The organism is Streptomyces sp. NPDC093260 (genome assembly GCF_040683715.1).
GTDB classification, from domain to species: Bacteria; Actinomycetota; Actinomycetes; order Streptomycetales; family Streptomycetaceae; genus Streptomyces; species Streptomyces sennicomposti.
In genome coordinates, this window is record NZ_JBFBEK010000002.1 from 286,905 (window position 1) to 343,310 (window position 56,406).

The window sequence follows — 56,406 nt, forward strand, 5'->3', positions numbered from 1 at the left end:
GTCCGCGCTCCGCGGGCCGCCCCCGGCCCGCACACCGTCCGCGCGGGCCGTACCGTCCGCGCCCGGCACGCCGCCCGTGCCGTCCACAACGCCCGCACCCCGTCCGGGTGCGGCGTAAGCGGGAGAGGCGGCGGGCGTGAGGGGCGCGGTCGGCGGCCGTACCCGGCGCCGCCGGGCCGGAGGCGCCCCCGTGCCGTAGCCGACCAGGACGTTCCCGGAGCCGGAGCCGTCGGCGCCGTCCTCGGCGGGCGGTCCGGACGGTTCGCCGACCGCGACCGTCAGCAGCGGAGCGCCGACGGGCAGTTCGGTCCCCTCCTCGCCGAAGCGGGCCGTGACCACGCCGCCGTAGGGGCAGGGCACCTCGACCATCGCCTTGGCCGTCTCGACCTCGACGACCGGCTGGTCGACGGCGACGACGTCGCCCACCTCGACCAGCCAGCGGACGATCTCCGCCTCGGTGAGCCCCTCCCCGAGGTCGGGCAGCTTGAACTCCAGCACCTGCGCCATCAGCTCTCGGCCTCCCACTGCAGACGCGCCACGGCGTCCAGGATCCGGTCGACGCCGGGCAGGTGGTGGCGCTCCAGCATCGGCGGCGGGTAGGGGACGTCGAACCCGGCCACGCGCAGCACCGGCGCCTCCAGGTGGTGGAAGCAGCGCTCGGTGATCCGCGCGGCGATCTCGCCGCCCGGCCCGCCGAACCCGTTCGACTCGTGCACGACGACGGCGCGCCCGGTACGCCGGACCGACGCGCACACCGTCTCGTCGTCGAACGGCACCAGCGAGCGCAGGTCGACGACCTCCAGGTCCCAGCCCTCGGCCCCGGCCGCCTCGGCGGCTTCGAGGCAGACGGGCACGGACGGGCCGTAGGTGATCAGAGTGGCGCTGCGGCCGGCGCGCCGCACCACCGCGCGGCCGATCGGCTCCACGGCCGGCGGGTCGTCGGGGTTCCAGGAGTCCTTCGACCAGTACAGCCGCTTGGGTTCGAGGAAGACGACCGGGTCGTCCGAGGCGATGGCGGCGCGCAGCAGTCCGTAGGCGTCGGCGACGGTGGCGGGCGTGACGACATGGAGCCCCGGAGTCGCCATGTAGTACGCCTCGGAGGAGTCGCTGTGGTGCTCGACGCCGCCGATGCCGCCGCCGTAGGGAATGCGGATGGTGATCGGCAGGGGCATCTTCCCGCGGGTGCGGTTGCGCATCTTGGCCACATGGCTGGCGAGCTGTTCGAACGCCGGATAGGCGAAGGCGTCGAACTGCATCTCGACCACCGGGCGCAGACCGTACATCGCCATGCCGACGGCGGTGCCGAGGATGCCCGCCTCGGCAAGCGGCGTGTCGGTGCAGCGGTCCTCGCCGAACTCCTTGGCGAGGCCGTCGGTGACGCGGAAGACGCCGCCGAGGGTGCCGACGTCCTCGCCCATGACGTGCACGGACGGGTCGGCGGCCAGCGCGTCGCGCAGAGCGCGCGTGAGGGCCTGGGCCATGGTGGCCGGCTTGAGGGCGACGGTGGTCATCGGGCCGCGCCCTCCTCGGCCTCGGCCGCCAGCTCGGCCCGCAGCAGCTCCTGCTGTTCGCGCAGCTGGTCGGTGGGCTCGGCGTACACGTGGGCGAAGAGGTCCATGGGGTCGAGCGCCGGGTCCTGGTTCATCCGCTCGCGCAGCCGCGCGGCCATCGCCTCGGCATCCTCGCGGACGGCCGCGACGGCGTCCTCGTCGAGCAGTCCGCGCCCGGTCAGCTCCCGCTCCAGCAGCCGCACCGGGTCGTGGGCGCGCCAGGTCTCGACCTCGGCGTCGCCCCGGTAGCGGGTGGCGTCGTCGGCGTTGGTGTGGGCGTCGATGCGGTACGTCACCGCCTCGATCAGGGTGGGGCCGCCGCCCGCGCGCGCGTGCCGTACGGCATCGGTCAGCACCTCGTGGACGGCGGCGGCGTCGTTGCCGTCGACCAGGCGGCCCGGCATGCCGTACCCGACGGCCTTGTGGGCCAGGGAGGGCGCGGCGGTCTGCTTGGCGAGCGGGACGGAGATCGCGAAGCCGTTGTTCTGCACGAGGAAGACGACGGGGGCCTGCCAGACGGCGGCGAAGTTCAGGGCCTCGTGGAAGTCGCCCTCGCTGGTGCCGCCGTCGCCGACCATCGCCAGCGCGACCACGTCGTCGCCCTTGAGGCGGGCGGCGTGCGCGAGGCCGACGGCGTGCGGCAACTGGGTGGCGAGCGGGGTGGACAGGGGGGCGACCCGGTGCTCGTAGGGGTCGTAGCCGGTGTGCCAGTCGCCGCGCAGCAGGGTGAGGGCCTGGACGGGGTCCACGCCGCGGGCCACCGCGGCCAGCGTGTCGCGGTAGCTGGGGAAGAGCCAGTCGCGGTCCTCCAGGGCGAGCGCGGCGGCGACCTCACAGGCCTCCTGGCCGGTGCTGGAGGGGTACACGGCGAGCCGGCCCTGCTTGGTGAGGGCGGTCGCCTGCGTGTTGTACCGGCGGCCGAGCACCAGCTGCCCGTACAGACGGCGCAGCAGCTCCGGGTCGGCCTTCGCGGCCGCCTCCGTCCCCAGGACGCGGTAGGGCTCCGCGTCGGGCAGCAGCGGCGCGGGGTCGGTTCGGGGCTGCCAGGCGGGCGGCGGCGATGGCCGGTACGCACCCCGCTGCTCCATGACCGTCATGACGGGCACCTCCTCGTGGGAGCGGCTACGGGAGGCGTGTCGGCTGTGACCCGCCTCACCTACCGATTGTTCGGTCGCCGACGCATTTTGGCTACAGGCGGCCCCAGGCTGTGGACAAACGGTTCTCCACAGCATGGGATGGACGCAGTACGTCCATGGCGGAGAGGCGGGGGGACATGGCACCTGAACAAATGGCCGACGGACCGGACGGCGTCGACCTGCCGCCGCCGCGTCCGCTGGACGCCATCGACCAGGACATCCTGCGGATGCTCCAGGCGGACGGCCGCGCCTCGATACGGTCGGTCGCCGAGCGGACCCATGTCTCGCGCGCCAACGCCTACGCCCGGATCAGCCGCCTCATCGAGGACGGCGTCATCCGCGGCTTCGGCGCGCGCGTCGACCACGAACGCGCGGGGCAGGGGACTTCCGCGTACATCACGCTGAAGATCGTGCAGAACTCCTGGCGCACGGTGCGCGAGCAGCTTCGCCTGCTGCCCGGCGCCTCCCACATCGCCCTGGTGGGCGGCGACTTCGACGTGCTGCTGCTCGTGCACACGCCGGACAACCGGGCGCTGCGCGAGGTGGTGCTCACCCGGCTCCAGGCGATCCCCGAGGTGCTCAGCACGCGCACGCTGCTGGTGTTCGAGGAGGAGGACCTGGAGCCCCAGGGGTGAACCCGGGGCCCTCAAGGCGCCCCTGGGCCGACGTCCGTCTCAGGCCTCCCTGCGCAGGCCGCCGAAGACCAGCCGGACGACCGCGTCGCGCACTTCCCGCTCGCTCGACCCGCGCCCGTCGGGCCGGTACCACTCCACGATCGAGTTGATCATCCCGAAGACGAGCCGGGTCGCCAGCCGCACCTCCACGTCGTCGCGCACATCGCCCTCGGCGGCCGCCGCCCGCAGCAGTTCGGCCACCTTGTGGTCGAACTCGCGGCGCCGCTCCAGCGCCCACCGCTCCGTCGCGGTGTTGCCGCGCACCCGCAGCAGCAGTGTCACGTAGGGCAGTTCGGCGATGAGCACCTCGACCATGCGCCGCACGACGTACTCCAGGCGGGCGGCGGCGGTCCCCGCGCGCGCGTGCTCCTCGTCCAGGATGCCGAAGAGCCCGTCCAGCGCACGGCTGACCGCGCGGCGCAGCAACTCCTCCTTGCCCGAGACGTGGTGGTAGATGGACGACTTGGAGATGCCGGCCGCCTTGGACAGGTGCTCCATGGAGGTGCCGTCGTAACCGCGCTCGTTGAAGACCCGCACGGCCACCGAGAGCAGCGTCTCCGGGGTGTACGTGTCGCGCCTCGCGGTGGTCATGAGCCGCCCTCCCGCTTCTCGCCCGCGTACGCGTGCCGGTACAGCGCGAGGGACGGGGCGTAGCGCCCCGAGGGGTCGCGCAGATGCAGGTCGTCCAGCAGGTCGTAGGCCCAGGAACGGCCGAGTCTGCGGCTCCATTCGAACGGGCCGAGGGGGTAGTTGACCCCGAGCCGCATCGCGGTGTCGATGTCCTCCTCGGTGGCCACCCCCTTGGCGACGGCGTCGTGCGCCAGGTCGACGATGCGGGCGACCGTGCGGGCGACGATCATGCCGGGGACGTCGCCGATGACGCTGACGTCCTTGCCGAGCGCCTGGAAGAGGCCGATGGCCTCGGCCAGCGTCTGCGGCGCGGTGTCCTGGGAGGCGGACAAGGCGATCCGCGTGGCCCGGCGGTAGTCGAGGGCCAGGTCGAAGTAGACGACGTCGCGGAACTCCACCGAGGTCTGCCCGTCGGCGAGGACCAGCTGGCCGCCGCTCGGCAGCACCAGCCGCGTGCCGTGGTCCTCGTCCTCCTCGCGGACGGTGATGCCCGTCTCGCGGATCAGCGCGATCACCTCGGACGCCGGGCCGAGGTCGCCCTCGACGACGACGTAGGCGGGCGGCTGCTCCCTCTCGGCGGTGTGCGGCTCGGGGCGCTCGGCGCCGTCGCCGTAGTCGTACCAGCCGTGGCCGCTCTTGCGGCCGAGCCGGCCGGACTCCACCAGCCGCCGCTGGGCGAGCGAGGGTGTGAAGCGCACGTCCTGGAAGAAGGACTGCCACACGGAGTGCGTGACGGACTCGTTGACGTCCTGCCCGATCAGGTCGGTCAGTTCGAAGGCGCCCATCCTGAACCCGCCGCACTCGCGCAGGACCGCGTCGATGGTGGCCGGATCGGCGGCCTGGGACTCCAGGACGGCGAACGCCTCGGCGTAGAAGGGGCGGGCGATGCGGTTGACGATGAAGCCGGGGGTGTCGGCGCAGGCGACCGGCGTCTTGCCCCAGGCGCGGGCCGTCTCGTACGCGCGCGTGGCCGACGTGACGTCGGTGGCGAACCCGGAGACGACCTCGACCAGCGGCAGCAGCGGGGCCGGGTTGAAGAAGTGCAGGCCCACGAAGCGGCCGGGGTTGCGCAGCGCACCGCCGATGGCGGTCACCGACAGGGAGGAGGTGTTGGTGGCGAGCAGGCAGTCGTCGACGACGACGCCCTCCAGCTCCGTGAACAGTTCCCGCTTGACGTCCAGCCGCTCCAGGACGGCCTCGACGACCAGGGCGCAGTCGGCGAGTTCGGCGAGGCTGTCGGCGGGCCGGAGCCGGGCGCGGGCCGCGTCCCGGCCGGCGGCGGTGAGGCGGTCCTTCTCGACGAGCCGGTCGAGCCGGGCGCCGATCGCGGCGGCCGCCTGGCCGGCCCGCCCGGGCACGGCGTCGTACAGGCGTACGGGATGGCCCGCGACCAGCGCGACCTGGGCTATGCCCTGGCCCATGGTGCCGGTGCCGACGACGGCCACCGGGCTGCTGAGGTCGAGTGCTGTCATGAGCGCGATCCTCCCGCACGGGGTTTTCCACAGATGCGGCGGACCCCCTGGCCCGACTTTTCCACAGATGCGGCCGACCCCCTTGTCCCGACCGATCGTTCGGTTACTCTAACCCTGACCGGCTGTCGCCGCCCATGTTTCCGCCAGGTCATGAGCTCGAAGAGGAGCTCTCGAGACAAGGAGTTGGTCCGCATGGCCACCGCCGCACCGAAAGCGCACGAGCTCATCGCCCGGCACCGGCCCACGCTCGACCAGGCGCTGGAAGCGATCCGCACCCGCGCGTACTGGTCCCCCCACCCCGAGCACCCCAAGGCCTACGGGGAGCACGGCAGCCTGGACGCGGCCGCGGGCAAGGCCGCCTTCGACGCCCTGCTCGGCTCCCGCCTCGACCTCGCACAGCCCGGCACGGACGACTGGGTCGGCGGTGAAGTGTCGCCCTACGGCATCGAGCTGGGCGTGACCTATCCGCACGCCGACCTCGACGTGCTGCTGCCCGCCATGAAGGCGGGACAGTCGGCCTGGCGGGACGCGGGCCCAGAGGCGCGCGCCGCGGTGTGCCTGGAGATCCTCAAGCGGATCAGCGACCGGACGCACGAGTTCGCGCACGCCGTCATGCACACCTCCGGCCAGGCCTTCATGATGGCGTTCCAGGCCGGCGGCCCGCACGCGCAGGACCGGGGCCTGGAAGCGGTGGCGTACGCGTACGCGGAGCAGACCCGCACCCCGGAGACCGCCGAGTGGTCCAAGCCGCAGGGCAAGCGCGACCCGCTCACCCTCACCAAGCGCTTCACCGCCGTCCCCCGGGGCATCGCCCTGGTCATCGGCTGCAACACCTTCCCGACGTGGAACGGCTACCCGGGCCTGTTCGCCTCCCTGGCCACCGGCAACGCCGTCCTGGTCAAGCCGCACCCGCGCGCGGTGCTGCCGCTCGCCCTCACCGTGCAGGCGGCCCGCGAGGTGCTCGCCGAGGCCGGTCACGACCCGAACCTGGTGGCGCTGGCCGCCGAGCGGCCGGGCGAGGGCATCGCCAAGGCCCTGGCCACCCGTCCCGAGATCCGGATCGTCGACTACACCGGCTCGACCGCCTTCGGCGACTGGCTGGAGGCCAACGCCCGCCAGGCGCAGGTCTACACCGAGAAGGCGGGCGTCAACACGGTCGTCGTCGAGTCGACCGGGAACTACCGGGGCATGCTCGCCAACCTGGCCTTCTCCCTGTCCCTCTACAGCGGCCAGATGTGCACCACCCCGCAGAACCTGCTGATCCCCCGCGACGGCATCCGCACCGACCAGGGCCACAAGTCCTTCGACGAGGTCACCGCCGACCTCGCCCAGGCCGTCGACGGACTGCTCGGCGACGACGCGCGGGCGAACGCCCTGCTCGGCGCGATCGTCAACCCGGACGTCAAGGCCCGTCTGGAGGCCGCGGCGGCGCTCGGCGAGGTCGCTCTCGCCTCTCGCAAGGTCGCCAACCCGGACTTCCCCGACGCGGTCGTCCGCACCCCGGTCATCGTGAAGCTGGACGGCGCCAAGCCCGACGCCGAGGCCGCCTACATGAGCGAGTGCTTCGGCCCGGTCTCCTTCGCCGTCGCGGTCGACTCCGCCGCCGACGCGGTGGAGCTGCTGCGTCGCACCGTCCGCGAGAAGGGCGCGATGACGGTGGCCGCCTACACGACGGACGAGCAGGTCGAGCGGGCCGTGGAGGAGGTCTGCCTGGAGGAGGCCGCCCAGCTCTCGCTGAACCTCACCGGCGGGGTGTACGTCAACCAGACGGCCGCCTTCTCCGACTTCCACGGCTCGGGCGGCAACCCGGCGGCCAACGCGGCCCTGTGCGACGCGGCGTTCGTGGCGAACCGGTTCCGTGTGGTGGAGGTCCGCCGGGAGGCCTGACCGCCTGACCGTTCAGGACGTGGGCGCGCCTCCGGTGAGACTCCAGTGGTACAGCGTCATGGCCACGCTGGTGGCCAGGTTGTAGCTGGAGACCTGGGGGCGCATCGGCAGCGCCACCAGGTGGTCGGCCCGCGCCCGCAGTTCGGAGGAGAGCCCGCTGCGCTCGGAGCCGAAGGCGAGCACGGCGTCGTCGGGCAGCTTCAGCCCGCGGATGTCCTCGCCCTCCGGGTCGAGCGCGAACAGCGGCCCGCCCGGCAGCTCCGCCACGGACAGGCGCTCCACGGTGGTCGCGAAGTGCAGTCCCGCCCCACCGCGCACCACCGTCGGATGCCAGGGGTCGAGGGTGCCCGTGGTGACCACCCCGGTCACCCCGAAACCGGCGGCCAGACGGATCACCGCGCCCGCGTTGCCGAGGTTGCGGGGCTGGTCCAGGACGACGACCGGGGCGCTGCGGGGCCGGTGCGCCAGCGCCCCGAGGCCCGCCTCGCGGGACGGCCGTACGGCGAGCGCGGCCACGGCGGTGGGGTGCGGACGCGGCACCAGCGAGGCGTAGACGTCCGGCTCCACCTCGGTCAGCAGCGCGTCCAGGGCGTCCCGTACGTCCGGGGCCAGCTCGTCGGCGAGGGCGAGCGCGGCCCGCCGGTCGACGGCGACCGCCACCGGCACCTCGGCGCCGAAGCGCACCGCGTGCTTGAGGGCGTGGAAGCCGTCGAGCAGCACGGAGGTGCCGGCCAGCCGGTGCCAGTCGCGCAGGGGATCGGTCATGCCGGGAAGCCTACGCGGACGGGCTCACCGTCCTCCGGGGAGCGGGGCTCCGGTACGGGACGGGCGGGCCGCCACGGCAGGCGCGCACGCGCGCGGGCCGCCAGATCGCCCAGCCGCAGCAGGAAGGAGGTCGGCAGGAAGACGGCGTCCGCCGCGATCATCGCCAGCGAGAAGAACGGCAGCCCCAGCACCACGGCGATCACCGCGTGCTCGGTCATCATGGCCACCAGCAGGACGTTCTTGACCCGCCGGTTGAACAGGGTGAACGGGAAGGCGACCTGCACGATCACCGTCCCGTACGTCACCAGCATCACCATCACGGCGCTGCCGGCCAGCAGATCGGCCAGGGCCGGCCAGGGCGAGAAGTAGTCCAGGTGGAGCGGGTAGTACACGGCGGTGCCGTCCTGCCAGCGCGACCCCTGGATCTTGTACCAGCCGGCCGTCGCGTAGATCAGGCACGCCTCGGCCGCGATCACGAACAGGGCGCCGTTGTGCAGGACGTTGGCGACGACATCGGCCAGGATCTTCGGCGCGGGCGTCTGCGTGTGCCGTCCGACCAGCCAGTACAGGCCCTGCGCGAGCCACACCGCCCACAGCAGCACGGGGACGGACCACTCGCCCTCCGGCCGGCCCGTCGCCGTGATCACGGCCAGGACCAGGCCGAGCACGCTCCACAGGACGGGACCGGTCCGGTCGGGCAGCCGTTCGCCGCGCGCGTGCACCGCCGTGGTCCGCGCGGCCCGTCGGGCGTCCAGCGACCACACCTGGCCGCAGCGGGTGAAGACCAGGTAGATCGCCATGAGGTGGAGGACGTTGTCACCGCCGTCACCGACGAAGACGCTGCGGTTCTGCAGCGAGAGCACGCCGACCAGGAAGAGCACCGACATCGTGCGGGTGCGCCAGCCCAGCGACAGCAGGAGGCTCGACAGTGCGGCCAGCGCGTAGACCGTCTCGAACCAGAACTGGCCACGGAACCACAGCAGGGCCGTGAAGGCGCCGTTGTCGGCGACCAGCTGGTGGGCGAGGTCCCAGTTCCACGGGCCGTCCGGTCCGTACAGCTCCCGGCGGTGCGGCAGCTCGCGCAGCAGGAACAGCAGCCAGGTCGCCGAGAAGCCGATGCGTATGACGGCCGACTGGTAGGGGGCGAGGGCCGTCTCGGTGACCCGGGCGACGCCCCGCGAGACCGCGAGGGCGGCGCCGCTCACCGCACACCTCCCCGCGCTTCGCCGTCCGGGACGGTCCACCAGGGCAGCAGGCGGTACTCGGGCGAGGTCGACACGTTCTCCTCGCTCCACTCGGGAGAGGGCACGTTGGTGGTGCGGACGCGGATCTGGACGCGCTGGAGGACGCCGCCCCGCCCGGCCGCGTCGTCGCGGCCGAGACGCAGGACGACGATGCGGCGCAGGTACTGCTCGGCCAGCGCACCGCGCAGTCCCGTGGAGCGGTTCTCGCCGTCGTGCGTGGAGGAGTAGAAGTCGAAGGCGCGACGCAGCTCGTTCTGCTGCGTGTGGCTGGGCAACGGGTTTCCGTCGATGGCCCGGCCGTCCTCGGCGGACAGGTCGAACCAGTTGGTGGTCCGGTAGCCGCCGTCCGCCGTGCGGATCTCGGCGCGCGCCTGGACGCCGACGTTCTGCTGGAGCGGGTTCGGCGCGAACAGCTTCCAGTTCTGCTCGAACTCCGGATAGATCCACTCGTCGACGGCCTTGCCGTGCTGCTTCGTCACCGTGTTCGAGGGCGCGACGTAGAGGAACACCATGCCCAGGTGCACACAGGCGGCCACCGCGACGACGGCGAGCGCCAGCGCGGCGCCGATCTGGTACGGGAGGGGGAGCGCGGCGAGCGCGCTGGGAGCGGCGGTGTCCTGGCCGGGGGCGGCGGCCCGGCCGGAGGCATCCCGCTCGGGCGCGGCCTCGGAGCGGGGGGCCGGTAGGGAGCCGGGCTCGGCGACGGGAGCGGCCTCCGGGTGCGGGCCGCCGGTCCCGGGACGCGGGGCGGTACCAGGACGCGGGGCGGGCTCGGAGCGCGGGCTCGGCACGGAGGCGCCCTCGGCGGGTTCCGCGTCCCGCTCGGCGGCCGGGTCCGCGGCAGCCTCCGCGGACCCCTGGGTCCCACGGGGCTCATCGGCGCGGTCGGGTCCGTACCGCCCGCCCGGCCCCGTCGAGCCCCTCTCGTACGCGTCCATTGCGCCCGCTTCCCGTTCCCGGTCCGTCTTCCCGCCCGCGGCCGCCCGGTGGCCGCGGGTGTGGGCGGCGCACCGACCGCACCGCCCGCGCGCACCGTTCCCGGGCGCCGCACGGAACGGTACTCACGCCCGGCCGCCGGGCACAGTCCCGCTCCGCGAGGCCGTCCGGCCGCGACAGCGTTTCGTACCGCTCTGGGTCCGTTCACCCGTACGGCGCACAGGAGCGGCGCCGCCCGGGGAGTCGTCCACCGCCGGCCGCCGCACCCGGCCCGGCCCACCCGCGGCCCGTTGCACGGCGACCGGCGACCGGCCCGCCGGAGCCCGGCGGCAGCCGCCCGCAGCACGGCCCCGGCAGCCGTCCCCACGAGTCGTCCACAGGACCCGCCCGCGGTTTTCCACAGCGGTTGACACCCTACGGCGGCGGGCCGCACCATGGAGTCGCCCGAACCGAACGATCGGTCGGGAGATATGGACAAGGCGAGGTCAAGGGGGACCGCATGGCGACAGCAGCCGCACACCGGACAGCCGGCGCCCCGGCGTACGGCGCACCGGACGCCGGCCCGGAGGACGACATCCGGCAGCGCGCGTTCGACGCCGCGGTGGCCGCCGACGAGCGCATCGAGCCGCGGGACTGGATGCCCGAGGCCTACCGCGCGACGCTGGTCCGGCAGATCGCCCAGCACGCCCACTCCGAGATCATCGGCATGCAGCCCGAGGCGAACTGGATCACGCGGGCGCCCTCGCTGCGCCGCAAGGCCATCCTGATGGCCAAGGTGCAGGACGAGGCCGGCCACGGCCTGTACCTGTACAGCGCGGCCGAGACCCTCGGCGTCAGCCGGGAGGAACTGCTCGACAAGCTGCACAGCGGCCGGCAGAAGTACTCCTCGATCTTCAACTACCCCACGCTGACCTGGGCCGACGTCGGCGCGATCGGCTGGCTGGTGGACGGCGCCGCGATCACCAACCAGGTCCCCCTGTGCCGCTGCTCCTACGGTCCGTACGCGCGGGCGATGGTCCGCGTCTGCAAGGAGGAGTCCTTCCACCAGAGGCAGGGGTACGAGCTGCTGCTCGCCCTGAGCCGGGGCACGTCCGAGCAGCACGCGATGGCGCAGGACGCGGTGGACCGCTGGTGGTGGCCGTCGCTGATGATGTTCGGCCCGCCCGACGACGCCTCCCAGCACTCCGCGCAGTCGATGGCCTGGAAGATCAAGCGCCATTCGAACGACGAACTGCGCCAGCGTTTCGTCGACATCTGCGTCCCACAGGCCGAGTCCCTCGGCCTCACCCTGCCCGACCCGGACCTGAGGTGGAACGAGGAGCGCGGTCACCACGACTTCGGCGCCATCGACTGGACCGAGTTCTGGGACGTCCTCAAGGGCAACGGCCCGTGCAACGAACAGCGGCTGACCCAGCGCCGCCGGGCCCACGACGAAGGCGCCTGGGTACGGGAGGCGGCCGCCGCCCACGCCGCCAAGCACACCGGAACACACACCGGGCAGCACACCGGTCCGACGGGAGTGGAGCAGGCATGACCGACACCGACTGGCCCCTGTGGGAGGTCTTCGTGCGCTCCCGGCGCGGGCTGTCCCACACCCACGCCGGCAGCCTGCACGCCCCGGACGCGGAACTGGCCCTGCGCAACGCGCGCGACCTGTACACGAGGCGCGGCGAGGGCGTCTCGATCTGGGTGGTGCCCTCCGCGGCGATCACCGCCTCCTCCCCGGACGAGAAGGACCCCTTCTTCGAGCCGGCCGCCGACAAGCCCTACCGCCACCCGACCTTCTACGAGATCCCGGAAGGGGTGAAGCACCTGTGACGGCGACCCTGCCCACGACCGCCGCCCTCGCCCTCGGCGACGACGCCCTGGTGCTCTCCCACCGCCTGGGGGAATGGGCGGGCCACGCGCCCGTCCTGGAGGAGGAGGTCGCCCTCGCCAACATCGCCCTCGACCTGCTCGGCCAGGCCCGGGTCCTGCTGTCGATGGCCGGGGACGAGGACGAACTGGCGTATCTGCGCGAGGAGCGGGCCTTCACCAACCTCCAGCTGGTCGAGCAGCCCAACGGCGACTTCGCCCACACCATCGCCCGCCAGCTCTACTTCTCCACCTACCAGCACCTGCTGTACGGGCAACTGGCCGCATCGGACGGCGAGTTCGCGCCGCTGGCCGGCAAGGCGGTCAAGGAGGTCGCCTACCACCGCGACCACGCCGAGCAGTGGACGCTGCGGCTCGGCGACGGCACCGACGTCAGCCATGAGCGCATGCGCCGGGCCTGCGAGGCGCTGTGGCGGTTCACCGGCGAGATGTTCCAGCCGGTGGCGGGCCTGGACGTCGACTGGTCCGGCATGGAGGCGGCCTGGCTGGAGTCCGTGGGAGGCGTACTGCGCCGGGCCACCCTCGCCCTGCCCGAGGGGCCGCGGACCGGGGCGTGGTCGGCGGGCGCCGGGCGGCAGGGCCTGCACACCGAGCCGTTCGGGCGGATGCTCGCCGAGATGCAGCATCTGCACCGCAGCCACCCGGGGGCGTCATGGTGACCGCGACGACCCCGTTGGAGACGGAGCTGCTGAGGCTGGCCGGCTCGGTGCCCGACCCCGAACTGCCCGTGCTCACCCTGGCGGAGCTGGGCGTGGTCCGCGCGGTGCACCTGCGCGGCGGGGACACGGCCGAGGTCGAGCTGACCCCCACCTACACCGGCTGCCCGGCGGTCGAGGCGATGGCGCTGGACATAGAGCGGGTACTGCGCGAGCACGGCATGCGGGAGGTCGCCGTGCGCACGGTGCTCTCGCCCGCCTGGTCCACGGACGACATCACCGCCGAAGGGCGCCGCAAGCTGCGGGAGTTCGGCATAGCTCCGCCACGGGTGCGCACGGAGGGCGGGCCGGTCCCGCTGGAACTGGGGCCGACCCGGACCATGCGCACGGAGACCGATCCCGTGTGCTGCCCGCACTGCGGCTCGGCCGACACCGAGCTGCTCAGCCGGTTCTCCTCCACCGCGTGCAAGGCGCTGCGGCGCTGTCTGGCCTGCCGCGAACCCTTCGACCACTTCAAGGAGGTGTGATGGCCCGCTTCCACCCGCTGCGCGTGACGGCGGTCGACCGGCTCACCGACGACTCCGTCGCCCTGACCCTCGCGGTGCCGCCCGAGTTGCGCACGGAGTACCGGCACGCCCCGGGCCAGCACCTCACCCTGCGGCGCGTCGTGGACGGGGTCGACGTCCGACGGACGTACTCGATCTGCTCGCCGGCTCCGGACCCCGACGGCGAGGAACCGCGAACGCTGCGGGTCGGGGTGCGGCTGGTGGAGGGCGGCGCCTTCTCGACGTACGCGTTCAAGGAGATCAACGTCGGTGACGAGCTGGAGGTGATGACCCCGGCGGGCCGTTTCACGCTGCACCCGGCGCCGGGCCTGTACGCCGCGGTCGTCGGCGGCAGCGGCATCACCCCGGTGCTGTCCATCGCCGCCACTCTGCTCGCCCGGGAACCGGCGGCCCGGTTCTGCCTGATACGCAGCGACCGCACGACCGCCTCGACGATGTTCCTGGAGGAGGTCGCCGACCTGAAGGACCGCTACCCGCAGCGGTTCCAGCTGGTGACGGTGCTCTCCCGGGAGGAGCAGCAGGCGGGGCTGCCGTCGGGGCGGCTCGGCCGTGAGCGGCTGACGGATCTGCTGCCGGCGCTGCTGCCCGTGGCGGAGGTCACGGGATGGTTCCTGTGTGGGCCCTACGGGCTGGTGCAGGAGGCCGAGCGGGCGCTGCGCGGGCTCGGCGTGGACAGGACGCGCGTCCACCAGGAGATCTTCCACGTCGCCGAGGTCACCCGGGCCGAGCCGGTGGCCGCCGCCCCCGCGCACAGCACGGTGACGATCCGGCTCGACGGCCGCGGCGGCACCTGGCCGGTCCAGGAGGGGGAGACGCTGCTGGAGACGGTCCTGCGCAACCGCCCCGACGCTCCGTACGCCTGCAAGGGCGGCGTGTGCGGCACCTGCCGGGCGTTCCTCGTGGCGGGCGAGGTGCGGATGGACCGCAACTTCGCGCTGGAACCGGAGGAGACCCAGGCGGGGTACGTGCTGGCCTGCCAGTCCCATCCGGCCACGGAGGCGGTGGAACTGGACTTCGACCGCTGAGCCGCCGGGCGGGGGCGGCCCGCCGGACCGTCATGGACGGTGCGGCACCGCCACCCCACCGCCGCCGCTCCCCGTCTGCCCAGCGTCCGCAGGGTGGACGCGCGTCTGCCCGAGCGGTCAGAGGACGTGACCCGGCCGGCCGTCGTCGGTGATCACGGGGCGGCCGGAGGCGGCCCAGACCTGCATGCCGCCGTCGACGTTCACCGCGTCGATGCCCTGCTGGACCAGGTACATCGTGACCTGCGCCGAGCGACCACCGGAGCGGCAGATGACGTGGACGCGGCCGTCCTGTGGCGCGGCCTCGGTCAGTTCGCCGTAGCGGGCCACGAAGTCGCTGATGGGGATGTGCAGCGCCCCCTCGGCGTGGCCCGCCTGCCACTCGTCGTCCTCGCGGACGTCCAGCAGAAAGTCGTCGTCCTTGAGGTCAGTGACCTCGACCGTGGGCACACCAGCTCCAAAATGCATGGCTCCGACGCTACCCGAAAGGGCGGGCGGTCCGTGGTGCGGTGGGATCCGGCCGTCAGCCCTGTTCCCGCAGGGCCGCCAGCTCCACCTCGCGGGCCGCCACGTCACCGTGCAACTGCCCGGCGATCTCCTCGAGGAGGCGGTCGGGGTCGTCGGGGGCCAGCCGGAGCATCGCGGCGATCGCGCTGTCCTCCAGGTGCCCGGCGACGACGGTGAGCATCTCCTTGCGCTGGGACAGCCACTCCAGGCGGGCGTACAGCTCCTCGGCACGGCTGGGTCCCTGCGCGGCGGGGGCCGGGCCGGCCGCCCACTCCTCGGCCAGTTCCCGCAGCTCCTTCTCGTCGCCGCGGGCGTAGGCGGCGTTGACGCGGGTGAGGAACTCCTCGCGCCGTTCGCGCTCGTCCTCCTCCTGCGCCAGGTCGGGGTGGGCCTTGCGGACGAGGTCGCGGTAGAGGCCGCGGGCCTCCTCGCTCGGGCGCACCCGCTGCGGGGGCCGGACCGGCTGCTCGGTGAGCATCGCGGCGGCCTCCGGGAAGAGGCCGTCGGAGTCCATCCAGCCGTGCAGCAGTTCCTCGACGCCCGGGATGGGCTGGAGCCTGGCCCGGGCCTCCTGGGCCTTGCGCAGGTCCTCCGGGTCCCCGGTGCGCGCCGCCCTGGCCTCGGCGAGCTGGGCGTCCAGCTCCTCGATACGGGCGTAGAGGGGGCCGAGCCGCTGCTCGTGGAGCCGGGCGAAGTTCTCGACCTCCACCCGGAAGGTCTCCACCGCGATCTCGTACTCGATGAGGGCCTGTTCGGCGGCCCGTACGGCCCGCTCCAGCCGCTCCTCGGGCCGCGCCGCCGTGTCGCCGGACGTCGCCCGGGCCGTTCCGGCGACGTCACCCTGCTCTGCATCCGGGGTCGTCACCCGACCAGCGTAGGCCACGACGGCGCGGCCCCCGCCCGGACCGCCCCGGCCCCCCAGCCTCCGCCCGGCGGCAGACGCCCCGCCCCGCCCTGCGGCGGGCACGCCTCCCTCAGCTCTGCGGCAGACGCCCCGTCCCCCTTGCCCCCGCGGCAGGCGTTCCCGCCCCACGGCGAACGCCCCGCCCCACGGCGGACGCCTCGGCAAGGGCGCCCCCGCCTCCGCCACATCGCGCTCTCGGCTCCAGCTCCCGCCGCAGTCCCTAGACCCCCATCTCCGCCGCGAGGCGGCCGGAGCGGACCGCCGTGACCAGTTCGGCGTGGTCCGCCTCGGTGCGGTCGGCGTAGGCGACGGCGAACGCGGCGATCGCCTCGTCCAGCTCCCCGTTCTTGCCGCAGTAGCCGGAGATCAGGCGCGGGTCGGCGCTGTGGGCGTGGGCGCGGGCCAGGAGCGCGCCGGTCATCCGGGCGTAGTCGTCGATCTGGTCGGCGGGCAGGGCGGCGGGATCGACGCTGCCCTTGCGGTTGCGGAACTGCCGTACCTGGTAGGGGCGTCCGTCCACCGTCGTCCAGCCGAGCAGGATGTCGCTGACCACCTGCATGCTCTTCTGGCCGAGCACCACGCGCCGCCCCTCGTGCGCCGCCTCGGGCGCCGTGAAGCCGGCGGTCGCCAGATGCGGCAGCAGCGCCGACGGCCTGGCCTCCTTGACCTGGAGCACCAGTGGTTCGCCGCGGTGGTCCAGCAGGAGCACGACATAGGAACGGGTGCCGACGCTGCCGGTGCCGACCACCCGGAAGGCGACGTCGTGCACCGCGTGCCGGGCCAGCAGCGGGAGGCGGTCCTCGGAGAGGGTGGTGAGGTACTGCTCCAGCGAGGCCGCCACCGCCGCGGCCTCCGCGTCCGGGATCCGGCGCAGCACCGGCGGGGCGGGCACGAAGCGGCGCCCGCCGTCCTCGGTCCGCTCGGTGGACTTGGCCGCGAACCGTCCGCTGGTGTTGGCCCGCGCCTTCTCGGAGACGCGTTCCAGGGTGCCGAGCAGGTCGTGCGCGTCGGTGTGGGAGACCAGTTCCTCGTCGGCGATGGCGTTCCAGGCGTCCAGCACCGGGAGCTTGGCCAGCAGCCGCATGGTGCGGCGGTAGGCGCCGACCGCGTCCTGGGCCGCCTCGCGGCAGCGGTCCTCGTCGCAGCCCGCCTCCCGCCCGGCGAGCACCAGCGACGCGGCGAGCCGCTTCAGGTCCCACTCCCAGGGGCCGTGCACCGTCTCGTCGAAGTCGTTCAGGTCGATCACCAGACCGCCACGGGCGTCGCCGTAGAGGCCGAAGTTGGCCGCGTGGGCGTCGCCGCACAGCTGGGCGCCGATCCCGGTCATGGGGGTGCGCGCGAGGTCGTACGCCATCAGGCCGGCCGAGCCGCGCAGGAAGGCGAACGGCGTCGCCGCCATCCGGCCGACCCTGATCGGCGTCAGCTCGGGGAGCCGGCCGTGGTTGGACTCCTCGACGGCCGCGACCGCGTCCGGGCGTCCGGCGTCCGCCTCGAACACGGCGTGCGCGGACCGTGCGACGCGCTCGCGCAGCGCCTTGCCCTCCGCCTTCGGCGAGCCCCCGCCGGGCCACCGCGCGAACCCGGCCACCTGCGGCACCCGCCCGCCGTGCCCGGTCGCCGCACCGCCCCCGGCGGCTCCCGTCGCCCCGGTCGCCCGGGAACCCCCGGTCGCCCCCGTCGTCACGTCCTGCCCCGCCCTGGCCTCGGCCATCTCGAACGTCCTCCCCGCCCCGTGCATGTCACGTCAACGCGCCGACGGTACAGCGGCCCACCCGGCGCGTACATCGCTCCCACGTCCCGAACCGCCCCGCCCCGTCCGGCTCCGCCGCAGGCACCGCCCCCGCCCGCGGCCCCCGCCCGCCCCTCCGCGAGGCCCGCCCCCGCCCGGGCCGGGACCGATCCGCCGCGTCCGTCCCCCGCGCGCCCCGCACGACACCCCGACCGGCCGCCCCGCACGATCCGCGCACCCGCACCCGCCCCCGCCCTCACCTTGCATAACGCCGGACAGGGGGGCGGAACGGTAGCTGCACCGGGGGCAGTCCGCGCGATTACAGTCGGCCGCGCTCACCACCGGAGCGCGCCCGCCGACACACAGCCCGCCCCGCGCGGCGGGCCGCTCCGGCCTCCACGCTCGCGCCTCTCGTCCCCGCACGCCCCGTCCCCACACGCCCCGTCCTCCACGCACCGCCGCACCCGCACCGTTCCGCACGTCCCGTCCTTCTTCCCCCCACCGAGGAGACCGAGGAACCCGCCATGACACCACCCCGCCACGACGAGCCCGCCTCCGCCCCGGGCGCCGACCCCCGTACGGGGACCGGCACCGACCCCTCCCACACGTCCGCCCTCACCCCCACACCCGCCCCCGGAACCGAACGCCTGATCAGCCGCAAGAGCCTGCTCAGGGCCGCCGTCGCCGCGGGCGCCGCCCTCCCGCTGCTCTCGGGCACGGTGGCGCTCGCCCGGGACTCCGCGGGCCGGGGACGCTCCCTGCCCGCGACGCCCGCCTGCGACGACGGCGACGGCCCGACGCACGACCAGATCGAGGGTCCGTACTTCAAGCCGGCCTCCCCGCTGCGAGGCAACCTGGTGACGCCCGGTACCACCGGCACCCCGCTCACCGTCAGCGGCTACGTCTTCGGCCGCAACTGCGTCCCGCTGGCCGGCGTCCTCCTGGACTTCTGGCAGGCGGACGACGCCGGGAACTACGACATGGCCGGATACACCCTGCGCGGCCACCAGTTCACGGACGCCAAGGGCACGTTCGCGCTGACCACGATCGTGCCGGGCCTCTACCCGGGCCGCACCCGGCACCTCCATGTCAAGGCCCAGGCCCCCGGGCAGCCCGTGCTGACGACCCAGCTGTACTTCCCCGGCGAGCCGCGCAACACCACCGACTCCCTCTTCGACGCGACGCTGCTGATGAACGTGCGCGGGGCCGGCGGCGGCAAGGAGGGCACCTTCGACTTCGTACTGAGCGTCGACGGGACGCCGGGCCCGGGCCATCCGACCGACCCGCCCACCGACCCGCCGGGCGGCACGTGGGCCCCCGGCCACGCCTACGCCGCCGGCGACCGGGTCACCTACAACGGCGCCGCCTACCGCTGCGTCCAGGCCCACACGTCCATGACCGGCTGGGAGCCGCCCAACGTCCCCGCCCTGTGGCGCCGCGAGTGATCCCCGCGGCCGGCACCCGGACCGCGAACACAGTCCGGCGCGCACCGGGCTGATCCCGGACGCCCCGCGGACCCTCACCTGCGGGGCGCCCCCCTTGTCCCCGCTCCCCGATCCGGACCTGTTGGCGGACGCCGCGCGGGCGGTTCCCGCAGCGGGCGGCGTAGGAGAGGCCGCCGCCGAGCGCCTTGCCGGAGGCGGGGCGGTCCAGGCACGTGATCACGCGCATCGCGGTGGACTCGCCCGGACCGTGGGGGCCCAGGAAGACGGTGATCTTGCCCGCCCCGATGGTCAGGGACAGGTTGTCCACGGCGGTCCGACCGCCGTACTGCTTCGTCAGCCCCTGAAGGGTGATCGCGGATGACCGCCCCCAACCGCTCCGGCCTCTCCGTCCCACCGAGGACCCCGGAACCGACCAGACACGATCACATCGGTCTTCGGGGAGGCATCCACCCTTGCTTCGGGTCGTCCCTTACTTCGGTCGTCGTCCGACGGTCGTCCCCGCCCATGACGCCCTGGGATCACGCTCCCCGGGCCTGAGACCTTGCTCACAGCCGCCGGCGAACGGCCCCACCACGGCCGGAGACATCCGTCACACCGGGGGCAAACAGAAGTGGGCGGCATCGTGATCACGATGCCGCCCACTTCATCTGTGCGCGAGGGGGGAGTTGAACCCCCACGCCCTTTCGGGCACTGGAACCTGAATCCAGCGCGTCTGCCTATTCCGCCACCCGCGCATTGGGTGTGTCCTCCGGCTCCGTGCCCTTCTTTCGGGCCCTTCGCCTTCCGACACGCAGAACATTAGCACGCCCTGCAGGGTGGATTCACATCGCTTTCCCAGGGCGGGCCTGCGGGGCTTTCCCGGGGCGGGCCTGCGGCTTCCCCGCCGGGCGGGCCGGGGATGTCGCCCGGCCCGCCCCGCGGGCGGGCCGCCGCGCCACGCCGGGCGCGCCCGCCGCACTACCCGCCGGAAGCCCCCGTCCGCGGGGAAGCCCCTGTTCCGTATCAGTGAGTGTCCGTTCACGTATCAACCTCGTACCGGTCCGGCCCGTCTTCCCCGGAGCCGGGCCGAGGCCGCGGCCGGGTGCGGGACACTGGTCCACGGCCGCCCGTACGATCCTGGGCAGGAGTACGACACGGAAGCACGGCACGGACGTACGGCACGGCGGTAGGCGGCGAAGTTCGGCGACGGGCTGCGCGGGGAACCTCGGAGGACAGCTCCCGCGGCACGACGCGGGACGCGTCGACGACCGTCGACGGGGCCGACAGGGGGAACCAGCCGATCGACCGGCGCGTGGATACGATCAGTAAGCAGTACCAGGTAAGCAGTACGCAGCAGTACGACGGCAAGACCCGCAACACCGGCAAGAACCACAGGTACGGCCACCACGGAGGAGGTGCCCCATGGGAGTCCTGAAGAAGTTCGAGCAGCGTCTCGAAGGTCTGGTCAACGGCACCTTCGCCAAGGTCTTCAAGTCCGAGGTCCAGCCCGTGGAGATCGCGGGCGCGCTGCAGCGCGAGTGCGACAACAACGCCACCATCTGGAACCGCGACCGCACCGTCGTGCCCAACGACTTCATCGTGGAGCTGAGCGCGCCCGACTACGAGCGCCTGAGCCCCTACTCCGGCCAGCTCGGCGACGAACTGGCCGGCATGGTGCGCGACTACGCCAAGCAGCAGCGCTACACCTTCATGGGCCCGATCAAGGTCCACCTGGAGAAGGCCGAGGACCTGGACACCGGCCTGTACCGGGTGCGCAGCCGCACCCTGGCCTCCTCCAGCAACCAGCAGGCGCCCCAGGGACCGCCGCCGGCCCAGCCCGCCGCTCCCCCTCGCCCGGCCGCACCCGGCGGCTACGGCTACCCGCCCGCCGCGCCGCCCGCGGCCGCGCCCCCCATGCCGGCCGCCCCGCCGCCCGGCCGCCCGGGCGGATACGGCTACCCGCCGGCCGCCGCGCCGCGGCCCCCGCAGGCCGGCGGCCGCACCCGCTACTGGATCGAGATCAACGGCACCCGCCATCAGATCTCCCGCCCGACGCTGGTGCTGGGTCGCAGCACCGACGCCGACGTGCGGATCGACGACCCCGGCGTCTCCCGCCGGCACTGTGAGATCCGGACCGGAACGCCCTCGACGATCGCGGATCTCGGGTCCACCAACGGCATCGTGGTGGACGGGCAGCACACCACCCGCGCTACGCTCCGCGACGGCTCGCGGATCGTCGTGGGCAGCACCACCGTTATCTATAGGCAAGCCGAAGGGTGAACCGGGGGCAATGTCAGAGCTGACCCTCACGGTCATGCGGCTGGGTTTCCTGGCCGTACTGTGGCTGTTCGTGATCGTGGCCGTGCAGGTCATCCGCAGCGACCTGTTCGGTACGCGCGTCACCCAGCGGGGGGCCCGCCGGGAAGCCGCACGGCCGCAGCAGACCGGGCGCCAGGCGGCGCCGCCTCCGCAGCAGCGCGGCCAACAGGGCGGCGGCGGCCGGCAGCGCCGCAACGCCCCCACCAAGCTCGTGGTGACGGAGGGGACCCTCACCGGCACCACCGTCGCGCTGCAGGGCCAGACCATCACCCTGGGCCGCGCGCACGACTCCACCATCGTGCTGGACGACGACTACGCCTCCAGCCGCCATGCCAGGATCTATCCGGACCAGGGCGGCCAGTGGATCGTCGAGGACCTCGGTTCCACCAACGGCACGTACCTGGACCGGTCCCGGCTGACGACCCCCACGCCGATCCCGCTGGGCGCGCCGATCCGCATCGGCAAGACCGTCATCGAGCTGCGGAAGTAGTGCTACGTCATGAATGAGCGCGAGCGGAGCGAGCACGCAGCGGCGGCCGGCACCCAGGGCCGCGGCGCGCTCCCGACCGGAGGGTGGGCAGTGTGGCTCGACACGATCGGCTGTACCCGGAGCCGACGGGCGAGGTGCGCATGAGTCTGTCACTGCGCTTCGCCGCCGGATCGCACAAGGGCATGATCCGCGAGGGCAACGAGGACTCCGGTTACGCCGGCCCGCGGCTCCTCGCGATCGCCGACGGCATGGGCGGCCAGGCCGCCGGCGAGGTCGCGTCCTCCGAGGTGATCTCCACCATCGTCGCCCTGGACGACGACGTCCCCGGCTCGGACCTGCTCACCTCCCTCGGCACCGCCGTGCAGCGCGCCAACGACCAGCTGCGCGCCATGGTCGAGGAGGACCCCCAGCTGGAGGGCATGGGCACCACGCTCACCGCCCTGCTGTGGACCGGCCAGCGCCTCGGCCTGGTGCACGTCGGCGACTCGCGCGCCTATCTGCTGCGCGACGGCGTGCTCACCCAGATCACCCAGGACCACACCTGGGTGCAGCGCCTGGTCGACGAGGGACGCATCACCGAGGAGGAGGCGAGCACCCACCCGCAGCGCGCCCTCCTGATGCGCGCCCTCGGCAGCAGCGAGCACGTCGAGCCCGACCTGTCCGTGCGCGAGGTCCGCGCCGGCGACCGCTACCTGATCTGCTCCGACGGCCTGAGCGGCGTCGTCTCCCACCAGACGATGGAGGAGACCCTCGCCAGCTACCAGGGCCCCCAGGAGACCGTGCAGGAGCTGATCCAGCTCGCGCTGCGCGGCGGCGGTCCCGACAACATCACAGTGATCATCGCCGACGTCCTGGACCTGGACACCGGCGACACCCTCGCCGGGCAGCTGTCCGACACCCCGGTCGTGGTCGGCGCGGTCGCCGAGAACCAGAACCACCTGCACGACAACGGCATCATGCAGACCCCGGCCGGCCGCGCCTCCGGGCTCGGCCGCCAGGGCGGCGGTCAGGGCGGCGGCGAGTTCGGCCCGCCCGGCTCCGGCGACGCCGACGGCTACGCCCCGAGCGGCGGCTTCGCCGGCTACGGCGACGACGACTTCGTCAAGCCGCGCAAAGGCCGGCGCTGGCTGAAGGTGTCCCTCTACAGCGTGCTCGCCCTCGCCGTCATCGGCGGCGGCCTCTACGGCGGCTACCGCTGGACGCAGACGCAGTACTACATCGGCGCCCAGGAGGACCACGTCGCCCTCTACCGCGGCATCAGCCAGGACCTCGCCTGGGTGAAGCTGTCCAAGGTGGAGACCGACCACCCCGAGATCAAGCTCACCGATCTGCCGGAGTACTGGCAGAAGCAGGTCAAGGGGACGATCGCCGAGGGCAGCCTCCCGGCGGCCCGCAAGAAGGTCGACGAGCTGTCCGTGCAGGCCTCCGCGTGCCGCAAGGAGGCCGAGCGGCGCGCGGTCGAGAGCCAGCACAAGCCCAAGCCGGACGCGAGCAAGGCGGGCAGCACCACGGGAACCACCCGTACCGCCTTCACGTCCAAGGCCACACCGGCCCCGAACCCGTCGGCGTCGAAGTCCCCGTCTCCGTCCACGTCCGCGACCGCGTCCACACCCAGCCCCGGCCCCACTCTCTCGGAGGAAGAGCAGAAGGTCGTCTCGGCGTGCGGTATGCAGTAGGCAAGCCGTGAGAGGCCCTGTCACACGATGAGCAGTACTTCCAACCCGTCGACGCACCACACGTCCACGATCGGCGCCATCGGGGCGCCGAGCCGCCGCAACACCGAGCTGGCACTGCTGGTCTTCGCCGTCGCCATCCCGGTGTTCGCCTACGCCAACGTGGGTCTGGCCATCGACGGCTCGGTGCCCTCGGGCCTCTTGAGCTACGGCCTCGGGCTCGGTCTGCTGGCCGGCGTCGCCCATCTCGTGGTCCGTAAGTTCGCCCCGTACGCCGATCCGCTGCTGCTGCCGCTTGCCACGCTGCTCAACGGGCTCGGTCTGGTGTGCATCTGGCGGCTCGACCAGTCGAAGCTGCTCCAGTCGCTGCCCAACTTCTTCACGGCCGCGCCCCGCCAGCTGCTCTACACGGCGCTGGGCATCGCGCTGTTCGCGGTGGTGCTGGTCTTCCTCAAGGACCACCGCGTCCTGCAGCGCTACACGTACATCTCCATGTTCACCGCGCTGGTGCTGCTGATCCTGCCGCTGGTCCCGGGCCTCGGGGCCAACATCTACGGCGCGAAGATCTGGATCAACATCCCGGGCCTCGGCTCGCTGCAGCCCGGCGAGTTCGCGAAGATCGCCCTGGCCGTGTTCTTCGCCGGCTACCTGATGGTGAAGCGGGACGCGCTCGCCCTGGCCAGCCGCCGCTTCATGGGCCTCTACCTGCCGCGCGGCCGCGACCTCGGACCGATCCTGGTCGTCTGGGTCATCTCGATCCTCATCCTGGTCTTCGAGACCGACCTCGGCACCTCGCTGCTGTTCTTCGGCATGTTCGTGATCATGCTGTACGTCGCCACCGAGCGGACCAGCTGGATCGTCTTCGGTCTGCTGATGTCCGCGGCCGGCGCGGTCGGCGTCGGTTCCATCGAGCCGCACGTCCACCAGCGTGTGGAGGCGTGGCTGAACCCGCTGAACGAATGGAAGCTCAGCCGGCAGGGCGTCGTCGGCCACTCCGAGCAGTCCATGGAAGCCCTGTGGGCCTTCGGCTCCGGCGGCACCCTCGGCAGCGGCTGGGGCCAGGGCCACTCGGACCTGATCAAGTTCGCCGCCAACTCCGACTTCATCCTCGCCACCTTCGGCGAGGAGCTGGGCCTGGCCGGCATCATGGCGATCCTGCTGATCTACGCCCTGATCGTGGAGCGCGGCGTGCGCACCGCGCTGGCCGCCCGCGACCCGTTCGGCAAGCTGCTCGCCGTCGGTCTGTCCGGCGCCTTCGCGCTCCAGGTCTTCGTGGTGTCCGGCGGTGTCATGGGTCTCATCCCGCTGACCGGTATGACCATGCCGTTCATGGCCTACGGTGGTTCGTCGGTGCTGGCCAACTGGGCGCTGATCGGCATTCTGATCAGAATCAGCGACACCGCCCGCCGCCCGGCACCCGCCCCCGTCTCCAACCCCGACGCCGAGATGACCCAGGTGGTCCGCCCGTGAACAAGCCCCTGCGCCGGATCGCGATCTTCTGTGGCCTGCTGGTCCTCACGCTGCTCGTCCGCGACAACTGGCTCCAGTACGCCAAGGCCGACAGTCTGAGGAACGACGAGCTGAACCGCCGCGTCACCATCGCCCGCTACTCCGTGCCGCGCGGCGACATCATCGTGGGCGACACGCCGATCACCGGCTCCACGGAGACCAAGAGCAACGGCCTGAACGACCTGAAGTACAAGCGGACGTACAAGGACGGCCCCATGTGGGCGCCGGTCACCGGCTACGCCTCGCAGGCCTTCGGCGCCACCCAGCTGGAGAGCATCGACGACGGCATCCTCACCGGCAACGACGACCGGCTCTTCTTCCGCAACACCCTGGACATGATCACGGGCAAGCCGAAGCAGGGCGGCAACGTCGTCACCACCCTCAACCCGGCCGCGCAGAAGGCCGCCTACAACGGCCTGAAGTCCCGGGGCAAGGGCGCGGTGGTGGCTCTGGAGCCGTCCACCGGCAAGATCCTGGCGCTCGCCTCGTACCCGTCGTACGACCCCTCGTCGTTCGCCGGGGCCTCCAGCGCGGACGGCAAGGCCTGGAACAAGATCCAGAAGAAGAACGACCCGAACGACCCGATGCAGAACCGGGCGCTGCGCGAGACCTACCCGCCGGGCTCCACCTTCAAGGTGGTCACCGCGGCCGCCGCGCTGGAGAACGGCCTGTACACCTCTGCCGACCAGCACACCGACTCGCCGGACCCGTGGATCATGCCGGGCACCCGGACCCCGCTGCCCAACGAGGGCAGCATCCCCTGCAAGAACGCCACCATGCGCGAGGCGCTGCGGTGGTCCTGCAACACGGTCTTCGGCAAGATCGGCTCCACCCTCGGCAACGACAAGATGCTCGCCGAGGCGAAGAAGTTCGGCTTCGACAGCGAGCAGTTCACCCCGGTCCGCTCCAACGCCTCGGTCTTCTCCGACAAGATGGAGCCCTCGCAGGTCGCGCAGTCCTCGATCGGCCAGTTCAACACCGCCGCCACCCCGCTCCAGATGGCCATGGTCGTCTCGGCGGTCGCCAACGACGGCAAGCTGATGAAGCCGTACATGGTGGACAAGCTCACCTCGCCGAACCTGGACACCCTGGAGCAGACCCAGCCGGAGGAGATGAGCCGGCCGCTGTCCTCGAAGAACGCCCAGATCCTCCAGTCGATGATGGAGACGGTCGTCAAGGACGGCACCGGCAAGAACGCGCAGATCGGCGGCGGCGTGACCGTGGGCGGCAAGACCGGCACCGCGCAGCACGGCGTCAACAACAGCGAGAAGCCGTACGCCTGGTTCATCTCCTACGCCAAGACCAGCGACGGCAGCGCGCCGGTCGCGGTCGCCGTGGTCGTCGAGGACAGCGCCGCCAGCCGTGACGACATCTCCGGCGGCGGCCTGGCGGCGCCGATCGCGAAGAGCGTCATGGAGGCGGTCATCAACTCCAAGAAGTGACCCCCATCACGTCCCCTTCACATCGGTGCACGTTGCGATACCGGTCCTGTATCGGGTGACGAGCTTGGCCAGGTCACACAGAACGAGCCGGGTACGGTAGGCCCGGACGGCAGTCTCCGGCCGTGCGCGACCGCGCCGGCCGGGACCGACGGAGAGGGCTGGTAGGGAACTATGGAAGAGCCGCGTCGCCTCGGCGGCCGGTACGAGCTGGGCCACGTGCTCGGCCGTGGTGGCATGGCGGAGGTGTACCTCGCGCACGACACCCGCCTGGGCCGCACGGTGGCGGTGAAGACGCTGCGCGCCGACCTGGCGCGTGACCCTTCCTTCCAGGCCCGGTTCCGCCGGGAGGCCCAGTCGGCCGCCTCGCTCAACCATCCCGCGATCGTCGCGGTCTACGACACGGGCGAGGACTACATCGACGGGGTCTCGATCCCGTACATCGTGATGGAGTACGTCGACGGCTCCACGCTGCGCGAGCTGCTGCACAGCGGCCGCAAGCTGCTGCCCGAGCGGGCCATGGAGATGACCATCGGCATCCTCCAGGGCCTGGAGTACGCCCATCGCAGCGGCATCGTCCACCGCGACATCAAGCCGGCCAACGTCATGCTGACCCGCAACGGCCAGGTCAAGGTCATGGACTTCGGCATCGCCCGCGCCATGGGCGACTCCGGCATGACGATGACGCAGACGGCCGCGGTCATCGGCACCGCCCAGTACCTCTCGCCGGAGCAGGCGAAGGGCGAGCAGGTGGACGCCCGCTCGGACCTGTATTCGACGGGTTGCCTCCTCTACGAGCTGCTGACGGTCCGTCCGCCGTTCGTGGGCGACTCCCCGGTCGCGGTGGCCTACCAGCACGTCCGCGAGGAGCCCCAGCCGCCGAGCGTCTTCGACCCCGAGATCACGCCCGAGATGGACGCGATCGTGCTGCGGGCGCTGGTCAAGGACCCCGACTACCGCTACCAGTCGGCCGACGAGATGCGCGCCGACATCGAGGCCTGCCTCGACGGACAGCCGGTCGCGGCCACCGCCGCCCTCGGCGCGGTGGGCTACGGCGGCTACCCCGACGACCAGCCCACGACGGCGCTGCGCTCCGACCCGGGTGCCGGGGCGGCCACGACCATGCTGCCGCCGATGAACGCGGACGACGGCGGGTACGGCTACGACGACCGCCCCGACCGGCGCAGCCGGCAGAAGAAGTCGAACACCTCGACGATCATGCTGATCGTCGCCGGCCTCCTCGTCCTCGTCGGTGCCATCCTCATCGGCAAGTACGCCTTCAGCGGCCACGGCGTGAACAACGACACGCTCAAGGCGCCCAACTTCGTCGGCCAGACCTATGCCGACGCCCGGAACTCGGCGGACAACGTCGGTCTGAAGCTGGCGCAGCCCACCCGCAAGCCCTGTGAAGACCAGCCCAAGGGCAGCGTCTGCGACCAGGACCCGAAGGCCGGCACCGAGGTCAAGAAGGGCGACACGGTCACCCTCGTCGTCTCGACCGGCGCCGCGAAGGTCCAGGTCCCGGGGGTGGGCGGGCTGAGCCTGGACGACGCCAAGTCCAAGCTGGAGGGCGAGCCCTACCAGTTCAAGGTCGAGGTCCAGTACCAGGAGTCGACCGATCAGGAGAACACCGTCCTGGAGCAGAAGCCGGTCAACGGCCAGGAGGTGGAGAAGGGCTCGACGGTCACCCTGACCGTGGCCAAGGCGGTGGCGAAGGCGACCGTGCCGGACGTGCGGGGCAAGACCTGCGACGAGGCCAAGTCCCTGATGCAGGACAACGACCTCGTCGGCAACTGCACCGATGTCCCCACCACCGACCCCAACCAGGACGGCAAGGTCATCGAGACCGTCCCGAGCCCCGGCACCTCGGCGGACAAGAACTCCCAGGTGGCCATCCACGTGGGCAAGCTCCAGCAGCAGCAGAAGACGCCCGTGCCGAACGTCTTCGGCAGGACGGTGGCGGAGGCCCGGCAGATCCTGAACCAGGCCGGGTTCGGCAACATCCAGTTCGCCCCGGGCAGCAGCACGGACGACAACGCGCGGGTCATCAAGCAGGACCCGGGGGCCGACCAGCCCGTCGACAACCCCGGCGGCACGCCGATCACGCTGACGACCTTCGGCGGCAACGGCGGCAACAACGGCGGTGGCAACAACGGCGGTGGCGACAACCGGGGCAACGACAACGGCGGCATCTTCGGCTGACCGCCCGCCCGTCCCGGCCGACGAACGGAGCCCCGGCGCCCTCATCGAGAGGGCGCCGGGGCTCCGCCGTACCGGGGCGCGGCGAGTGCTACCGGATCGCCGCGGCCCCCTCGTTCCGCCTCACCGCAGTTCCTTCGGCGGGGTGCGCTTCGCGTCGACCTCGTCCACACGGACCAGTTCGCCCCACACCACGTACCGGTAGCGGGACGTGTAGACCGGGGTGCAGGTCGTCAGGGTGATGTAGTGGCCGGGTTTGGTGACGCCCGACTCCTTCGGGACCCGGGCGAGGACGTCCACGTTGAACTTCGAGGTCTCCGGGAGGATGTCGTAGACCTTGTAGACGTACCACTTGTCCCGCGTCTCGAAGACGATCGGGTCGCCCTTCTCGATCTTGTCGATGTTGTGGAACTTCGCGCCGTGCCCGTCCCGGTGGGCGGCGAGGGAGAAGTTGCCGTCCTTGCCGGTCGTCGGCAGCGTCGCCTTGACCGGGTCGGTGTAGTAGCCGGCCACGCCGTCGTTCAGGACGTCCGTGGAGGCGCCCTTCTTCACCAGGACCTCGCCGTTGCGCATGGCCGGGACGTGCAGGAAGCCGATGCCGTCCCTGGTGTCCAGCGCGCCGGGGCCGCCGGACGAGGAGTGCGCCCACTGGTCGCGGATGCGGTCGCCCTGCCGGTCGGCCTTGCGGTCCGCTATGACGTTCGTCCACCACAGGGAGTAGACGACGAACAGGCCGAGCACCAGACCCGCCGTGATGAGGAGTTCGCCGAGGACGCTGACCACCAGGGCCAGCCGGCCGCGGCGGCGGCGTGGCGCCGGGCGGTCGTCGGTGTGCACTGCCGTGTCGTCCGTGGTCGCTGCCACTGTCGCATCTGCCCTTTAACTGACGAGCGCATCCGGCTTGCCCTTGCTGCGCGGCCGTTCCTCGACCATCTTGCCCCAGACGATCAGCCGGTACTTGCTGGTGAACTCCGGGGTGCACGTGGTGAGCGTGATGTAGCGGCCCGGACCGGTGAAGCCCGACCCCTTGGGGACCGGGTCCAGCACGCTGGTGTTGGCCGGCGACGTCACCGGCAGCATGCTCGTCATCTTGTAGACGAAGTACTCGTCCTGCGTCTCGACGACGATCGGGTCGCCCGGCCGGAGCCTGTTGATGTACCGGAACGGCTCGCCGTGGGTGTTGCGGTGGCCCGCGAGGCCGAAGTTGCCCGTCCTCGCGTCCGGCATCGCCGTGTTCAGGTCGCCCGGGCCGTAGTGCCCGACCATGCCCTTGTCCAGGACCTTCGTCTTGCTGGTGCCCTCCGCGATCGGCACCACCACGTCCAGCTTCGGGATGTGCAGGATGGCGAAGCCCTGCCCCGGCTCGAACGTCCCCGGGTTGCGCTTGCCGCTCGCCCAGTCGTCCTGGAGCTGGTGCGCCTCGTTGCCGGCCTGCGCGTGGGCGCGGACGTTGGTCCACCACAGCTGGTAGGTGACGAAGAGCAGCATCACCACGCCCAGGGTGATGAACAGTTCGCCCAGGAACCGGCTGACGAGGACGCCCGGGCCGGGCCGGCTCGCCCGTGCCAGCCGACGGGCCTCCACCCGGGACAGCGGCGCGGCGGCGGCCTCCGCCCGCGCCGGGCCCGCTGTCATCCCTCCGGCCGCTCCCGTCCCGCCGCCACGGCGGCCGTGACGGCGTCTGGCGGCCTTCCTGCGGGCCGCGCGGCCCTCACCGGGCGCTCCGGCCGCCTGAGTGCCGGACGGGGCCCCTGGGGCCGCTGACGGCGGCTCCGGGACCCGCAGCGCCATCGTCTCGTCGTCGGCGACGGAGGCACTCGGGGGCGCGGGGCGGCCGGGCGAGCGCCGGGGGGCCGGGCCCGGAGCGGGAGCCGGACCCGGCATGGGGCCCGGGGCGGGGGCGGGGCGTGGAACGGGGGCGGGGGCCGGCCGGGCCGCGTGCCTCCCGTAGGGGGCCGCCGAACCGCGTGCGTCGTACGGTCCCGCCGAGCCACCCGGGGCGTGCGGCGCCGCCGAGCCGCGCGGGTCGTACGGCGCCGGGACGTACGGCTCACCGGCGGCGTCGTACGCCTCCGTGCCGTAGCGGTCGGCGCCGGACTCGCGCTCGGGGCGCAGCGCGGTCACGCCGTGGCCCTGCCCACCACCGGGGCGAGCCCCGCCGACCTCGCCACGGCCTCCTGGTCGCCGCACTCCGCCAGCCAGTTGGCCAGCATCCGGTGCCCGTGCTCGGTCAGCACCGACTCGGGGTGGAACTGCACGCCCTCCACCGGCAGTTCACGGTGGCGCAGGCCCATGATGATGCCGTCGTGGGTGCGGGCCGTGACCTCCAGCTCGGCCGGGACGGTGGCCGGCTCGGCGGCCAGCGAGTGGTAGCGGGTCGCCGTGAAGGGGGAGGGCAGTCCGGCGAAGACGCCCTTGCCCTCGTGCTCGACCGGCGAGGTCTTGCCGTGCAGCAGCTCGGGCGCGCGGTCCACCACGCCGCCGTAGGCCACCTGCATCGACTGCATGCCGAGGCAGACTCCGAAGACCGGGACGCCGGTGGCCGCGCAGTGCCGGACCATGTCGACGCACACGCCGGCCTGCTCGGGCGTGCCGGGCCCGGGCGAGAGCAGCACGCCGTCGAAGCCGTCCTGGGCGTGCGCCGTCGACACCTCGTCGTTGCGCAGCACCTCGCACTCGGCGCCGAGCTGGTACAGGTACTGGACCAGGTTGAAGACGAAGCTGTCGTAGTTGTCGACGACGAGAATCCGCGCACTCACTGGTTGTCCACCGTCACATCGTTGAAGGGAAGCAGCGGCTCGGCCCACGGGAAGACGTACTGGAACAGGACGTAGACCACGGCCAGGACCAGCACCAGTGAGACCAGCGCCTTCGCCCCCGCGTTACCCGGCAGATGCCGCCAGATCCAGCCGTACATGCCGTCCCTTCCCGTCTTGCCACGGCACCGGATTCACGCCGTGCCGGACCAGACTAGCGGCGCGGGGTCGACTGTTTCCCGGCCTGTGGACAACGGCTACCCCACGGGCTGGGCGTAGTGCAGGTCGACGGTGCCCGAGTAACCGGGAAGGGTGACGGCGCCGTCCTCGGTGACCTTCCAGCCGAGGCCGTAGACGTTGACGTACACCATGTAGTTCTGGATCGCCGGGGAGTCGGCGAGCGCCTTCTTCAGCCGGTCCGGGTCGCCGACCGCCGTGATCTTGTACGGCGGGGAGTAGACGCGGCCCTGGAGGATCAGGGTGTTGCCCACGCAGCGCACGGCGCTGGTGGAGATCAGCCGCTGGTCCATGACCTTGATGCCCTGGGCGCCGCCGTTCCACAGCGCGTTGACCACGGCCTGGAGGTCCTGCTGGTGGATGACGAGGTAGTCGGGCTGCGGCTCGGGGTAGCCGGGCAGCTTGGCGGTGGCGTCGGGCGGGGCGTCGTTGAGCGTGACGGTGACGGCCTCGCCCTTGAGCGGCTGGGTGCCCGCCGCCTTCTCCAGGCCGGTCAGCCTGCGGTCCTGTGCGCCGGTGCTGCCGTCGTCGCTCTCGGCCAGGGCCTCGACGTCGTCGCGCAGGGCCGCGTTGGACTCGTCCAGTTCCTTGTTCTTGCGGCTGCGCTCCTGGATCAGGTCGGACAGCTTCAGCAGGGAGGTGTCCGTGCGGATGTTGGTGCCCTTGGCCGTGTCGAAGCTGGTGAAGAAGATCAGCCCGGCCAGCGCGAAGACGGCCACGGTGAGGATCCGCACGGGCGGGAAGCGGCGCGCGGGGGCCGGGCCGGTGCCCGTACCGGTACCGGTGTCCGTCCCGGGGGAGTCGGCGGAATTGCTCAACGTACCCTTATCTCCTTAGGCGCCGCGGAAGCACTACGCTAACGGACGCCCGGGGGAGTGCCCGTTTCCCCCTGTAGTCCCCTCGTAGTCCCCTTGTACGCTGCCCCGGAGCCAGTCCAGTTCCCTGCGCGGCCACGCAGCGCATCGACAGGAGAGACCCTCGTGCCGAAGTCACGTATCCGCAAGAAGGCCGACTACACGCCGCCGCCGGCGAAGCAGGCGGCGGTCATCAAGCTGGAGAACCGCGGCTGGGTGGCGCCGGTCATGCTGGCGATGTTCGTCATCGGCCTGGCGTGGATCGTCGTCTTCTACGTGACCGACGGCACGCTGCCCATCGACTCGCTGAACAACTGGAACATCGTGGTCGGTTTCGGTTTCATCGCTGCCGGATTCGCCGTCTCCACCCAGTGGAAGTAGCGGTCCGCAGGTACGGAACCGGCGGCTCCGGACCGGCGAAGCAGCAGGTCACCGGTGGTGGAGCGGGTCTGTCCGGCGCACCGTGACGGCAGCTCTGCCCACGGCTGTTCGCTGAGTTATCCACAGGTTGCTCGAATTTCCACACGCAGCCTGGGGAAAACTCCGACGATCTGTGGATAACCAGTCCGCCATTGACGCCGGTACGACTGTCGCACCGCCATTCGGCACCCTGTTCGCCCCCTGTCTGACCTGCGTAAACCAAGGTCATCGACAGGGGGCGCAGCTGTTCCCGCACACTGTGCACAAGATCCGGCACACACTGTGGACAAGAGTGTGCACCGAGCGGTCGGCGAGCCGTTGCCCGGCCGGGACCCGCACGGGCCCCCGGACCCCGCCCGGCCTCAGCCCAGCTGGCCCGTTCTGATCACGGTCAGGACGACCACCGCGGCCAGCACCACCGCACAGGTGCCGTACTGGATCAGCGAGCGCCGCTCGCGCGGGGCGTGGACCATCGCGTAGCCCACCACCACACCGGCCACCAGGCCGCCGACATGGGCCTGCCAGGCGATGCTGCCCCAGCCGAAGGTGATGATCAGGTTGATCACCAGCAGGGCGATGACGGGCCGCATGTCGTAGCGGAGCCGGCGCATCAGGACGGCGGTCGCCCCGAACAGGCCGAAGATCGCGCCGGACGCACCGAGCGAGGGCTGGTTCGGGGCGGCGAGCAGATAGGTGAGGGCGCTGCCGGCCAGCCCGGAGACGAAGTAGAGCGCCAGATAGCGGGCGCGGCCGAGCGCCGCCTCCAGCGGGCCGCCGATCCACCACAGGCTGAGCATGTTGAACAGGATGTGGAAGTAGTTGGCGTGCAGGAACATCGCCGTCAGCAGCCGGTACCACTGGCCCTGCGCGACGCCCTCCACCGAGTTGAACTGCGGAACGTAGGCCTGGCCGAGGAGATCGAGCCGGTCGGTGAAGGCGTCCCCCACCGACAGTTGGACCAGGAAGAAGGCCAGGTTGAGGCCGATCAGCACCTTGGTGACCAGCCGCGGGTCGGCCGCCACGGAACCGCCGGCGAGCGTGCGCGGCCGGGCGGCCGCGGGCGGGGCGCCCGTGCCCCGGCCGCTGCGCGCGCACTGCGGGCACTGGAAGCCGACGGAGGCGTCGACCATGCACTCGGGGCAGATCGGCCGCTCGCAGCGGGTGCAGCGGATGCCGGTCTCGCGGTCCGGGTGGCGGTAGCAGGTGGGCAGGGACTGGCCGCCGTGCGGCGCCGGGTCCGCCGGGCCGCGGCCGGCCGGGCCGTGGTCCGCCGGGCCCTGCGGGCTGCCTGGTGCCTGGTCCATCGGGTCCCCTCGGGTCGGTCTGCGTCGTCGGCGGTGCGAGGTCCACGCCGCGTGCCGCGGCAACGCACCGCCCCGCTCATCCTTACGGACGAGCGGGGCGTTTGGTTCCCTCGTGCCGTGCCCGCGGGGGGCCCGGCACGGCGCTGCTCAGGCCTTCTTGACCTCGGGCAGGTCGCCCTTGACGACGACCGACTCGATGACGACGTCCTGGACCGGGCGGTCGGTGCGCGGGTTGGTCTGGGTGGCCGCGATGGCGTCCACGACCTTCTGGCTGGCCGCGTCGGCGACCTCGCCGAAGATGGTGTGCTTGCGGGTCAGCCACGCCGTCGGGGCGACGGTGATGAAGAACTGCGAGCCGTTGGTGCCCGGGCCCGCGTTGGCCATCGCCAGCAGGTACGGCTTGTTGAAGGCGAGGTCCGGGTGGAACTCGTCCTCGAACTGGTAGCCGGGGCCGCCGGTGCCGTTGCCCAGCGGGTCGCCGCCCTGGATCATGAAGCCGCTGATCACCCGGTGGAAGACCGTGCCGTCGTACAGCTTCGCCGTGGTCTTCTCGCCGGTGGCGGGGTGGACCCACTCACGCTCGCCCGTCGCGAGTTCCACGAAGTTGCGGACCGTCTTGGGGGCGTGGTTCGGCAGGAGCCGGACCTCGATGTCGCCGTGGTTGGTCTTCAGGGTGGCGTGGAGCTGCTCAGCCACGATCTGCCTTCCGTTGTCCTCCTGTAACCCCCCGATCCTCGCACGACGGCCGCCGCGCGTCGTGCGAGGACCTCCTCAGGTGGCGCATCCGCCGGAATCGGTTGCGCGGATGCGGGCGAGTCTCCTCGGGTCGGGAGCGCGGCGCGGCGATCCGTGGCATTGTCGAGGACGAGCTCCCGTTGCCCCGTTTTCATCCGCTATAGCACCGCGACACAGCACGCCCGGGTCCCCGGACACGGCACCGCCGGGTCGCCGCGCGTGACCCGGATGCCCGGACGTACATGCCTCCGGGCCCGCTGACAGGCATGATCCGTAAAAGGGTGGAAAGTCGAATTACCGTACGCCACCGAGGAGGAGGAACCCGTGACCCGCATCGACAGCGTGCGCGCCGCGACCGGCTCGGCGAAGGACAGCGTGCTGCACGCCGCGGAAGTGGTGGCGCCCTACGCCGACACGGCCAAGGAGAGGGCCGCGCAGTACGCGCACGAGGCCCGCGTACGGCTCGCGCCGAAAGTGTCCCTCGCCGCCGACCAGGCCCGCGTCCAGTACGGCGCCCATGTCGCACCCCGCCTGGGACAGGCCCGCGCCTACGTCCCGCCCAAGGTCGACCAGGCCGCCCAGGAGGCCGCCGAGCTGACACGCCGGGCCGCCCGCCAGGCCGCCGAGTACTCCAGGCCGCGGATCGAGCAGGCCAGGGCCGCGGCAGGTCCGGTCGCCGACGAGGCCGCCGCGCGCGGCGCCGCCGCGCTGGTCGCGCTGCGGGGCCAGGTCCCGGCGGACAAGATCCAGAAGCTGGCCCGCAAGCAGTGCCGGCGGTCCCGGGCCGGCCGGGTCGTGAAGGTGTTCGCCGTGGTGGGCGTGCTGGCCGGCGGCGCGTTCGCCGCCTGGAAGTGGTGGGACAAGCAGGCCAACCCCGACTGGCTGGTGGAGCCGCCGGCCCCGACCGAGGTGCCCGAGCCCGGCGGCCGGCTGACCGCGGTCGACGGCACCGGCGAGTCGGTGCTGGACCCGGAGGTCCGGGCGAAGGCCGCCGAGGACGAGGCCGGACGCGACGAGCGGGGCTGACGCAGGTGCGGTGCCGGCGCGGTCCGGCCGCGCACCGGCCGTCCACCGGACGGTGAGGCCCGGGGACCCGAGGGTTCCCGGGCCTCACCGCTGTCCGCTCCGACGCAGCTCACGCCACCCCCCGCAGCGCCCGACGGGCCTTTTCCCACAGGCTTCTGACACCGCGTCGACCGTGTGTGATGCTCTGCCCATGACTGAATCACGTGGTGACTGGCGCGACCGGCTGCAGACCGACCGGCCGCACTCGGCCCGGGTGTGGAACTACCTGCTCGGCGGCAAGGACCACTACCCGGTGGACAGCGAGACCGGCGACCTGATCCTGCGCGCCTTCCCCGAGATCGCCGCGATCGCCCGGCAGCAGCGCGCCTTCCTGCGGCGGTCGGTCCGCTTCCTGGCCGAGGAGGCGGGCGTGCGCCAGTTCCTGGACATCGGCACCGGCCTGCCCACCGCCGACAACACCCACGAGGTGGCCCAGCGCATCGCCCCCGACAGCCGCGTCGTCTACGTGGACAACGACCCCATCGTGCTGGCGCACGCCGAGGTCCTGATGCGCTCGACGCCCGAGGGCGCGTGCGCCTACCTGGACGCCGACGTACGGGACACGGACCGCATCCTGACGCGGGCCGCCGCCACCCTGGACTTCACCCGGCCGGTCGGCCTCGTCCTGCTCGGCATCATCGGCCAGCTCTCCGACGACGAGGACCCCGCGCGCGTGGTGCGCGACCTGATCGCCGCCCTGCCCCGCGGCAGCTATGTAGCCCTCAGCGACGGCACCGACACCAGCGAACCCCTGAAGACCGCGATCGCCGCCTACAACGGCCAGTCGGCCAACTCCTACCACCTGCGCCCGGCGAAGCAGATCGAGTCCTTCCTGGACGGCCTGCGTCTCCTGGAACCCGGCCTCGTCAAGACGGGCCACTGGCGCCCCGACCAGCCGGCCACCGCGACGGCCCCGGAAGAGGGGTACGCGGTCTGCGCCGTGGGGATCAAGGAGTAGCCGGGGGCGCCCCCGAGGATGTGGAATCCGGTGGGCCCCGGACACGCGGAGAGGCCCCCCGCCGGATGGGGCGGGAGGCCTCTGACCTGCGCATCAGCGCTTGTGGAGCCTAGGGGAGTCGAACCCCTGACATCTGCCATGCAAAGACAGCGCTCTACCAACTGAGCTAAGGCCCCGTAAGAGGAGCATCCGGCCGGAGAAACCGTCCGCCGGTCGGGTGCCGCAGACCAGAGTACCGGGTCACCCCCCGGATCTCGCAAAAAGATTGGGGGTCCCCGCGACCGACCACGCTCCGTAAGATGCTCCGCGTGGTTCGCTACAGCGAACCGCCGTACTTGGGGAAGCGATGGGGAGACGCAATGGACGCCGCACAGCAGGAAGCCACCGCCAGGGCGCGGGAACTGCAGCGGAACTGGTACGGGGAGCCGTTGGGGGCGCTCTTCCGTAAGCTCATAGACGATCTCGGGCTCAACCAGGCCCGGCTGGCGGGGGTCCTGGGCCTGTCCGCCCCGATGTTGTCGCAGCTCATGAGCGGCCAGCGCGCGAAGATCGGCAACCCGGCGGTCGTCCAGCGGGTCCAGCTGCTCCAGGAGCTGGCCGGGCAGGTGGCCGACGGCAGCGTCAGCGCGGCCGAGGCGACCGAGCGCATGGACGAGATCAAGCGCTCGCAGGGCGGCTCGGTCCTCAGCAACACCACGCAGACCACGAGCAGTTCGGGCGCTCCCACGGTCAAGCGCGTGGTCCGCGAGATCCAGTCCCTGCTCCGCTCGGTGGCCGCCGCCGGCGACATCATCGAGGCGGCGGACAGTCTCGCCCCGAGCCACCCCGAACTGGCCGAGTTCCTGCGGGTGTACGGCGCCGGCCGCACCTCCGACGCCGTCGCGCACTACCAGCACCACCAGAACTGACCCCCGGCGAGGGGTCGCGGCGCGCGCCGCGGGGGAGGCAAGGGGGAAGACCGCAGGGGGAGGAGCGACGCACAGCCATGGGTGAGGTCTTCGCCGGCCGGTACGAGCTGGCCGACCCGATCGGACGCGGTGGGGTCGGCGCGGTCTGGCGCGCCTGGGACCACCGGCGCCGCCGTTACGTGGCCGCCAAGGTCCTCCAGCAGCGCGACGCCCACTCCCTGCTGCGCTTCGTTCGCGAACAGGCGCTGCGGATCGACCACCCCCATGTGCTCGCCCCGGCCAGCTGGGCCGCCGACGACGACAAGGTCCTGTTCACCATGGACCTCGTGGCCGGCGGCTCGCTGGTCCACCTGGTCGGGGACTACGGCCCGCTGCCCCCGGCGCTCGTCTGCACCCTCCTCGACCAGTTGCTGTCGGGACTCGCCGCGGTACACGCCGAGGGGGTGGTGCACCGCGACATCAAGCCGGCCAACGTCCTGCTGGAGGCCACCGGGACCGGTCGCCCCAGGTTGCGGCTGTCCGACTTCGGCATCGCGATGCGGCTGGGCGAACCCCGGCTGACCGAGACCAACCTCGTGGTCGGGACGCCCGGTTACCTCGCACCCGAGCAGCTGGCGGGCGCCGAACCCGACTTCCCCGCCGACCTGTTCGCCACCGGGCTGGTCGCCCTCTATCTCCTCCAGGGCGCCAAGCCGGACGCCAAGGCGCTCGTGGCGCACTTCTCGGAGCACGGAACACCGGGCGCCGCCAAAGGAGTTCCCGAGCCGCTGTGGCAGGTGGCGGCCACACTGCTCCAGCCGGACCCCGACGCCCGGTTCCGGACCGCCACGGGGGCGCGCAAGGCCCTCGCGGCAGCCGTCGAACTCCTGCCCGAGCCCGGTCCCGACGACGAGCTGATCGAGATCTTCGACCAACTCGGCCCCCTGCCCCCCGGGTTCGGCCCGGATGGACCGCTGCGGCGGAGCCCGGGGGTGACGGTGGGGAGCGGCCGGGGGCCTCGGGGCGACGGGGGCGCTGAGGCCACGGGGACCCGGGAGGACACTGGGGAAGCCGGGGCCACCGGGGGCGGTGACGGCGTCGGGGATGACACCGGCGGAGCCACCAGGGGCGCTCCCCGAGCCGACTCGGCGACCAGCGGCGCGGGCGCGGCGTTACCGCCCGCGGCGACCGGGACGCCCCGCGGTCCGGGCGCGTACGGCGGCACGGACGCGTCGTACGGCGGTGCCGGGACACCAGGCGGTACGGGCGCGGGAACGGGTACGCGCGGCGCGACCGGGTTCCTCGGCCGGGCCGACGGCTCGGAGGGCGCCGACCCGCGTCACGGCTACCAGCGGGACACCGGCTCGACGGAGTCGCTCGCACACCACACGGGCCGTCCCCCCGGACCGCCCCGCACCCCGGCCCAGCCCGACTCACCCGACTCGGCCCGCTCGCGCGGCCTGCCGGCCTCCCCGGACCCGTCCGACACCGGCAGCTTCCATCTGCCGCCGCCACGAGCGGCCTTCCCCCGGGCATCCCACCCACCGGCGGCCCCGCGTACCGCCGCCCCACCCGTGCAGGCGCCCACCGCCACCCCCGCCACCGGCGCTCCCCCCGGCCCCGCGGCGCAGGCGACCACCGGCCGGGCCCACGACCCGACACACGCGCTGCGTCCCACCGCACCGCGCCCGCAGGCCGACCCCTCCACCGCCTCCTACACGGCCGAGGACCCGCGTCCGCCCGCCGCGCGTCCGCCCGCCCCCGCCCGGGCGGCATCCCGGCACCGCGCCGTACGCCCCCGCCGCCCGGGCCCGCCCGCGAAAGCGGTGGTCCCGCTGCTGCTCCTGGCACTGGCCTGCTACGCCGTCGGTTTCTGGGCCCTCAGCCGCCTCTGAGCCCCGCCGGGGTCCCGGAGCCCCCGAGCCGCGCCGGACGAGCTACCGGGCGACCGCCCGCCGCCGGGCGACCAGCGTCCACACCCCGAGGGCGGCCAGCAGCGCGGTCCCCGTGCCGATCCCGCCCACGGCGACCGCCCGCAGCGCACCGGAACCGCCCGCCGAACCGTCCGCCGCGCCGCCCCGCGGCCCGGCCCGCGCCACCGCGATCCGGTCGGCCTGTGTCACCTCGAAGCGGTTCCGCGGCTCCGACGGGCCGGCGTATCCCGGCCCCGGCCGTGCCGTACCGCCGAGCCGCACCCGCAGCGTCAGGTCGTAGGGGCCCGTGCCGAAGCGGTCCGCCGTCTGGTCGGCGAGGTGGACGACGAGGTAGTAGGACCCGGCGAACCGCATGGCCTTCGCCGGGTCGGCGAAGCCGTATCGGTTGGCGTAGGCGACGGGCGGCAGGGGCGCGAGCGCGGCGGCCGCCCGCTGCCCGCTGTACCCGGCGTACGCGTCCTCCACGTAGCCGCGCACGGGATTGTAGAGCGACAGGGTCAGCGCACCATCGACGTAGCCGCTGCCGCCCGCGCCGGACAGTTCGGCCACGGCGCTCAGCTGCTGTCCCCAGTCGACCGGCACCCGGTAGAAGAGGGTCTGCCCGGGCCGGACCGGGGCCCGCCACACGCCGTGCCCGAGCGCGGTCGCCGTGGCGAAGCCGGTGCCGCCGGCCCGGTCCGCCGCCCGGCCGCCGACCGGCTCGGGCGTGGCCGGGTCCCGGGTCTGCGGGGCCGTCGTCGGGCCGGGCCGGTCCAGGGCCGGTTCGGTCGCGGTGGCCAGTTCCAGGGGCCAGGCGTCCGGCGAGGAGCCGTCCGTGTCGATGCGCTCGACGAGGACGTAGTACGTGCCCGCGCCCCGGCACAGCGTGCGGTCCGGGGCCGCGTCGCGGGCACCCCAGGCGGCGACGGGATGCGGGCTGCGGCCCGTGCCGAAGCGGGTGGCCTGGTAGGAGCACGGACCGCCGTGGGCGTCCTGCACCGACACCCTGACGCCGTCCTCGGCCGAGACGGTGCTCCCGGCGGCGGGGACGGCGGTGGCGGAGACGTAGGCGGTGGAGTCGGCGTCGAGCCGGAGGCGGTAGTAGAGCTTGCCGTGGTGCGGCAGCGCGCTGCGATAGGTGCGGCCGGCGTCGAGCAGCGGGGCGTCCGCGGTGGTCGCCGCCCCGGTGACGGACCGGGCACCGCCGTCGAAGCCGTACACCCCCGGCGGCCCGGCCGCGACCGCCCGCGGCCCGGCCACGACGGCCAGCAGCCCCAGCACCGCCGTGGCGACGGCCAGGCGGACGGCGGTGACGGCGCCCGGGCGTACGGCGCCGCCGCTCCCCCGACGGCGAACGCGCCGGCCGCGCGCCACCACCTCAACCCGTACCGGTGTCCGCACCCCCACCCATGCCGGTGTCCGACCCGGAGCCCGCCGTGCAGCCGTAGGCCGTCCCATCCCGCGCCACCCCTCGCGTCCCGTGTCCGCCGCCCCCGCCGTCGCCCATCCTGCCCCGGGCGTCGTCGCGCCGTCCGCGCATTCCGTACGGGCGTTTGACCCGTACGTCCCACGAGACCTCCCCTACCCCGCGTGTCCCCGCGCCGCAACACGGGACGCGGCACCGGGTCCCGGCGCCCGGCGGAGTGCGCGGGCAACGCAAAACCCCGACCGCTGCGGCGGCCGGGGTCTGTTCAGTACCGGATGTCGGGTGGTTTCAGGAACCCGTGGGCACGGAGTCGGTCGCCTCCGTCCACAGGTCCTGCTCGGCGCGATCCGCCTGGATCTGGCGGTACACGAGGAGCCCGCCGATGGCGGCCAGTGCGACCAGGAGAAGCTTCTTCACCGCGCGACCTCGTCTTTCGTTGACGTAGGGGACCTCTGGCGCCCGACTATACACACCGGCCGATACCGATCGGTGACCTGCGTCGGCTCTCAACTGCGGGGTGCGCGGGGCCGGTAGGACGCGGCGGACGAAGGGTGATCACCCCTTCACGGACCGCGACTTTGCCCGCCCTCCTCCCGTCTGCGCACCTTTTCGCCCCGCATGCCTCCATCCGAGTGGTGTTCATCCGAAGATCGCGGCGCCACGGGCGTCGGTCCACCACTTCGCGGCCCACATACACATCATGAGCAAAGTACGCAAATCGCCCAACCCGAAAGTGAGGGGCCATGGACCAGCACAAGATCATGAAGTTGTGGACAGCCATCGTCACCGCCTTCCTCGCGCTCTGCACGGCGCTCGGACTCATCACCACGACCGCCGGTGCGGCCTCCGCCGCCCCCAAGACCGGGACGGCGCCCAACAGCTCCACCCGGCTCCCGGCGCAGACGACGGCATCCACCTGGTCCAGAAGCCAAGCCCGGCACGCCCGGTCACTGCCCCCCACGATGAAACAGCGGATCCGGGCCGAGGCCCACGGAAAGTCCCCCAGCTGCCGGCACCGCCCGGAGGCCGAGACGGCGTCGCTCACCACCGAGACCGAACACTCCGCCGCCGAACCACCGGCCCGGCCCACGATCCCGCTGCAACGCTGACAGAACCGGCCCGGCCATCGCCGGAGCCATCACCCGAACCTCATGAGACAACGGCGGACTGCGTACAGCACACCACCGAAAACCCAGAAGAGCCCAGAAGAGCCCCGGTCGGCGCCGACCGGGGCTCTTCTGTCGTTCCCCCTGCCACTCAACTCCTGAGGGACCCCTGGTGGACGTCGGCGCCGACGGGCGGCCGCCCCTCGTCCGGACCGGCCGGACCACGACGCGGCCGAAGCGCCGGCCGTCGGGGGTGCGGCGGACGGCGGCCTCGAAGCGACCGACCACGGCGAACAGAGGTCGGCGTCGCCACCGCGCTCCTGGAGCGTGGCGGCACGATGGACATGGGTCATCAGGGCGTTCCACGACACGGTGGCCCCCCGCCCCCGCGTCCGCATCGACGAGGACGCCGCCGGCGATGTGCGAAGTGCGCTCGTAGCGCTCCAGCGCCTCCCCGGTGGCGCGGACGGCGTCGGCCCCCTGGGACGTGCCCGAGGGCGTCTCCATCCGCACGTCGTCCGTGAAGAGGCCGCGCCAGCGGTCCGCGGTGGACTCATGGTCGTCCAGGGCCTTGAAGAACCGGTCGACAAGCGTGGTGATCTCTGCGTGATCCGTTCGCGTGGTCATGATCAGAGCCTCTTGCCTCAGGCGAACGTGAGGTCGAGCGGATCACGACCACGCGCGCACCATGAACGCCGAAGACCCCCGGTCGGTGTCGACCGGGGGTCTCGATGCTGTGGGGCTAACAGGATTTGAACCTGTGGCCTCATCCTTATCAGGGATGCGCTCTAACCAACTGAGCTATAGCCCCGCCGCGCTCTGCGGTGTGTGTCCCGCGCGCTGACTCCTGAAGATTAGCGCACGAGGGCGGCAGTCCCAAAATCGGTTGTCCGGGGGGCGTCGCGGGGTCGTCGGCCCTGGTCAAAAGCGCCGGGCGGGCGGCCGCCCGCCCGGCAGCCTCACTCGTCCTCGGCCAGCGTCAGCTCGATGCCGCCGACGAAGCCCGCCGACAGGTTGTAGATGAACGCGCCGAGCGTCGCCAGCGCCGTCGCCAGGATCACGTCGATGACCGAGATGATCACCGCGAACATCAGGACGTGCGGCAGGGACAGGAAGGACTGGAGATCGAAGCCGTTCGAGTCGTTGGACCCGGTCGCCTCCGAGATCGTCCCGCCGACCGTCGAGAACACGCCCATCGCGTTCATGACCATCCACAGCACCGCGGACGCGACGACCGTGCAGATGCCGAGCGCGATGGAGAGCAGGAAGCTGACCTTCATCACCGACCACGGGTCGGCCTTGGCCACCCGCAGGCGGGCCTTGCGGGTGCGCGGCGTCGTCCGGGCGCCGGTGCGCGGGCGGCGCACGGTGCCCGCGCGCTCCGCGGGCCCGCCGGCGGCCGGGTAGGCCTGCGGCGGGTGGTAGGGCTCCGACGACTGCTGCGGCTGCCGTTCGCCGGGCAGCGGCGAGCCGGGCCGGCCGGCGCCTGGCTGGGTCTGGCGGCCTCGGGTGTCCGTCACCGTTCCCCCCTGGGGTCCGTGAGAGTCGGGCGAGTGCTGCTCTGCCGCCGACGGCTTGATCGGCTTCAGGTTGGTCGTGTGCGGGTCGGTCGCACGCGCGGCGGAGCCACGGCCGCCGTCCGTTTCCGTACCCGTGGAGGTACCGGTCGATCCGGCGCCCGTGGCTCCGCTCACGATGACTCTCTCCTCGTGCTACTCGGCCGAGGGCGCCTCACCCTCGTCCGTGCCGTCCGTCGCGACGTCCTCGTCCACGGCCACGTCGCCGTCGACTTCCTCCGCCTCGCGTCCCGCCTCGGCGTTACGTGCGATGCCGACCACGGCATCGCGCTTGCCCAGGTTGATCAGTTGGACGCCCATGGTGTCACGGCCCGTCTCCCTGACCTCGTTGACTCGCGTACGAATCACACCGCCCGAGAGTGTGATGGCGAGGATCTCGTCGGTCTCCTCGACCACCAGCGCGCCGACCAGCTCACCGCGGTCCTCCACGATCTTGGCGGCCTTGATGCCGAGGCCGCCGCGGCCCTGGACGCGGTACTCGTCGACCCGGGTCCGCTTGGCGTACCCACCGTCAGTGGCAGTGAACACGAACGTACCGGGTCGCACCACATTCATCGAGAGGAGTTCGTCCCCCTCGCGGAAGCTCATGCCCTTGACGCCCGAGGTGGCGCGGCCCATCGGGCGCAGCGTGTCGTCCGACGCGGTGAACCTGATGGACTGGGCCTTCTTGCTGATCAGCAGCAGATCGTCGTCCGCCGAGACCAGCTCCGCGCCGATCAGCTCGTCGTCGCTGCCGTCCTCCCGCTCGCGCAGGTTGATGGCGATGACACCGCCGGAGCGCGGCGAATCGTAATCCTTCAGAGGCGTCTTCTTGACCAGACCGGCCTTGGTGGCGAGCACCAGGTACGGCACCGCCTCGTAGTCGCGGATGGCCCGGATCTGCGCGATCGACTCGTCCGGCTGGAAGGCCAGCAGGTTGGCCACGTGCTGGCCGCGCGCGTCCCGGCCGGCGTCGGGCAGCTCGTAGGCCTTGGCGCGGTAGACCCGGCCCTTGTTGGTGAAGAACAGCAGCCAGTGGTGCGTGGTGGAGACGAAGAAGTGGTCGACGATGTCGTCTTCCTTCAGCTTCGTGCCCCGCACGCCCTTGCCGCCGCGCTTCTGGGCGCGGTAGTCGTCGGTCTTGGTCCGCTTGATGTAGCCGCCGCGGGTGACCGTGACGACGATGTCCTCCTCGGCGATCAGGTCCTCGATGGACATGTCGCCCTCGTAGGGGATCAGCTTCGTCTTGCGGTCGTCGCCGTACTTCTCGACGATCGCGGCCAGCTCGGCGCTGACGATGCCCCGCTGGCGGACCGGGGAGGCGAGGATCTCGTTGTACTCGTTGATCTTCGCCTGGAGCTCGTCGTGCTCCTGCACGATCTTCTGGCGCTCCAGGGCGGCCAGCCGGCGCAGCTGCATCTCCAGGATGGCGTTGGCCTGGATCTCGTCGATCTCCAGCAGGCCCATCAGGCCGCCGCGCGCGACCTCGACCGTCTCGCTGCGCCGGATCAGCGCGATGACCTCGTCGATGGCGTCCAGGGCCTTGAGCAGGCCGCGCAGGATGTGGGCGCGCTCCTCGGCCTTGCGCAGCCGGAAGCGGGTCCGGCGCACGATGACCTCGATCTGGTGCGTCACCCAGTGGCGGATGAACGCGTCCAGCGAGAGGGTGCGCGGCACGCCGTCGACCAGGGCCAGCATGTTGGCGCCGAAGTTGGTCTGGAGGTCGGTGTGCTTGTACAGGTTGTTCAGGACGACCTTGGCGACCGCGTCCCGCTTGAGGACGATCACCAGGCGCTGACCGGTGCGCGAGGAGGTCTCGTCGCGGACGTCGGCGATGCCGCCGATCTTGCCGTCCTTCACCAGGTCGGCGATCTTCTGCGCGAGGTTGTCCGGGTTGACCTGGTACGGCAGCTCGGTGACCACCAGGCACTGGCGGTTCTGGATCTCCTCGACCTCGACGACCGCGCGCATCGTGATGGAGCCGCGGCCGGTGCGGTACGCCTCCTCGATGCCCTTGCGGCCGACGACGAGTGCGCCGGTCGGGAAGTCGGGGCCCTTGATGCGCTCGATGAGCGCGTCCAGGAGCTCCTCGTGCGAGGCCTCCGGGTTCTCCAGGTACCACTGGGCGCCGGCGGCGACCTCGCGCAGGTTGTGCGGCGGGATGTTGGTCGCCATGCCGACCGCGATGCCGGCCGAGCCGTTGATCAGCAGGTTCGGGAAGCGCGCGGGCAGGACGGTCGGCTCCTGGGAGCGGCCGTCGTAGTTGTCCGTGAAGTCGACGGTCTCCTCGTCGATGTCGCGGACCATCTCCATCGACAGCGGCGCGAGCTTGCACTCGGTGTACCGCATGGCCGCCGCCGGGTCGTTGCCCGGGGAGCCGAAGTTGCCGTTGGAGTCCACCAGCGGCATCCGCATCGACCACGGCTGGGCGAGTCGCACCAGGGCGTCGTAGATCGAGGAGTCGCCGTGCGGGTGGTAGTTGCCCATGACGTCGCCGACGACGCGGGCGCACTTGTAGAAGCCGCGCTCGGGGCGGTAGCCGCCGTCGTACATGGCGTACAGCACGCGGCGGTGGACGGGCTTGAGGCCGTCCCGCACGTCCGGCAGCGCTCGCGAGACGATGACGGACATCGCGTAGTCGAGGTACGAGCGCTGCATCTCCGTCTCGAGCCCGACGGGCTCGACGCGCATGGCGAGTTCGCCGCCCTGTTCAGGGGTGACTGGAGTGTTCTCGTCGGCCATTGCTGGTGAGGATCCTTCCTGGTGCGGTCAGCTGAGACCGACTCAGATGTCGAGGAAGCGGACGTCCTTGGCGTTGCGCTGGATGAACTGGCGGCGGGCCTCGACGTCCTCGCCCATCAGGACCGAGAACAGGTCGTCGGCCTGGGCGGCGTCGTCGAGGGTGACCTGGCCGAGGACCCGGTGCTCCTGGTCCATGGTGGTCACGCGCAGCTCCTCGGCGTTCATCTCGCCGAGACCCTTGAAGCGCTGGATCGAGTCCTCGCGGATGCGCTTGCCGCGCTGGCGGCCCATCTCGATCAGCGCGTCGCGCTCGCGGTCGGAGTAGGCGTACTCGATGTCGTCCCGGCCCCACTTGATCTTGTAGAGCGGGGGGCGGGAGAGGTACACGTGCCCGGCCTCGACCAGCGGCCGCATGAAGCGGAACAGGAAGGTCAGCAGCAGGGTGCTGATGTGCTGGCCGTCGACGTCGGCGTCCGCCATCAGGATGATCTTGTGATAGCGGAGCTTCTCGATGTCGAAGTCCTCGTGCACGCCGGTGCCGAACGCGGAGATCAGCGCCTGGATCTCCTGGTTCTGCAGGATCTTGTCGATCCTGGCCTTCTCGACGTTGAGGATCTTGCCGCGGATCGGGAGGATCGCCTGGTACTCCGGGTTGCGGCCGGACTTGGCCGAGCCGCCGGCGGAGTCGCCCTCGACGATGAAGATCTCGCACTTGGTGGGGTCGTTCGACTGGCAGTCGGAGAGCTTGCCCGGCAGGGACGCGGACTCCAGCAGGCCCTTGCGGCGGGTGAGGTCGCGGGCCTTGCGGGCCGCCACGCGCGCGGTGGCCGCCTGGATGCCCTTGCGGATGATGTCCGCCGCCTCGACCGGGTTGCGGTCCAGCCAGTCGTTGAGGTGTTCGTAGACCGCCTTCTGGACGAAGGTCTTCGCCTCCGTGTTGCCCAGCTTGGTCTTGGTCTGGCCCTCGAACTGCGGCTCGCTCAGCTTGACCGAGATGATCGCGGTCAGGCCCTCGCGGATGTCGTCGCCCGTGAGGTTGTCGTCCTTGTCGCGCAGCAGCTTCTTGTCGCGCGCGTACTTGTTGATCAGGCTGGTGAGGGCCGCGCGGAAGCCCTCCTCGTGGGTGCCGCCCTCGTGCGTGTGGATGATGTTGGCGAAGGAGTACACGCCCTCGCTGTAACCACCGTTCCACTGCATGGCGACCTCGAGGGACAGGCTCTTGTCCTTGTCCTCGGCCTCCAGGTCGATCACGGTGGGGTGCACCACGTCTCCCTTGCGGGAGTTGAGGTACTTCACGAAGTCGACGATGCCGCCCTCGTAGTGGTACGTGACGGACTTGACCTCGTCCGTCTCGTCGGCGCCCGCCTCGTCCGCGCCGGAGGTGGCCTTCGCCGACTCGCGCTCGTCGGTGAGCCGGATCGTCAGGCCCTTGTTGAGGAACGCCATCTCCTGGAAGCGCCGCGACAGCGTCTCGAAGGAGTACTCGGTGGTCTCGAAGATGTCCGGGTCGGCCCAGAAGGTGACCGAGGTGCCGGTCTCGGACGTCTCCTCGTGCCGCGCCAGGGGGGCCGTCGGGACGCCCATCTTGTAGTCCTGCGTCCAGCGGTACCCGTCGGTCCTGACCTCGACGGAGACCTTCGAGGACAGCGCGTTCACCACGGAGACGCCCACGCCGTGCAGACCGCCGGAGACCGCGTAGCCGCCGCCCCCGAACTTGCCGCCCGCGTGCAGCACCGTCAGCACGACCTCGACGGCCGGCTTGCCCTCGGAGGGAACGATGCCCACCGGGATGCCGCGGCCGTTGTCGACGACGCGGACGCCGCCGTCGGCGAGGATCGTCACGTCGATGGTGTCCGCGTGGCCGGCCAGCGCCTCGTCGACGGAGTTGTCGACGACCTCGTACACGAGGTGGTGCAGTCCTCGCTCACCGGTCGAGCCGATGTACATACCGGGTCGCTTGCGGACCGCGTCCAGACCCTCGAGGACGGTGATGGCACTGGCGTCGTACGAGGCCGTGACCTCACCACTGGAGGCGGCGGCACCGTTCTCGCCGGCGTCGGTGGACGGGATGTTCTCGTTGGGGTTGCCGGAATCGGCCACGAAGCGCCCTTTCTGGCACAGCACGAGCCGGGCTCGGCGGCAGGTTGCCGGAGCGGCTGCGGCATGTTGCGTTGGTAAGCCTTGATCAGCCTTGATCAGCGTTGCTCAGCTTTTCCCGGACGGTCCCCACGTTCGGGGCGGGATTGTCTTCCAGTCTACCGGTAGCGCCGACAGTGATGGGGGTTTGCGGGTACCTGAGTCCGCATGTGCCGCCCTGAACCGGTCTTGAACGGGTCCCGATATACGGAAGGGGGCCCAAAGAGGCTCACAGCGGCACTCAGCGCTTCCGGGCGTCAACCCTTCGCTACTCAGCGGTCAGGTACGGATTCGCAAGGGCGTGCGGATGCATGACGGGCCGCGCGGCAGGCGGTTTCCGCACCCCGCGCAGCCCTCCGTGAACTGCCTGTGTGAGTTACCTCACCCGTACGTGTCACCGGGTCCCGTGCTGCCCGGAGCGCGCAGGGGACCGTGCCGGCGGACCGGGCCGCCGGGGCCGAGGACCTTGATCAGCCGGACCGCGCCATGGCCGAGGTCCTCGTTCAGCCGGGCGACGAGCGTCGGCGCGAGGAGGCGCAGGTTCGTCGCCCACGCCGTCGAGTCGCAGCGCACCGTCAGCACGCGCTCGTCCTCGTCGTACCGCTCCGGCGCGCAGTGCTTGGCCACGTCCACGCCGACGATCTGGGGCCAGCGGCCCATCACGCCGCCCACCGCCGCGGGGGTCTCCCAGCCGCGTTCGGTGATCAGCCGGTTGATCGCGGCGCCGAGCGCCAGGGGATCGCGGCCGTCGGCGCGCGCGCCGGAGCGCAGACCGCCGCGTCGCGCCTGCTTCCTCTGCTGCGCCGCGTCGCCCCGCGCACGCGCCGCCTCCTTCGCGGCGCGCAACGCCACGCGCGCGAGATCGACGCCCGAGGGCTCGGGGGCCCTGGGGGTCTTCGGGCTGTTCGCGGAGGGGCCGGGGACCGGGGCGGAGGACTGCGGGCCGGGGCTCGTCGTCTGCTGCGGTGCGGAGTTCCGGTTCGGTTGCGGGCGGTCGGCCGCCGGGCCGTGCTCGGGGTTCATACGCGCTCCACCGCCCCGTCCGACACCGTGAACCGCGCCCCGGCCAGGACGTGCGGCACGTCGTCGTCCACCGCGGCGGTCACCAGGACCTGCTCGCCGGGCGCCACCAGCTCGGCCAGCCGCTCCCGGCGGCGGGCGTCCAGCTCGGCGAAGACGTCGTCGAGGATCAGCACCGGCTCGTTGCCCTCGGCGCGCAGCAGGTCGTACGAGGCCAGGCGCAGCGCCAGCGCGTACGACCAGGACTCGCCGTGCGAGGCGTACCCCTTGGCGGGCAGCTGGCCGAGCTTGAGGAGGAGGTCGTCGCGATGGGGCCCGACCAGGGTGACGCCCCGCTCGATCTCCTGCTTGCGGGCGTCGGCGAGCGCCGCGGTCAGCTGCGCGTAGAGGTCCTCGCGCGTGTGCGCCTCGCCCGGCGCGGACGGCTTGTACTCCAGTGCGAGTGGGCCGCCGCCGGGCGCCAGCTGCTCGTACGCCTTGTCGGCCAGCGGCTGGAGCGCCGCGATCAGGTCGAGGCGCTGCGCGAGCAGTTCGGCGCCCGCGCGCGCGAGGTGCTGGTCCCACACGTCCAGCGTGGACAGGTCCATGGAGCGGCCGCCGTGCCTGCGGGCCAGCGCGGCGGACTTCAGGAGCGTGTTGCGCTGCTTGAGCACCCGCTCGTAGTCCGAGCGCACCCCCGCCATGCGCGGCGAGCGGGCCGTGATCAGCTCGTCCAGGAAACGGCGCCGCTCCCCGGGGTCGCCCTTGACCAGGGCGAGGTCCTCCGGCGCGAACAGCACGGTCCGTACGATGCCGAGCACGTCACGCGGTCTGACCTGCGAGGACCGGTTGATACGGGCCCGGTTGGCGCGGCCCGGGTTCAGCTCGAGCTCGACCAGCTGCTGCCGCTCGCCCTGGCGCACCTGGGCGCGGATCACCGCTCGTTCGGCGCCCATCCGGACCAGGGGGGCGTCGGAGGCGACCCGGTGGCTGCCGAGTGTGGCGAGGTAGCCGACCGCCTCCACGAGGTTGGTCTTGCCCTGCCCGTTGGGACCCACGAAGGCGGTGACGCCCGGGCCGAGCGGCACCTCGGCCCGGGCGTACGAGCGGAAGTCGGCCAGCGACAGATGCGTGACGTGCATGGACCTTCGCCGGCCTCCTCCAGCAGTGCGGACCGTCGTGCGGTCCTGTGGACTACTTCTTCTCCACGGCGTGGCCGCCGAACTGGTTGCGCAGCGCGGCGATCATCTTCATCTGCGGCGAGTCCTCCTGGCGGGAGGCGAACCGCGCGAACAGCGAGGCCGTGATCGCGGGCAGCGGCACGGCGTTGTCGATGGCCGCCTCCACCGTCCACCGGCCCTCGCCGGAGTCCTGCGCGAAGCCCCGCAGCCCGTCCAGGTGCTGGTCCTCGTCGAGCGCGTTGACGGCGAGGTCGAGCAGCCAGGAGCGGATGACGGTGCCCTCCTGCCAGGAGCGGAAGACCTCACGGACGTTGTCGACGGAGTCGACCTTCTCCAGGAGTTCCCAGCCCTCGGCGTAAGCCTGCATCATCGCGTACTCGATGCCGTTGTGGACCATCTTGGCGAAGTGGCCGGCGCCGACCTTGCCGGCGTGCACCGAACCGAAGTCGCCCTCCGGCTTCAGCGCGTCGAAGATCGGCTGCACCCTGGCGACGTTCTCGGCGTCGCCGCCGTACATCAGCGCGTACCCGTTCTCCAGGCCCCAGACGCCGCCGGAGACGCCGCAGTCCACGAAGCCTATGCCCTTGGCGGCCAGCTCCTCCGCGTGCTTCTCGTCGTCGGTCCAGCGGGAGTTGCCGCCGTCCACGACCACGTCGCCGGGCTCCAGCAGCTCGGCGAGGGCGTCGACGGTCGACTGGGTCGGGGCGCCGGCCGGGACCATCACCCAGACCACGCGCGGGCCCTGCAGCTTGCCCACAAGCTCCTCGAGGCTGTGGACGTCCGCGAGATCGGGATTGCGGTCGTATCCGATGACGGTGTGGCCGGCGCGGCGGATCCGCTCGCGCATGTTGCCGCCCATCTTGCCGAGGCCGACGAGACCGAGCTCCATCAGTTGTGTCCTTAGGGGGTTCCGACGTGGCATGGGGGCACTCGCGTGCCCCGGCCGAGCCTAAACCCGGACGCTCGCGCACATCCGTGGGCATACGCGCTCATACGAAGGCGTACGCCCACGCCCCCATCGGACCGGCAAAGAACCGGGCCGGCAAGCCGCTCAGGCGGCCCGCCGGGGGCAGCGGCGGGACGTCCGGGGCGCCTGTGGACGACGCCCCCGCGCCCCGGCCGTCAGGCTCAGCCGCTCAGGCGCACCGGCATGATCAGGTACTTGTAGGCGTCGTCCGCCTCCGCGTCCACCGCGGGCCTGCCACTGAGCAGGGCGGGCTTGGTGGACGTCGTGAAGGACAGCTGGGCCACCGGCGAGTCGATGGCGCTGAGGCCGTCCAGCAGGAACGTCGGGTTGAAGGCGATGGAGATGTCGTCGCCGTCGAGCTGGGCGTCGACCCTTTCCACAGCCTGTGCGTCGTCGCTGGAGCCGGCCTCCAGGATGAGCACCCCCTGCTCGAAGCTCAGCCGCACCGGGGTGTTGCGCTCGGCGACCAGGGCCACGCGCTTGACGGCCTCCACGAAGGGGGCGGTCTCGATCACGGCGACGGAGTTGAACTCGGTCGGGAACAGCGTGCGGTACTTCGGCAGGTCGCCTTCCAGCAGCCGCGTGGTGGTCCGCCGGCCCGCGCCCTCGAAGCCGATCAGGCCCTCACCGGCACCGGAGCCGGACAGCGCGAGAATCACGCTGTCGCCGCTGGTCAGCGCCTTGGCGGTGTCCTGGAGCGTCTTGGCGGGCACCAGCGCGACCGCGGAGACGTCAGGGTTCTCCGGCTTCCACAGGAACTCGCGGACCGCGAAGCGGTAGCGGTCGGTGGAGGCCAGCGTGACCGTGTCGCCCTCGATCTCGATGCGTACGCCGGTGAGGACGGGCAGCGTGTCGTCGCGGCCGGCCGCGATGGCGACCTGCTGCACGGCGGAGGCGAAGACCTCGCCGGGCACCGTGCCCGTCGCGTTCGGCATCTGCGGCAGCGCCGGGTACTCCTCCACAGGCAGTGTGTGGAGCGTGAAGCGGGACGAGCCGCAGACCACGGTCGCCCGTACACCGTCCGTGGAAATCTCCACCGGCCGGTTGGGCAGGGCGCGGGAGATGTCGGCGAGCAGGCGGCCGGAGACCAGGACCGTGCCCTCCTCCTCGACCTCGGCCTCGACGGACACCCGAGCGGAGACCTCGTAGTCGAAGCTCGACAGGCTCAGCTGACCGTCCTCGGCCTTCAGCAGCAGGCCGGCGAGAACAGGCGCCGGCGGACGGGCCGGGAGGCTGCGTGCCGCCCAGGCCACTGCCTCCGCGAGTACGTCGCGTTCCACCCGGATCTTCACCGTAAGCCGCCTCCTGCTGTTGCTTCTGAGTCCTCCGACTCGGTGTCACCGCGCACTGCGGCGGGAAGGACACCGGGGACCAGTCTGACGCACGCCACTGACAGTAGGTGCCTGTCGGGGTCAAGTCGCTCCGAGGGGCGGCCGGGCTCGAGACGGCGAGTTGTGCACAGGCCCCGCTTCGAAACGAATTCCACGCTCTCTCTAGTCGGGAGTAGTAGTAGGGCCTGTGGATACGGTGGATAACCACGTTTGCCCAGCTCAGCGCGGAAATTTTGTCCACTGCCCCTGTGGGTGGAGCCGGTGGACAACCGGGCGCTTCTGTGGAGAACGGAAAGTTCTGCACACCTCGCCCACAGGCTGAGGGCAGTTCTCCCCAGCTGCGTCCCCAGATTTTCCCGGGTTTCCCACACCCCAAACCGGCAGCCTGGTGTGACGGCTTTCACTCGACGCGGTGATCGGGGTGGTCGCGTTGCCGAACAGTGGACAGCCATGTGGAGAAGGGGCCGATCATTGGGGACAACCGGCCACAGCCTGTGGGTTGCCCGTGGACAACTTTGTGCACAGCCTGTGGACCGCCGCTTTGTCCACAGCCTGTGGAGATCCTTCGTCCACGGATCCACAGGCACCTGAGCTGGGATGATGATCTCCTCACAGGCTGACCTGTGGACGCAGTCTGGACAACTTCGCAGTCCCCAGCGTGTGGACGGAAAAAAGTCGCCGAATCTGTGGAGGAAGGCCGTAACCGCACCCTGAAATCGAACAACGGAGGGCGGCGTTGACACGGGCGCCTGGGGGCGAGCGGCCCTCGGAAGCGTCGCGAGGCGCCATGGAGAGGCCGTCGGAGGCGTGTACGCGGGCCGGTGGGGAGGGCCGGAGCAGCGGGGGGCGGTCGCGGGGTGTCCTCACGAGGGCTGTGGGCGTTCCTGGGCCCCGGGGAGGCCGCGGGCGGCCCAGAGGACCGGTGCCCCTCCTCGCCGCCGGAACGGCGAGACGCGCCCCGGAGACCCCCGCAACGGCGAAAGGCGCCCCGGAGACCCCGGAGCGCCCTGCGACCGTGCCGGACCGGCCGGCCGTCGTCAGCCGTTCTTGATGCGGTTGGTCAGCTCGGTGACCTGGTTGTAGATGGAGCGCCGCTCCGCCATCAGCGCCCGGATCTTGCGGTCGGCGTGCATGACGGTCGTGTGGTCGCGCCCGCCGAACTGCGCACCGATCTTCGGCAGCGACAGATCGGTCAGCTCACGGCACAGGTACATGGCGATCTGCCGGGCGGTGACCAGCTGACGGCCGCGCGAGGTCCCGCACAGGTCGTCCACCGTGAGGCCGAAGTAGTCCGCGGTCGACGCCATGATCGCCGTCGCGGTGATCTCCGGGGTCGAGTCCTCGCCGCCGGGGATGAGGTCCTTGAGGACGATCTCCGTCAGCCCCAGGTCCACCGGCTGCCGGTTGAGGGAGGCGAACGCCGTCACCCGGATCAGCGCGCCCTCCAGCTCGCGGATGTTGCGCGAGATCCGCGAGGCGATGAACTCCAGCACCTCCGGCGGGGCGTTGAGCTGCTCCTGCACCGCCTTCTTGCGCAGGATCGCGATGCGCGTCTCCAGCTCGGGCGGCTGGACGTCGGTGATCAGGCCCCACTCGAAGCGGTTGCGCAGCCGGTCCTCCAGCGTCACCAGTTGCTTGGGCGGCCGGTCGCTGGACAGCACGATCTGCTTGTTCGCGTTGTGCAGGGTGTTGAAGGTGTGGAAGAACTCCTCCTGCGTCGACTCCTTGTCCGCGAGGAACTGGATGTCGTCGACGAGCAGGATGTCCATCTCGCGGTAGCGCTTGCGGAAGCTGTCGCCCTTGCCGTCGCGGATGGAGTTGATGAACTCGTTGGTGAACTCCTCAGAGCTGACGTACCGCACGCGCGTGCCCGGGTACAGGCTGCGCGCGTAGTGCCCGATCGCGTGCAGCAGGTGCGTCTTGCCGAGGCCCGACTCACCGTAGATGAACAGCGGGTTGTACGCCTTGGCCGGCGCCTCGGCGACCGCGACCGCCGCAGCGTGCGCGAAGCGGTTGGACGCGCCGATGACGAACGTGTCGAAGAGGTACTTCGGGTTCAGCCGCGCCGTCGGCTCGCCCGGCCCGGGCGTCGGTTTGGCCGGTGCGCCCGAGGGGCCGGACGTGCCGTGGCCGGGCTGGTTCGGGCCGCCGGGACCGCCCCGGGGACCGTGCCCGGAGCCGGCCGACGGCTCGGGCAGCTCGCGGCGGCCGCCGTCCCGCTGGTCGTAGTCCCGCTGTTCGTAGTCGCCGCGGGAGGACTCGTAGTCCGAGCGCGACTGTTCGTAGGCGGGGCGCTCCATCGGCCTGGGCCGGTAGTCCTGTTGCTGGGCGTAGGAGTCCTTGGAGGACCCGTACGCGTCCTGTCCGCCGTAGGAGTCCTGCGAGCCGTAGCCGTCCTGGCGGCCGTACGTGTCCTGCTGGCCGTACCCGTCGCGCGTGCCGTACGGCTCCTGGGCGGGCGAGGCGTACGGGTCCCGCTCCGGGAAGCCGAGCCGCTGCTGCTGCCAGCCGTAGTCGTCCTGGCCGGGGCGCGGCCAGGCGCCGGGTTCGGGACGCTGGTACTCCGCGTACTCCGACGGGTAGGCCGGGCGGGCCGTGGGCAGCGCGTCCGTGCCGTCGGACTGCTGGGGGCCGCTGCGCGAGGGCGGCACCTGGTCGCCGCGGTCGCCGGGCGCGCCCTGGGGCTGGTCGCCGCGGCCGGGGCGGTGGCCCTCGCCGCGGTGGTCGGGCCGACGGCGCCCGTACCCCTCGTAACCGCCCTGGCCGGTGGGCAGTTCCTGCTCCTCGTAGCGCTGCTGGGGCGCCGGCGGCGCGGGGGGCCGGGACTCACCGACCGAAGTGTCGACGGTGATCGCGATGCGGATCGGCCGGCCGCACTCGCGGCTCAGCGTCTCACTGACGATCGGGGCGAGGCGCCCCTCCAGCACGTTCTTCGCGAACTCGTTCGGCACGGCGAGCAGCGCGGTGTCGGCGACCAGCGCGAGGGGCTGGCAGCGGCGGATCCAGTGCTCGTCCTTCGTCTCGACCCCCTGCCCGCGCCCCTCCCCGAGGAGGTGTTCGAGAACTCGTGGCCACACTGCGGCAAGATCGGCAGGTACGTCAGCCACAGGGCACGCTCTCTCACGGGGTCCCACGAACGTGTGGTTCGGGACGGGTCGGGATCTAAACGGGGGACAAGGGAACGAATGGGAGACCAGCCACGGTAGTCAGCGCGGCCGGTACGGTTC

48 protein-coding genes, 3 tRNA genes and 2 pseudogenes (1 of these 53 cut by a window edge) are annotated in these 56,406 nt (G+C 72.0%); 21 read left to right on the plus strand and 32 right to left on the minus strand.

Translation table 11 applies throughout. The annotated features are described in order from the left end of the window. The 3 genes in view from AB0N63_RS03465 to pdhA are tightly spaced (each overlapping or abutting the next) and all read right to left on the minus strand, a layout consistent with a single transcriptional unit that may run on beyond the window. A protein-coding gene (locus AB0N63_RS03465; RefSeq protein WP_365523480.1) for a dihydrolipoamide acetyltransferase family protein crosses the window boundary here: on the minus strand, positions 1-507 show its 5' portion. 966 nt of this gene lie to the left of the window's left edge; only the first 507 of its 1,473 coding nucleotides appear in the window; the start codon lies at positions 505-507; its stop codon lies beyond the left edge, outside the window. Then, on the minus strand, positions 507-1,511 hold the full coding sequence (locus AB0N63_RS03470) for an alpha-ketoacid dehydrogenase subunit beta (protein ID WP_365523483.1): 1,005 nt from the start codon (positions 1,509-1,511) through the stop codon (positions 507-509). The genes AB0N63_RS03465 and AB0N63_RS03470 overlap by 1 nt, the downstream gene beginning before the upstream one ends. Continuing rightward, entirely contained in the window at positions 1,508-2,647 is a 1,140-nt protein-coding gene (gene pdhA, locus AB0N63_RS03475) for a pyruvate dehydrogenase (acetyl-transferring) E1 component subunit alpha (RefSeq protein ID WP_365523486.1), read from the minus strand. The genes AB0N63_RS03470 and pdhA overlap by 4 nt, the downstream gene beginning before the upstream one ends. A 191-nt stretch (positions 2,648-2,838) precedes the next feature. Between pdhA and AB0N63_RS03480 the strand changes: the two genes are divergently transcribed. Beyond that, the gene (locus AB0N63_RS03480; protein ID WP_365523817.1) at positions 2,839-3,321 is read left to right on the plus strand and encodes an Lrp/AsnC family transcriptional regulator; all 483 of its coding nucleotides are present in this window, start codon (positions 2,839-2,841) and stop codon (positions 3,319-3,321) included. Between the two features lie 39 nt (positions 3,322-3,360). On the opposite strand, the gene AB0N63_RS03485 is transcribed toward AB0N63_RS03480, so the two are convergent. Together AB0N63_RS03485 and AB0N63_RS03490 are read right to left on the minus strand one after the other, a co-directional pair. Then, a complete protein-coding gene (locus tag AB0N63_RS03485) occupies positions 3,361-3,951 on the minus strand; it encodes a TetR/AcrR family transcriptional regulator (RefSeq protein ID WP_365523488.1) in 591 nt (196 codons plus the stop codon). After that, positions 3,948-5,462: a 3-hydroxyacyl-CoA dehydrogenase gene (locus AB0N63_RS03490; RefSeq protein ID WP_365523490.1), complete on the minus strand. Its 1,515-nt coding sequence runs from the start codon at positions 5,460-5,462 to the stop codon at positions 3,948-3,950. Before AB0N63_RS03490 ends, AB0N63_RS03485 begins: the two co-directional genes overlap by 4 nt. A gap of 192 nt (positions 5,463-5,654) precedes the next feature. On the opposite strand from AB0N63_RS03490, the gene paaN reads away from it, so the two are divergent. Further along, a complete protein-coding gene (gene paaN / locus AB0N63_RS03495) occupies positions 5,655-7,349 on the plus strand; it encodes a phenylacetic acid degradation protein PaaN (RefSeq protein WP_365523493.1) in 1,695 nt (564 codons plus the stop codon). A gap of 12 nt (positions 7,350-7,361) precedes the next feature. Here the strand turns inward: paaN and AB0N63_RS03500 are convergent, their stop codons facing one another. The 3 genes from AB0N63_RS03500 to AB0N63_RS03510 are packed head-to-tail and all read right to left on the minus strand — an operon-like array spanning position 7,362 to position 10,296. Beyond that, complete coding sequence (locus AB0N63_RS03500) at positions 7,362-8,114, minus strand: TrmH family RNA methyltransferase (protein WP_365523495.1); 753 nt, start codon at positions 8,112-8,114, stop codon at positions 7,362-7,364. Beyond that, positions 8,111-9,319 carry an HTTM domain-containing protein gene (locus tag AB0N63_RS03505; RefSeq protein ID WP_365523497.1) on the minus strand — a complete coding sequence of 403 codons (1,209 nt, stop codon included), beginning with the start codon at positions 9,317-9,319 and terminating at the stop codon, positions 8,111-8,113. Before AB0N63_RS03505 ends, AB0N63_RS03500 begins: the two co-directional genes overlap by 4 nt. Continuing rightward, complete coding sequence (locus AB0N63_RS03510) at positions 9,316-10,296, minus strand: DUF5819 family protein (protein ID WP_365523500.1); 981 nt, start codon at positions 10,294-10,296, stop codon at positions 9,316-9,318. Before AB0N63_RS03510 ends, AB0N63_RS03505 begins: the two co-directional genes overlap by 4 nt. A 497-nt stretch (positions 10,297-10,793) precedes the next feature. Between AB0N63_RS03510 and paaA the strand changes: the two genes are divergently transcribed. Genes paaA through AB0N63_RS03535 form a run of 5 tightly spaced genes read left to right on the plus strand, consistent with a single transcriptional unit; the run spans position 10,794 to position 14,416 of the window. Then, complete coding sequence (gene paaA / locus AB0N63_RS03515) at positions 10,794-11,828, plus strand: 1,2-phenylacetyl-CoA epoxidase subunit PaaA (protein ID WP_365523503.1); 1,035 nt, start codon at positions 10,794-10,796, stop codon at positions 11,826-11,828. After that, positions 11,825-12,112 (plus strand): 1,2-phenylacetyl-CoA epoxidase subunit PaaB, encoded by a 288-nt coding sequence (gene paaB / locus AB0N63_RS03520; protein ID WP_019981267.1) that lies wholly within the window; start codon positions 11,825-11,827, stop codon positions 12,110-12,112. The genes paaA and paaB overlap by 4 nt, the downstream gene beginning before the upstream one ends. After that, the gene (paaC, locus tag AB0N63_RS03525; protein WP_365523506.1) at positions 12,109-12,828 is read left to right on the plus strand and encodes a 1,2-phenylacetyl-CoA epoxidase subunit PaaC; all 720 of its coding nucleotides are present in this window, start codon (positions 12,109-12,111) and stop codon (positions 12,826-12,828) included. The genes paaB and paaC overlap by 4 nt, the downstream gene beginning before the upstream one ends. Further along, the gene (paaD, locus tag AB0N63_RS03530) at positions 12,822-13,352 is read left to right on the plus strand and encodes a 1,2-phenylacetyl-CoA epoxidase subunit PaaD (protein ID WP_365523508.1); all 531 of its coding nucleotides are present in this window, start codon (positions 12,822-12,824) and stop codon (positions 13,350-13,352) included. Before paaC ends, paaD begins: the two co-directional genes overlap by 7 nt. Further along, positions 13,352-14,416, plus strand: coding sequence for a 2Fe-2S iron-sulfur cluster-binding protein (locus tag AB0N63_RS03535; RefSeq protein WP_365523511.1), 1,065 nt, complete (start codon positions 13,352-13,354; stop codon positions 14,414-14,416). The genes paaD and AB0N63_RS03535 overlap by 1 nt, the downstream gene beginning before the upstream one ends. A 117-nt stretch (positions 14,417-14,533) precedes the next feature. On the opposite strand, the gene AB0N63_RS03540 is transcribed toward AB0N63_RS03535, so the two are convergent. The 3 genes from AB0N63_RS03540 to AB0N63_RS03550 all read right to left on the minus strand — a co-directional run bounded on the left by AB0N63_RS03540 (position 14,534) and on the right by AB0N63_RS03550 (position 17,535). Next, positions 14,534-14,863, minus strand: coding sequence for a rhodanese-like domain-containing protein (locus AB0N63_RS03540; RefSeq protein ID WP_019981271.1), 330 nt, complete (start codon positions 14,861-14,863; stop codon positions 14,534-14,536). A gap of 73 nt (positions 14,864-14,936) precedes the next feature. Further along, positions 14,937-15,785, minus strand: a complete 849-nt coding sequence (locus tag AB0N63_RS03545; RefSeq protein ID WP_365523514.1) for a hypothetical protein — start codon at positions 15,783-15,785, stop codon at positions 14,937-14,939. A 259-nt stretch (positions 15,786-16,044) separates the two neighbouring features. Next, the gene (locus AB0N63_RS03550) at positions 16,045-17,535 is read right to left on the minus strand and encodes a DUF2252 domain-containing protein (RefSeq protein ID WP_365523517.1); all 1,491 of its coding nucleotides are present in this window, start codon (positions 17,533-17,535) and stop codon (positions 16,045-16,047) included. A 542-nt stretch (positions 17,536-18,077) separates the two neighbouring features. On the opposite strand from AB0N63_RS03550, the gene AB0N63_RS03555 reads away from it, so the two are divergent. Next, positions 18,078-18,998, plus strand: a complete 921-nt coding sequence (locus AB0N63_RS03555) for a carbohydrate-binding protein (RefSeq protein WP_365523520.1) — start codon at positions 18,078-18,080, stop codon at positions 18,996-18,998. 650 nt (positions 18,999-19,648) lie between these two features. Here AB0N63_RS03555 and AB0N63_RS03560 read toward each other — a convergent pair. Next, a tRNA-Leu gene (locus AB0N63_RS03560) sits at positions 19,649-19,732 on the minus strand. Between the two features lie 557 nt (positions 19,733-20,289). Here AB0N63_RS03560 and AB0N63_RS03565 point away from each other — a divergent pair. The 7 genes from AB0N63_RS03565 (at position 20,290) to pknB (ending at position 28,609) form a co-directional block, all read left to right on the plus strand. After that, complete coding sequence (locus AB0N63_RS03565; RefSeq protein ID WP_365523523.1) at positions 20,290-20,412, plus strand: hypothetical protein; 123 nt, start codon at positions 20,290-20,292, stop codon at positions 20,410-20,412. Continuing rightward, positions 20,400-21,257, plus strand: coding sequence for a DUF3662 and FHA domain-containing protein (locus tag AB0N63_RS03570; protein WP_223003642.1), 858 nt, complete (start codon positions 20,400-20,402; stop codon positions 21,255-21,257). Before AB0N63_RS03565 ends, AB0N63_RS03570 begins: the two co-directional genes overlap by 13 nt. A 10-nt stretch (positions 21,258-21,267) precedes the next feature. Continuing rightward, on the plus strand, positions 21,268-21,786 hold the full coding sequence (locus AB0N63_RS03575) for an FHA domain-containing protein (RefSeq protein ID WP_365523526.1): 519 nt from the start codon (positions 21,268-21,270) through the stop codon (positions 21,784-21,786). A gap of 140 nt (positions 21,787-21,926) precedes the next feature. Continuing rightward, entirely contained in the window at positions 21,927-23,462 is a 1,536-nt protein-coding gene (locus tag AB0N63_RS03580; protein ID WP_365523820.1) for a Stp1/IreP family PP2C-type Ser/Thr phosphatase, read from the plus strand. A gap of 27 nt (positions 23,463-23,489) precedes the next feature. After that, positions 23,490-24,929, plus strand: a complete 1,440-nt coding sequence (locus AB0N63_RS03585) for an FtsW/RodA/SpoVE family cell cycle protein (protein WP_365523529.1) — start codon at positions 23,490-23,492, stop codon at positions 24,927-24,929. After that, positions 24,926-26,410, plus strand: a complete 1,485-nt coding sequence (locus AB0N63_RS03590) for a penicillin-binding transpeptidase domain-containing protein (protein ID WP_365523531.1) — start codon at positions 24,926-24,928, stop codon at positions 26,408-26,410. Before AB0N63_RS03585 ends, AB0N63_RS03590 begins: the two co-directional genes overlap by 4 nt. A 171-nt stretch (positions 26,411-26,581) precedes the next feature. Then, a complete protein-coding gene (pknB, locus tag AB0N63_RS03595) occupies positions 26,582-28,609 on the plus strand; it encodes a Stk1 family PASTA domain-containing Ser/Thr kinase (RefSeq protein WP_365523534.1) in 2,028 nt (675 codons plus the stop codon). Between the two features lie 120 nt (positions 28,610-28,729). Here pknB and AB0N63_RS03600 read toward each other — a convergent pair whose 3' ends face one another. From AB0N63_RS03600 to AB0N63_RS03620, 5 genes and pseudogenes are all read right to left on the minus strand, one after another. Continuing rightward, positions 28,730-29,470: a class E sortase gene (locus tag AB0N63_RS03600; RefSeq protein ID WP_365523537.1), complete on the minus strand. Its 741-nt coding sequence runs from the start codon at positions 29,468-29,470 to the stop codon at positions 28,730-28,732. 15 nt (positions 29,471-29,485) lie between these two features. Beyond that, complete coding sequence (locus AB0N63_RS03605; RefSeq protein ID WP_365523540.1) at positions 29,486-30,730, minus strand: class E sortase; 1,245 nt, start codon at positions 30,728-30,730, stop codon at positions 29,486-29,488. After that, positions 30,727-31,365, minus strand: coding sequence for an aminodeoxychorismate/anthranilate synthase component II (locus tag AB0N63_RS03610; protein WP_365523542.1), 639 nt, complete (start codon positions 31,363-31,365; stop codon positions 30,727-30,729). Before AB0N63_RS03610 ends, AB0N63_RS03605 begins: the two co-directional genes overlap by 4 nt. Then, a pseudogene (locus tag AB0N63_RS03615) lies at positions 31,362-31,560 on the minus strand (hypothetical protein). The gene AB0N63_RS03610 and the pseudogene AB0N63_RS03615 overlap by 4 nt, the downstream one beginning before the upstream one ends. Before the next feature lie 59 nt (positions 31,561-31,619). Beyond that, positions 31,620-32,417 (minus strand): DUF881 domain-containing protein, encoded by a 798-nt coding sequence (locus AB0N63_RS03620; protein WP_365523544.1) that lies wholly within the window; start codon positions 32,415-32,417, stop codon positions 31,620-31,622. Between the two features lie 162 nt (positions 32,418-32,579). Here AB0N63_RS03620 and crgA point away from each other — a divergent pair, with 162 nt between their 5' ends. Then, positions 32,580-32,834, plus strand: coding sequence for a cell division protein CrgA (gene crgA / locus AB0N63_RS03625; protein WP_169438320.1), 255 nt, complete (start codon positions 32,580-32,582; stop codon positions 32,832-32,834). A gap of 401 nt (positions 32,835-33,235) precedes the next feature. On the opposite strand, the gene AB0N63_RS03630 is transcribed toward crgA, so the two are convergent. Beyond that, positions 33,236-34,177 carry a rhomboid family intramembrane serine protease gene (locus AB0N63_RS03630; RefSeq protein WP_365523547.1) on the minus strand — a complete coding sequence of 314 codons (942 nt, stop codon included), beginning with the start codon at positions 34,175-34,177 and terminating at the stop codon, positions 33,236-33,238. Between the two features lie 147 nt (positions 34,178-34,324). Continuing rightward, positions 34,325-34,873 (minus strand): peptidylprolyl isomerase, encoded by a 549-nt coding sequence (locus AB0N63_RS03635; RefSeq protein WP_365523550.1) that lies wholly within the window; start codon positions 34,871-34,873, stop codon positions 34,325-34,327. A gap of 363 nt (positions 34,874-35,236) precedes the next feature. Between AB0N63_RS03635 and AB0N63_RS03640 the strand changes: the two genes are divergently transcribed. Together AB0N63_RS03640 and AB0N63_RS03645 are read left to right on the plus strand one after the other, a co-directional pair. Continuing rightward, complete coding sequence (locus AB0N63_RS03640; protein ID WP_365523553.1) at positions 35,237-35,938, plus strand: DUF5324 family protein; 702 nt, start codon at positions 35,237-35,239, stop codon at positions 35,936-35,938. A gap of 190 nt (positions 35,939-36,128) precedes the next feature. Continuing rightward, entirely contained in the window at positions 36,129-36,935 is an 807-nt protein-coding gene (locus AB0N63_RS03645; protein WP_365523555.1) for an SAM-dependent methyltransferase, read from the plus strand. 103 nt (positions 36,936-37,038) lie between these two features. Here AB0N63_RS03645 and AB0N63_RS03650 read toward each other — a convergent pair. Further along, positions 37,039-37,111: transfer RNA gene (locus tag AB0N63_RS03650), tRNA-Ala, on the minus strand. 183 nt (positions 37,112-37,294) lie between these two features. Here AB0N63_RS03650 and AB0N63_RS03655 point away from each other — a divergent pair. Beyond that, positions 37,295-37,843, plus strand: coding sequence for a DNA-binding protein (locus tag AB0N63_RS03655; RefSeq protein ID WP_009189601.1), 549 nt, complete (start codon positions 37,295-37,297; stop codon positions 37,841-37,843). 77 nt (positions 37,844-37,920) lie between these two features. After that, on the plus strand, positions 37,921-39,717 hold the full coding sequence (locus tag AB0N63_RS03660) for a serine/threonine-protein kinase (RefSeq protein WP_365523558.1): 1,797 nt from the start codon (positions 37,921-37,923) through the stop codon (positions 39,715-39,717). A gap of 42 nt (positions 39,718-39,759) precedes the next feature. On the opposite strand, the gene AB0N63_RS03665 is transcribed toward AB0N63_RS03660, so the two are convergent. Next, on the minus strand, positions 39,760-41,112 hold the full coding sequence (locus AB0N63_RS03665; protein ID WP_365523823.1) for a hypothetical protein: 1,353 nt from the start codon (positions 41,110-41,112) through the stop codon (positions 39,760-39,762). A gap of 337 nt (positions 41,113-41,449) precedes the next feature. Then, on the minus strand, positions 41,450-41,578 hold the full coding sequence (locus AB0N63_RS03670; protein WP_003999697.1) for a DLW-39 family protein: 129 nt from the start codon (positions 41,576-41,578) through the stop codon (positions 41,450-41,452). A gap of 326 nt (positions 41,579-41,904) precedes the next feature. On the opposite strand from AB0N63_RS03670, the gene AB0N63_RS03675 reads away from it, so the two are divergent. Further along, on the plus strand, positions 41,905-42,270 hold the full coding sequence (locus AB0N63_RS03675) for a DUF6344 domain-containing protein (RefSeq protein WP_365523561.1): 366 nt from the start codon (positions 41,905-41,907) through the stop codon (positions 42,268-42,270). A 252-nt stretch (positions 42,271-42,522) separates the two neighbouring features. On the opposite strand, the pseudogene AB0N63_RS03680 reads toward AB0N63_RS03675, so the two are convergent. From AB0N63_RS03680 to dnaA, 10 genes and pseudogenes are all read right to left on the minus strand, one after another. Further along, positions 42,523-42,894, minus strand: a pseudogene (locus tag AB0N63_RS03680) (nuclear transport factor 2 family protein); the annotation flags it as partial. A 110-nt stretch (positions 42,895-43,004) separates the two neighbouring features. Next, positions 43,005-43,078: transfer RNA gene (locus AB0N63_RS03685), tRNA-Ile, on the minus strand. 148 nt (positions 43,079-43,226) lie between these two features. Then, on the minus strand, positions 43,227-43,961 hold the full coding sequence (locus AB0N63_RS03690; protein WP_365523563.1) for a DUF3566 domain-containing protein: 735 nt from the start codon (positions 43,959-43,961) through the stop codon (positions 43,227-43,229). A gap of 18 nt (positions 43,962-43,979) precedes the next feature. Continuing rightward, complete coding sequence (gene gyrA, locus AB0N63_RS03695) at positions 43,980-46,565, minus strand: DNA gyrase subunit A (RefSeq protein WP_365523565.1); 2,586 nt, start codon at positions 46,563-46,565, stop codon at positions 43,980-43,982. Between the two features lie 42 nt (positions 46,566-46,607). After that, positions 46,608-48,665 carry a DNA topoisomerase (ATP-hydrolyzing) subunit B gene (gene gyrB / locus AB0N63_RS03700; RefSeq protein ID WP_365523568.1) on the minus strand — a complete coding sequence of 686 codons (2,058 nt, stop codon included), beginning with the start codon at positions 48,663-48,665 and terminating at the stop codon, positions 46,608-46,610. 417 nt (positions 48,666-49,082) lie between these two features. Next, positions 49,083-49,724 (minus strand): DciA family protein, encoded by a 642-nt coding sequence (locus AB0N63_RS03705; RefSeq protein ID WP_365523570.1) that lies wholly within the window; start codon positions 49,722-49,724, stop codon positions 49,083-49,085. Next, the gene (gene recF, locus AB0N63_RS03710) at positions 49,721-50,842 is read right to left on the minus strand and encodes a DNA replication/repair protein RecF (RefSeq protein WP_365523572.1); all 1,122 of its coding nucleotides are present in this window, start codon (positions 50,840-50,842) and stop codon (positions 49,721-49,723) included. Before recF ends, AB0N63_RS03705 begins: the two co-directional genes overlap by 4 nt. 52 nt (positions 50,843-50,894) lie before the next feature. Continuing rightward, entirely contained in the window at positions 50,895-51,770 is an 876-nt protein-coding gene (gene gnd / locus AB0N63_RS03715) for a phosphogluconate dehydrogenase (NAD(+)-dependent, decarboxylating) (protein ID WP_365523575.1), read from the minus strand. Positions 51,771-52,009: 239 nt separating this feature from the next. Beyond that, entirely contained in the window at positions 52,010-53,140 is a 1,131-nt protein-coding gene (dnaN, locus tag AB0N63_RS03720; RefSeq protein WP_360717767.1) for a DNA polymerase III subunit beta, read from the minus strand. 1,076 nt (positions 53,141-54,216) lie between these two features. After that, complete coding sequence (gene dnaA, locus AB0N63_RS03725) at positions 54,217-56,286, minus strand: chromosomal replication initiator protein DnaA (RefSeq protein ID WP_365523578.1); 2,070 nt, start codon at positions 56,284-56,286, stop codon at positions 54,217-54,219. Positions 56,287-56,406: the final 120 nt, after the last annotated feature.

Excerpts from the sequence above, each read along its gene's own strand:
- pknB (WP_365523534.1), top strand. The coding sequence starts at position 26,582 with ATGGAAGAGCCGCGTCGCCTCGGCGGCCGGTACGAGCTGGGCCACGTG.
- AB0N63_RS03580 (WP_365523820.1), top strand. The coding sequence starts at position 21,927 with ATGAGTCTGTCACTGCGCTTCGCCGCCGGATCGCACAAGGGCATGATC.
- AB0N63_RS03705 (WP_365523570.1), bottom strand. The coding sequence starts at position 49,724 with ATGAACCCCGAGCACGGCCCGGCGGCCGACCGCCCGCAACCGAACCGG.
- AB0N63_RS03660 (WP_365523558.1), top strand. The coding sequence starts at position 37,921 with ATGGGTGAGGTCTTCGCCGGCCGGTACGAGCTGGCCGACCCGATCGGA.
- AB0N63_RS03555 (WP_365523520.1), top strand. The coding sequence starts at position 18,078 with ATGACACCACCCCGCCACGACGAGCCCGCCTCCGCCCCGGGCGCCGAC.
- AB0N63_RS03550 (WP_365523517.1), bottom strand. The coding sequence starts at position 17,535 with ATGGCCGAGGCCAGGGCGGGGCAGGACGTGACGACGGGGGCGACCGGG.
- AB0N63_RS03500 (WP_365523495.1), bottom strand. The coding sequence starts at position 8,114 with ATGACCGATCCCCTGCGCGACTGGCACCGGCTGGCCGGCACCTCCGTG.
- AB0N63_RS03575 (WP_365523526.1), top strand. The coding sequence starts at position 21,268 with ATGTCAGAGCTGACCCTCACGGTCATGCGGCTGGGTTTCCTGGCCGTA.
- AB0N63_RS03675 (WP_365523561.1), top strand. The coding sequence starts at position 41,905 with ATGGACCAGCACAAGATCATGAAGTTGTGGACAGCCATCGTCACCGCC.
- AB0N63_RS03570 (WP_223003642.1), top strand. The coding sequence starts at position 20,400 with ATGGGAGTCCTGAAGAAGTTCGAGCAGCGTCTCGAAGGTCTGGTCAAC.
- gyrA (WP_365523565.1), bottom strand. The coding sequence starts at position 46,565 with ATGGCCGACGAGAACACTCCAGTCACCCCTGAACAGGGCGGCGAACTC.
- AB0N63_RS03480 (WP_365523817.1), top strand. The coding sequence starts at position 2,839 with ATGGCCGACGGACCGGACGGCGTCGACCTGCCGCCGCCGCGTCCGCTG.
- gnd (WP_365523575.1), bottom strand. The coding sequence starts at position 51,770 with ATGGAGCTCGGTCTCGTCGGCCTCGGCAAGATGGGCGGCAACATGCGC.
- AB0N63_RS03490 (WP_365523490.1), bottom strand. The coding sequence starts at position 5,462 with ATGACAGCACTCGACCTCAGCAGCCCGGTGGCCGTCGTCGGCACCGGC.
- AB0N63_RS03470 (WP_365523483.1), bottom strand. The coding sequence starts at position 1,511 with ATGACCACCGTCGCCCTCAAGCCGGCCACCATGGCCCAGGCCCTCACG.
- AB0N63_RS03655 (WP_009189601.1), top strand. The coding sequence starts at position 37,295 with ATGGACGCCGCACAGCAGGAAGCCACCGCCAGGGCGCGGGAACTGCAG.
- AB0N63_RS03535 (WP_365523511.1), top strand. The coding sequence starts at position 13,352 with ATGGCCCGCTTCCACCCGCTGCGCGTGACGGCGGTCGACCGGCTCACC.
- pdhA (WP_365523486.1), bottom strand. The coding sequence starts at position 2,647 with ATGACGGTCATGGAGCAGCGGGGTGCGTACCGGCCATCGCCGCCGCCC.
- paaD (WP_365523508.1), top strand. The coding sequence starts at position 12,822 with ATGGTGACCGCGACGACCCCGTTGGAGACGGAGCTGCTGAGGCTGGCC.
- paaN (WP_365523493.1), top strand. The coding sequence starts at position 5,655 with ATGGCCACCGCCGCACCGAAAGCGCACGAGCTCATCGCCCGGCACCGG.
- AB0N63_RS03510 (WP_365523500.1), bottom strand. The coding sequence starts at position 10,296 with ATGGACGCGTACGAGAGGGGCTCGACGGGGCCGGGCGGGCGGTACGGA.
- paaB (WP_019981267.1), top strand. The coding sequence starts at position 11,825 with ATGACCGACACCGACTGGCCCCTGTGGGAGGTCTTCGTGCGCTCCCGG.
- AB0N63_RS03630 (WP_365523547.1), bottom strand. The coding sequence starts at position 34,177 with ATGGACCAGGCACCAGGCAGCCCGCAGGGCCCGGCGGACCACGGCCCG.
- recF (WP_365523572.1), bottom strand. The coding sequence starts at position 50,842 with ATGCACGTCACGCATCTGTCGCTGGCCGACTTCCGCTCGTACGCCCGG.
- AB0N63_RS03645 (WP_365523555.1), top strand. The coding sequence starts at position 36,129 with ATGACTGAATCACGTGGTGACTGGCGCGACCGGCTGCAGACCGACCGG.
- AB0N63_RS03485 (WP_365523488.1), bottom strand. The coding sequence starts at position 3,951 with ATGACCACCGCGAGGCGCGACACGTACACCCCGGAGACGCTGCTCTCG.
- paaA (WP_365523503.1), top strand. The coding sequence starts at position 10,794 with ATGGCGACAGCAGCCGCACACCGGACAGCCGGCGCCCCGGCGTACGGC.
- AB0N63_RS03585 (WP_365523529.1), top strand. The coding sequence starts at position 23,490 with ATGAGCAGTACTTCCAACCCGTCGACGCACCACACGTCCACGATCGGC.